The following is a 47,208-nucleotide window of genomic DNA, read 5'->3' as shown; positions in this document are numbered from 1 at the left end:
GGCTTGGGCTTGGGTTTCGCAATGGGTTTGGGCGGCGCCGGCTTGGCCGCCAACTCATCCACCAGCGGCGGCGGGGGCTCGACCACAGGCGGAGGCGGTGGTGGCGGTACAGGCGGTGGCGGCTCAACCACCGGCGGCGCCGGCTGGGAAAATTCGATGGTCATCGGTGGAATTTCCGGCGGCACAATCGGCAGCACCGGCGTGGGTTTCTGGCTCACCCAATAGATCACTGCACCGTGCAGCGCCAACACCAGCAACCCGAGCAAAACCCCTTCGCGGCGGCTGGAAAAACGCTTCGGGGTCTTCTGCAGGCGCAATTGACCCAACGGCGCGCGATGCGGCCGGCCAAGGTCGACCAACTCACCACTCGGTGCCTGACGCCACTGCGCCTCAGATGCACTGGCGGCGGCCTGGACTTTGCCCATTGATTCACTCCCTGCGGTTTTGAAAAACCGACGGGCCAGCGTGAAGGCCCGTCGAGGGCTGAATCATCGGTGCCAGACACTTATCTCTTAAAGTAATCTTTAAAGTTATATATAGAACAAAAACGCATAAATAAAACAGCCGATCACACCAAAGCCACGTGGTCCGTGGCCTGGCTTCAAGCCGTTGTTTTTCAATGCCTTAAAGGCATACAAAATATTCGTCAAAGGTATGGGCTCAGTGCGGGTTCCCACTGCACAACGCCAGCAACTCGTCCAACAAACTCTGGCCCGCTGCGCCCAAACCACTGCGGCCATACAGGGCCAACCGCACGCCATGAACAGGTGGCAAGCCACTCTCTGGGCCGAGTATGCGATGGCCCGGTTGCAACACCCGTTCTGGCAATAAACTGATGCCCAAGCCTGCCGCCACCGCCGAGCACACACTGGCCAGGCTGGCGCTGGAATAGCCGATGCGCCAACGCCAGCCGGCCCGTTCCAGATGGTGCAGCATGTCGTTGCGATACAGGCCACCTACGGGGAAAGCCACCAGCGGCAGCGGGTCGCGGCCCAGGGCCGGGGTGCTCAGGCTGTCGACCCAATACAAGGGCTCCGGCCACGACGCCACACAGTCGTCGCTGTCGCCCATCTGCTTGACCAGCAACACATCGAACTCACCGCCCCGGTACTGGCGCTGCAATTCGGGGCCCAGACCGCTGGTGACTTCCAGCCGCACCCGTGGGTACGCCACCACAAACGCCGAAAGCAGCGGCATCAGGCGCTCGGCGGCGAAATCCTCCGGCACGCCGAGGCGCAACACACCGTCGCTTTGCTGGTTGATCAGCACGTCGGCGGCTTCTTCGTGCAACGCGAGAATACGGCGCGCATACGCGAGCAGACGCTCACCCTCGGCGGTGGCCACTACCCGGCGCTGATCGCGGTCCAATAACTGACAGGCCACTGCGTCTTCCAGACGGCGGATCTGCTGGCTGACGGTGGATTGAGTCAAATGCAGGCGCTCGGCCGCCCGGGTGAAATTGCCGCAGTCCACCACGGCGACAAAGCTGCGCAACAACACGGGATCGAACAACGTCATCACCATTGCGTTTGCCACTGATTGGCATGTTTATATTTAATTTCAGCATACCTTGCTGGCTGACCATACTTCACCTTTCATCGCACCCCGGGGCCTTGTATGACCAACGATCAACCACACCTGCAACGCGCTATTGCCTTGGCCCGCGCCAACGTCGCCCAAGGTGGCCGCCCCTTCGGTGCGGTGCTGACGCGCAACGATGAGATGTTGGTGGAAGCCGTGAATGAGATCCACCTGACTCAGGACCCCACCGCCCACGCCGAGCTGCTCGCAATTCGCGCAGCGAGCCGGCAGCTGGGTGCACGCCTGGAAGGGTGCGTGATCTACGCCAGCGGCCAGCCTTGCCCGATGTGTCTGAGCGCCATGTACCTGTGCGGCGTCGAGCGCGTAGTGTTTGCCGCCAGCAACGAAATGGCCGAGCCATTCGGCCTGTCGACGGCAGCCATCAGCCAACAGGTTGGCTTGCCCATCGACGCGCAACGCCTGCCCATTCAGCACCTGCCCGATGCCGCAATGACTGCGCTGTATCACCAGTGGAAAACCCTGCATGACCCTGAATAAATCCCTCGCCGGCTGGGGCCTGCTGGTGGTGCTCGGCCTGAATCTGCGCCCGATCCTCAGTTCCATCAGCCCACTGCTCGGCGAGATTCGCCAGGCCACCGGCCTGAGCTTTCAGAGCAGTGCCCTGCTCACCAGCCTGCCGGTGATCTGCATGGGGTTGGTGGCACTGGTGGGCGTGCGCGTGGAGGCTCGCTTGGGCGAGCGTCGCGGCATCGCCCTGGGCTTGTTGATGATTCTGCTGGCGTGCCTGGCGCGCTGGTTGATAGGCGAAGCCTCGGCACTGCTGGTTACCGCGCTGCTTGGCGGTGCGGGTGTTGCGCTGATCCAGGCGCTGGTGCCGGCAATGATCAAGCGTGAATTCCATCACCGTGTGCCCGTAGCGATGGGGGTGTACTCGGCGTCGCTGATGGCCGGCGGTGGGCTGGCGGCGCTGCTCAGCCCGGTGATAGCCACGCATTTCCAGCAATGGCAGGCAGGCCTTGGTGTGTGGTTATTGCCGGCGCTGGGGGCATTGCTGCTGTGGGCCTGGCTACCGCTGGGCGCAGCGCGCAATCCACTCCAGGCGCCTGCGTTCAAAGGGTTGCGCAACCGCCGCGCCTGGCTGCTGGCGCTGTATTTCGGCCTAGTCAATTGCGGCTACATGAGCATGGTCGCGTGGCTGCCGGCCTACTATCAGCAACTGGGCTGGGGCGTGCTGCCCAGCGGGTCGTTGCTGGCATTCATGACGATTTTTCAGGTGGCGGCCGCCCTGCTGATGCCGGTGCTGGCGCAACGCGGTATCGACCGCCGCCCATTGCTCAGCATCAGCCTGCTGGCGCAAACCATCGGTTATCTGGGCCTGATCATTGCGCCGCAGGAATATCCCCACCTGTGGGTGGCCTTGTGCGGCTTCGGGTTAGGGGCGTGCTTTGCCCTGAGCCTGCTGCTGACCCTCGACCACCATCGCGACCCACGCCAAGCGGGGCAACTGGCGGCGTTCGTGCAAGGCGTAGGCTTTTTGATCAATGCGATTTCGCCGTGGCTGACCGGCTGGCTGCGTGAGCTTACCGGCAATTTCGTCAGCGCCTGGGTGGTGCTGACGGTGACGGTGGTGGCGATGCTGCTGGTGACGCGGGTGTTCAGCCCGGCCACCTATCGCACCGACCTAGAAGTCGTAGCGCCCAGTCACGCCTAGGGTGCGCGGCGTGCCCAGCAGGCCCTCGTAACCGCCGTTACCACCGGTCCACAGGGTGGTGTAGTAGGTTTTGTCGAAGGCGTTTTTCAGCCACAGCGACACATCCCACTGCCCCTGGTCATAGTCGCCGCGCAAACCGGTAGACAGGTTGACCACCGCATACGCCGGGATCTGCCCGTAGTCGGAATCTTCCACCGTGCCCACCGCCTTGGAACGGAACGCGTAGCTGGCGGTGACGTAGGGTTCGAAGCCGTTCGCCAGGTTCCACTTGTACTCGCCGTTGGCGTTGGCAATCCACTTGGACGCGCCCACCACTTGGTGGCCGCTCAAGTCGCAGGACGCCGGCGCACCGGGACGCAGGCTGGTTTCCGGCGGGCATGGCGCATCCTTGTAAGACAGGTACGTCACGTCATTGAAGGAGCCGTTGATGTTCAGGGTCAGGCCCTTGATCGGCACCAGGGTGCTTTCCACTTCCACGCCCCGCGAGCGCACCGAGCCGGCGTTGGTCAGGTACTGCACGCGGTTGTCCTGGTCGTAGGCGTTGGTCTGGTAGCCGTTGACCTGGGTCCAGAACAGGTTGGCATTGAGTTGCAGGCGGCGGTCCCACAGCGTGCTCTTGAAGCCCAGCTCGGCGTTGTTGGCGCGCTCGGTGCCGATCAGCAACGAGTCGGCTCCGGCTGTCGGCGCAGACCCCACCGCCAGGTTCACACCGCCGGACTTCTCGCCATGGGACAGTGTCGCGTAGCCCAGCAGGTTTTCATTGAAGTGATAACTGAGATTGAGCAGCCCCGACGGCGTGGCGCTGTATTGCGACAGGTCGCCCGAGTCATAGGCCCCGGTACGCCCACGCCGCGCCATGGCGGCGGCCCCGCTGACCGCCGCGCCACCGACGGGCGCATTGCGCGTGACCCAGGCGCTTTTTTCTTCGTAGGTGCCGCGTACACCGGCGGTGAAATCCAGGCGCTCGGTCAGGTGCCAGGTGCCTTGGGCGAACAGCGCGAAACTGTCGGTGCGGATATGCCCGTTGCCCACACTGCTCACATTGCTCAACGCACCGGCGGGCGTGCCGTTCCAGATATCGGCCTTGGGCCCGTAGTAGGCAAAGGATTTGTTATCCAGGTCGGAGCCGAAGTAGTAGGCGCCGAGCACGTAATCGAAGAAACCACCGCTGGGCGACGCCAAGCGGAATTCCTGGGACCACTGCTTATCTTCCACCGAAACCCCAGCGTTATACGACGCCGGTACGTTGAGGCCATCATCGTTGCGCGGGGTGAAATTCCACCAGCGGTAAGCACTCACCGAGGTCAGGGTGAAGTCGCTGGGCAGCGTCCAATTGGCTTCCAGCGAGGTACCGCCCTGGAACACCGTGACGTGCTGGTCGTTGTCCAGGTTGACCTTGCGATGGGTGCCGTCCACCAGGGTGGCGCCTGCCGCGTTGGCCCGGGATTGATACAGGTTGGTGCCATTGATGGTCGGCCCGGTGCTGTACAGCACGCGGGTGCCGGCGCTGGAGTCTTCTTCGTTGTAGTCACCGATCCAGCGCAGGTTGAACGCTTCGTTGGGCTTGTACAGCAGTTGCCCGCGAAAGCCCTGGCGTGAACCGCCGTTCAGATCATGGCCGTCGTGTTCATTCTTGATGTCGCCGTCGCTGCGCGTGCGATAGGCCGAGAAACGCCCTGCCAGGTCATCGGTCAGGGGGCCGGAAATCGTACCCTTGGTCTGGAAATAACCGTCCTCGCCCAAGGAGGTTTCGATGCTGCGCTCGGGAGTAAAACTCGGCGCGCGCGTACTGATATTGATCACGCCAGCGGTGGTGTTCTTGCCGAACAACGTGCCCTGGGGGCCGCGTAAAACCTCAAGCTGCTCAATGTCCATCAGGTCGAACACCGCCATACCCGGGCGCCCGAGGTAGACGTTGTCGATATACAGCCCCACGCTGCCTTCCAGGCCATCGCTGGCCGGGTTGTTGCCCAGGCCGCGGATCGACACGCTGGACTGGCGCGCATGCATATAGGCGACGTTGACGCTGGGCACCAGTTGCTGCAAATCCTGGATGCGGTACACCCGCTGGGTTTCCAGGGCCTGGCCACCGAGCACGCTCATGGGCGTCGGCACGGCCTGGGCACTTTCGGTACGCCGCCGGGCAGTGACCGTAACAGTTTCCAATTGGCCACTGGCGCTTTCGCCCTTGCCGGCAGGCGCGGGTGTTTCAGCGGCCTGGGCCGGCGACCAACTGCTGCTACCGGCCACTAGAACAGCCAGGGGCAAGGACTTGAACAAACTCATAAGCGGCTCCAGAACCCCGGAACACTCGTCGCCTTATATTCCTAAAGGTTATTTATTTATGTTTTTACGAACATTTACTGCATAAGAGATAGCCTTTATAAGGAGTCGACGTAATGCATAGCCAATGCATTTCCCGGATATTTTTGATGTGAAAAATGCATATCGACCTGCGCCAGCTTCGCCACTTCATCGCCCTTGCCGAACAGCGCAGTTTCGTCGCGGCAGCAACGGCGGTGAACCTGTCGCAGTCGGCGTTCAGCCGCAGCATCCAGGCCCTGGAACACAGTGCCGGTTGCCAACTGGTCGACCGTGGCCGCAAAGACCTGGCCCCCACCAAGCAAGGCCAGGTGCTGCTCGAGCATGCACGGCGCCTGGTCAGCGGCGCCCAACAGCTGGCCAACGAAATCAGCCAGTTCAACGGCCTGGAAGCCGGTGAACTGCGTTTCGGTTGTGGCCCAGCGCCGGCAGCTGGGTTAGTCCCACGTGCCATCGGCAGTTTTATCGGGCGCTACCCCAAGGCCCGCGTGCAGTTCCAGGTGGACGACTGGCAAAGCCTGGGCAAGCGGCTGCTCAGCGAAGAGTTCGAATTCTTCGTCGCCGACACCCGCCACTTCGAAGCCAACCCCGACTACCACACCCACCGCCTGCGCCCGCGCCGTTGGCACTTCTGCTGCCGCGCCGGGCATCCCCTGGCCGCACGCAACAGCGTCAGCGCCGCCGAGCTGATGAGCTACCCGCTGGCAGTGACCATCCGCCCGCCGAACCTGCGCAAAGTCATCGTCGACCTCAGCGGCCGGCCGGATTACCAGCCCAATGTGGAATGCGAAAACGGCTACAGCCTCATGGGCGTGGTATTGCGCTCGGACGCCATCGGCATCGTCAGCGCCAACAGCGACGTGCTGCACATGGCTCGCGGCGAACTGGTGTGTTTGCAGATTGAGGGATTGGACGAAAACCTGGAGGAGCGCTACACCCGCTACGGAATCGTCAGCCGCGCAGGGTATCGGTTGTCGCCGCTGGCGCAGGCGATGATTGAGCAGATCAAGGAGATTGATGAGAGAGACGAGGATGCTTATGCGTTGGAAAATATTGCGGTCTGACCAAGCGGTGAACAGCGGCCCGCAACGTCAGTGAAGTCATCATTAGATAACAAAGATCACCTACAAGAGGGTCTATAACCTTTTGACCCGCACGAGGAAGCGCATTTGATGGACTGTATCTTTTGCAGCATTGCCCGCGGTACTGCACCCTCCCACCTCCTGTGGGAAGACCAGACCCACATGGCCTTTCTCTCCATATTTCCCAATACGCCGGGGTTCAGTGTGGTTATCCCCAAAACCCATCACGGCAGCTATGCGTTTGCCGAACCGGACACCGTGCTGTGTGACTTGATCATCGCAGCCAAGAAGACGGCGAAGCTTTTGGACAAAGCGCTAAAAGGTGTGGCTAGAACGGGCATGATTCTGGAGGGTTATGGCGTCGATCATCTGCACGCCAAATTATTCCCGATGCATGGGACCGGGGAAGATAGCGCCTTCAAAAAAATCAGTTCGACCCAGGACAAATACTTTGAGCGTTATGAAGGCTATGTCTCCTCCCATGACGCTTCCAGGGCAGATGATAAAGCGCTGGCAGGACTGGCCGCTCACATCAGGTCCTTCGCCGGGTAAGCCTGCTCCCACCATTTGATCGCGGGGAGTCAGGTAGATATGTATCTGCTGTCAGGCCGTCATCGCAGGCAAGCCAGCTCCCACAGGGAAATGCATTTCAACTGTGGGAGCTGGCTAGCCTGCGATGACGTCAGCAGCCACACCCATGCACTCAATGCATAGAACCCAGTCCCCAAATGCACTTGCCAGAGCGCCCCTCGAACGGTGAAAAAACCCACCTGTCCTCCGTTCGGTAAATTCCTATGTCTGAACCAAAACCCGTGCGCAACGTGCTCTACATCATGTGCGACCAACTGCGCCGCGACTACCTGTCCTGCTACGGCCATGCCCATTTGCACACCCCGAATATCGACCGCCTGGCCGACGCTGGCGTGCGCTTCAGTCGGGCCTATACACAAGGCACCATCTGCGGCCCGTCGCGCATGTCGGCCTACACCGGGCGCTATGTCAGCAGCCATCAGGTGGCGTGGAATGCAGTGCCGCTGCCGCTCGAAGAGCTAACGATCGGCGACTACCTGCGCCCCCACGGCATCCGCACCGCACTGGTGGGCAAGACCCACGCCACGCCGAACCTTGAGGCCTTGCAGCGCCTGCAGATCGACCCCGACAGTGCCCAGGCCGAGCCACTCAATGAAGTCGGTTTCGATGCGTATCTGCGTCACGACGGCATCTACCCCGACAGCCCGCTGTTCGAGGATAAGCGCGAGTCCGCGCCCTACACCCAATACTTGCGTGATCACGGCTACCACGGCAGCAACCCTTGGCACGAATGGGCCAACGCCGCCGAAGGTGAGAACGGCGAAGTGCTCAGCGGCTGGCATATGCGCAACGCCGGCAAACCCGCACGGGTGGCCGAAGAACATTCGGAGACCGTCTACACCACCGACCGCGCCATCGACTTTATCGACGAACAAGGTGAACAGCCCTGGTGCCTGCACCTGTCGTATATCAAGCCGCACTGGCCCTACATCGCGCCGGCGCCGTATCACGCGCTGTACGGTACCGAGCATGTGCAGGCGCCGATTCAACCTGAACACACCAGCGATCACCCGGTGTACCAGGCATTTCGCCAACACCAGGAGAGCCAGAATTTCTCCCGTGACGAGGTGCGCCTCACGGTGATTCCGACCTACATGGGCCTGATCAAACAGATTGACGATCAACTCGGGCGGCTGTTTGATTTTCTGCAAAGCACTGGCCGTTGGGATGACACGCTGATCGTGTTCACCAGCGACCACGGCGACTTCCTCGGCGATCACTTCCTTGGCGAAAAAGAGTTTTTGCTGGAGCCTGCGGTGGGCATTCCGTTGATCGTGCGCGACCCGCGTGCCGGCGCCGATGTCAGCCGCGGCACCGTAGACGAGCGCCTGGTGGAAACCATCGACGCCCTGCCCACCTTCCTCGACGCCTTGGGCTTGCCCGCCGCCGACCATCGCCTGGAAGGCCGCTCATTGATTCCATTGCTGCAGGGCGCACAACCCACCTGGCGCCGCTATGCCATTGCCGAATACGACTACGCCTTCCAGGCTCCCGCTCGTGAGCGTCTGGAGCGACCCATCGACCGTTGCCGCATGACCATGGTGCGCAGCGAGCGCTGGAAGTACCTGGCGTACGACGGCTTTCGCCCGCAACTGTTCGACCTGGAAAACGACCCGCAAGAACTGCACGACCTGGGCAGCGATCCTGCCTATGCCGAGGTGCGCGAGACGCACTTGGGTTATCTGTTCGACTGGTTGCGCGGGTTGAAACGGCGCACCACCATCAGCCACACGGAGGTTGAGGTGCGCGGGCAATGGTTTCGTTATGGTGAGCCAGAGGCAGAGAAAGTGGTGAAGATCGGAGTCTGGTAAACACCACAAATCCAAATGTGGGAGCGGGCTTGCTCGCGAATGCGCAGCGTCAGTCGACGTATTCATCAACTGACCCACTGCATCCGCGAGCAAGCCCGCTCCCATATTTTTAGTCCTCACCCGGCTTAAAGACCTTTAGTGGTTTTGCTTGATTGCCCCTGCACCCCCACCGGCACATCCCCCTTGAGCGTAACCCGGCGCACGATGCGCTCCTGGGTGCCGTAGTCGTCCACCGCGTAATGCTGGGTGGCGCGGTTATCCCAGATCGCCACGTCACCGGTGTTCCAGCGCCAGCGCACGGTGTTTTCCAGGCGGGTGACATGGCCTTGCAGCAGGTTGAACAACTGCGCCGACTCTGCCTGAGAGTAGCCTTTCAGGCGTTTGACGAAGTGCCCCAACAGCAGGGTTTTCTCACCGCTGACCGGATGCACGCGCACCACCGGGTGTTCGGTTTCATACACCGTGGAAGTGAATACTTTGCGGTATTCCTCCAGCTTCTCCACCGCCACATCCGGCTTGCGTGCGGCGTAGTCGTATTCGTTGCTGTGCACCGCCCACAGGTGATCAGCCAGTGCGCGCAGTTCCACGCTGAGGTCATTGTAGGCAGCGGCTGTGTTGGCCCATACGGTGTCGCCGCCGGACACAGGCGCCAGCACCGAACGCAGGATCGAGGCCTTAGGGTAGGCATCGACGAACGTCACGTCGGTGTGCCAGGAATTGGCGCGCTGGCCACGGGTGCCATCCAACTCCATCAGGAACCGCGTGCCGTCTCGTACCGGTACGGTGGGGTGGGCGATCGGCTCGCCGAGCAAGTGAGCAAAGGCTTCCTGGCTCTGGTCATCGAGATGGGTCTGTTCGCGGAAGAAGATCACCTTGTACTGCACCAGCGCCTGCTGGATGGCCTCGACGGTGGCGGCATCCAGCTCACCGGACAGTTTGATGCCACGGATTTCGGCGCCGATCCGCCCGGCTACCGGATGAATATCGAGTGGTTGGGCGATGGGTTGAACGGCTAATGCGGCGTTGCTCATTGTGATGACCCTCATGTGCCTGCGAAACGGTGGGGGGACGCTTCCAGCAACGCTCTATCCATATGCAATTTAGGTCTAGCAAATGAATGAATGCTTCGTTGACGGAATAAGAGCTTGCATTTAAAACCTGAGCTTGCTCGGTCGCAAATGCCTTCGACCTATTTTTAAAATGCCGGGAAAGCATATGGATCTTCGCCAACTGCGCTACTTCATCGCCCTCAACGAACACCGCAGTTTCGTGCGCGCCGCGGACGCCATGGGCATCACCCAACCAGCGTTCAGCCGCAGCATCCAGGGGCTGGAACAGGAGTTCGGTTGCGTGTTGGTAGACCGCGGTCACAAGGACTTGCGCCCCACGCCGGAAGGCCAGGTGGTGTTGCAGCACGCCCTGAGCCTGGTGCATGGCGCAGCGCTGCTGAGCAGTGAAGTGACGCGCATGACCAAGCTCGACGCCGGTGACCTGCGCTTCGGCTGCGGCCCGGCGCCAGCCGTGAAACTGGTGCCGGATGCGGTGGCGCGGTTTATCAACGCCCACCCGAAAATCCGCACCACGTTTCAGGTGGATAACTGGGAAACCCTCAGCCGCCGCCTGAGCCGTGAAGAGATCGAATTCTTTATCGCCGACATCCGCCAGTTCGAAGCCGACCCGAATTTCCAGACCCGCGCACTCACCCCCAAACGCGGAGTGTTTTTCTGCCGCCCTGGGCATCCCTTGCTGGCCAAGGACAGCCTGTCCACCAACGATATGTTCGACTACCCGCTGGCGGCGCCGCTGATCTCCCAAGGCATTCGCAAACTGCTGGCGAACCTGAGTGGGCGTATGGATTTCTCCCCGAGTATCCAGACCGAGCACTTCCCGGCACTGGTGAGCATCGTGCTGCAAACCAATGCCATCGGCGTCGGCACTGAAGAAGCCTTTGCCGAGGACATTGCCAGGGGGGCGCTGGTGCTGCTGCACTGGCGCAACTTGCCGCAGCACATGGATACCCTGAGCGCACGCTGCGGGATCGTCAGCCGCACGGGGTCGCGGTTGTCGCCGGCGGCGAAGGCGATGATCGAGATGTTGGTGGAGGTGGATAGTCAGCAGGTCAGTGTGGCGGTTTGAAGGGCCTCATCGCAGGCAAGCCAGCTCAGAGCCCCGCCGCCACCAACCCAGGCGCCACCCAATCACTCACCTGAAACGACTTGCGAATCAACTTCTCCCTTGACGCCAAGTCCACCGCATCCTGCAATTTGCCCAGGAACACCGGGTCTAGGGTCGAGGGGAAAACTTCGCTGAGTTTCTGGTCTTTCAAATCATTGGTGAGGATCACCGGGGGGTAACTGGCCAGCCCTGATACCAGCGCTATGTACGCCTGTTTGTTGTTGTCATCGGTCAACCACTGCACCGCTTGCTGCTGAGCCTTGAGCAGCTTGGCCACCGCATCGGGGTGTTCATCGACAAACTTGGCGCTGCCCACCAGCACGGCCTGGATGCTGCCGGCATCGCCCAGGTCCTTGGTGGTCAGCGGTATTTCTGCCAAACCTTTGGCCTGCAACGCCGTCAGAGTGGACCCGCCCCAGGTGGCGTCAATCTGCTTGGCCGCCAGGGCGGCAGCGGCCGCGTTGAAGTCCAGGTTGATCACCTTCAGGTCCTTCTCGCTCAAGCCCTGGCTGGCCAATGCGCTGTCGAACGACAACTGGCTGGCCGTGCCACGGAACACCGCCACGCGCTTGCCCTTGAGGTCTTGCAGGGTCTTGATGCCGGAGCCCGGCACCACGCCGAGGTAGTGTTTCACTCCCCGTGCAGAGGCGCTGAGCAGCCGCGTGTCCAGGCCATTGGAGCGGCCGATGATCGCTGCCAGGTCGCCCAGATAGGCCAGGTCCACCTGGCCGTTGGCGAACGCTTCATTGATCACTGGGCCGGCGCCCTTGAAGTAATTCCATTGGATTTTGATGCCTTGGTCGGCAAAGGCTTTTTCAAAGATCTGCTGTTCACGCAACACGTCGGTGATGCCACCACCGCTGTGCTGGCTGCCGGCACTGAGGTCGGGCACCGCGATGCGGATTTCCTTGAGGTCGGCGGCATGCACCAACCCGGCCAGGGCGGTGCCGGCGAACAGGCTGATCAGACGTTTAAAGGGCAGTTTCATAAGCGCAGCTCCTGGTGGGCGACGGTCGCCTGGGGAGCAAAAAGTAGGCACAGACTGAACAAAACTTTAAATACTATAAATTCACAATTTAATAGCTTTTAGAAATATGCCGGCTAAGCCGCAGCCTCCAGAGGCATATGCATAAACAGCATCGAAAATATTCTTCGAATGCATTGGATGCGTGGCGGCGTGAGGCTTTAAATGACTTTTCTTATCTCACAATCATCTTGATCGCGCTTTTGTAAGATCGAAATCACATAACGCATTCGGAGGTCTTCCATGGCCCGGATTTCACTTCTGAGCCTGCCGCTGGCGGCCCCGCCCAAAGGCATCGCGCCGCGCTGGCCGCAGCTGGGCCAGCGTTTATTGCCGTGGCTGCTGCCGCTCACGCTGTTTGCCTTATGGTGGCTGGCCAGCCGCAATCATTGGATGAGCGAGCAGATTCTGCCCAATCCCGCCCTGGTGTGGAGCAGCGCGGTGGAGTTGGCCGGCGGCGAGTTATGGAGCCATCTGGCCATCAGCTTGCAGCGCTTGTTCTGGGGCCTGCTGGCCGGTGTCAGTGCCGGCGCGATACTGGGCGCGTTCCTGGGTTTCAGTGCGCGCGCCGAGCGCTTGGTGTTCCCGACGTTCAGCGCGCTGGCGCAAGTGCCGACCCTGGCCTGGATCCCGCTGTTCATGGTGTTTTTCGGCATTGGCGAAACCCTCAAGCTGGTGGTGTTGGTCAAAGCCATCGTGGTGCCCGTGACCCTGCATACCCTGGTAGGCGTTCGCGACGCCCAGCCCAACCTGCGCGAAGCCGCCCGTGTACTGAGCCTGCCTGGCCACTTGCTGATCCGCCGTCTGGTCCTGCCCGCCGCACTGCCTGCGTTCATGGCCGGTGTACGCCTGGCCCTGGCGGCGGGCTGGACCTCCCTGCTGGCCGTGGAGCTGCTGGCCTCCAGCGAAGGCATCGGTTACCTGATGGTGTGGGCGCGCCAGTTGTTCATGCTCGATATCGTCTTCGTGTGCATCGTGGTCATTGGCGTGCTGGGTGTGGTGATGGACCGCGGCATCGGCTGGCTGGACCGCAAGTGGGTGCACTGGCCCCATCCGGCCACTGCGCAGATTCGACGCGGGACACGCTACGAAGGCTGGCAGCGCTTGCAACCCTGGCTGTTGCCGCTGCTGCTATTGGCGTTATGGCAAGTAGCGACTCAGCAGGATTGGGTCGATCCAAACATTCTGGTCAGCCCCTGGGCGGTGCTGCAAACCAGCGTGGCGGGCGTGCTGGATGGCAGCCTGACTACGGCGCTGGGCAAAAGCCTTGGCCGGGCCCTGGGCGGGTTGCTGCTGGGCGGTAGCCTGGGCTTTGCCATGGGCCTGTGGCTGGGGCTGTCGCGGCGCAGTGAGCGGCTACTTGGCCCCACTTTGTCCGCGCTGCGCCAGATCGCGATTTTCGCCTGGGTGCCGCTGCTCACCGCCTGGTTCGGCCTGGGTGAACTGGCCAAGTGGGTGTTTATCGCCCTCGCCGCTTTCTTCCCGTTGTTTATTGCCACCCAGCGCAGCGTGCTCAACTTGTCGCCCCAGCTGCGCGAAGCCGCGCAGGTGCTGCGCCTGAACCTCTGGCAACGCTTGCGCCGCCTGGTACTGCCGGGCGCCGCGTCGGGGATTTTCGCCGGCCTGCGCCTGAGCCTGATCTACGCCTGGATGGGCACCCTCGGCGCCGAATATTTCATGCCCTCAGATGGCGGCATCGGCAGTCTGATGATCGGCGCCCAACAGTTGCTGCGCATGGATTTGATCATGAGCGGCATGCTGCTGGTCGGCCTCACCGGCGCCGCTCTGAACCTGATCGGCCAACGCATCGAAACCCGTGCCACCCGCTGGAGACACGCATGAACGCACCGATTGTCAGCTTCAACCACGTGGGTAAGTCCTTCGACGTCGATGGCTTCGAACTGGAAGCCATCCGTGAATTCAACCTGGAGGTGGCCGAAGGGGAATTTGTTGCGATTGTCGGCTCCAGCGGTTGCGGGAAATCCACACTGCTGCGCTTGCTGGTGGGCTTGGATACGCAGTTTCGCGGCGAGATCCAGGTCGATGGCAAAGCCGTCAGCGGGATCGGCGGCGAACGCGGCATTGTGTTCCAGGAGCACCGCCTGTTCCCGTGGCTGACCGTGGCGCAAAACATCGGCCTGGGCCTGGTCAACGAGCCCCTGAACGAGGCCGAGCGCAACCGTCGCATCAGCGACTTTATCGAACTGGTGGGCCTCACCGACTTCACTCGCGCCTACCCCCACCAACTCTCCGGCGGCATGGCGCAACGGGTGGCGATTGCCCGCGGCCTGGTGGCCAGCCCGCGCATCCTGTTGCTGGACGAACCCTTCGGCGCCCTGGATGCACTGACGCGCCAGCAGATGCAGGACGAACTGCTGGCGATTCGTGCCCGCGCCAGGATCACCACGGTACTGGTGACCCACGATGTGGAAGAGGCGATTTTCCTCGCCGATCGCGTGGTGGTGATGGAGCCGCGTCCGGGGCGAATCAAGCAGGTCGTCGAGATCGCCCTGCCTCATCCGCGCCAGCGCAGCAGTTTTGAATTCCACCAGCTACGCGAAGAGCTGTTGCACGAATTAACCAGCGACGACCATTACCAACCGCCGGTGCGCGAACAGATCCGCGACCTGCCATTGGCGTTCATTGCTTGCTGAAAGAGAGCTCAGTGCGCGGGTGTTCCTGGGGCTCCAGGCGATTGGCTCGCGCAAACGTGCCCAAATCATTGAAGCGCACCCCCATCTCGGCCATGACCTTGTGCGCCACCTTGGCGGTCATCTGGCGGATGTAGAACGGTTCTTTCACCACAAAGTGATGGATGCCGTGGGTGCTGCCGAAGTTGAAGCAGAACGCCTGCAACGGCCACAGCCACCAAGGGTTCAGCACTTGGGTTTGCTGCATCACATTGCCCAGTTCCACATCGCCGTAGTAGTGCATGTTGGAGCTGACAAAGTGCAGGCAGAAGGTGCGCAACACGTTCGGGCCGATGATCACCACCGCAGCGATATCGATCACCTGCATCACCTGCAAGGTACCGGCTGACCACTGAATGGGCGCGCCCATCAAACTGGCAATCCCATTGGCGGCATGAAAGCCCAGGAAGACGTACCACGCGCCCCAATGCAGCAAGGCCAGCGGTGCGTACACCAGCAGCACGCGCTTGAGGATACTGAACCTGTGCGGCCAGGTCTTGGCGCGCAACAGACGGATCAAGGCCGACATCATGTTGTCCCCCACCATCAGCAAACGTGCGATGCCCCAGGGTTCGCCATTGGTGATCGCGCGCTCTTCCATGTCGGCTTCTGTGCCCGAGACCTTGTGATGGTTGAGGTGCAGGTGCCGGCGTATCCATGGGTTGATGGTGCTTGGCCGCGCCAGCCATACCAGGCCCATCATCAGGTTGTGGGGCACGCGTTGCTTGCGAAAGTACATGCTGTGGATCAGGTCGTGTTCCAACTCATGAGTGAGCGAGGCGAAGAAAGCATTGAGCAGCAGACACACCCACCAGGCCATATGACCGCTGATATAGAGCGCTGCCGAGCCGAACATGCCCAGCAGGGCAAAGGCCAGGATGCCTGCGCCCAGTGCGTCCTGATGCAACAACCAGGGGTGCCGCTGGCGCAAGCGCACGCCTTCGGCCATCACCACCTCGCGGATATGCGCCGAACGCTGTTGTGCGTTCAACGGCTGGGGGCTTGCAGAAGTACCGTCCATGCTTCCATTCTCTTGTGAAGTGATGCCTGCATCCTGCACCCAACCCTAGCGCAGGACGCTAGCCGCGCACGCCAATCTGTTGACCACAAGCGCCAATTGCCATGACCGAACCCACTTCCCTCGCCAGCTGGACCCGTGCCCTGCGCAAGCAGCTCGACGCCCTGGGCCTCGACAGCGCCGCGCTGTGCGCCGAGGCCGGGCTCGACCCGCAGCAGATGGACGACCCCAACGCCCGCTACCGGTTGTCGGCCACCACGCGCCTATGGGCGCTGGCGGTACAGGCCAGTGGCGACCCGGCGATTGGGCTGCGGGTGTCGCGGTTTGTCAGCCCCACCACCTTTCATGCGCTGGGTTACGCATTGGTGGCCAGCGGCAGCTTGCGCGAGGTGTTCGAGCGCATCGTGCGCTATCACCAGGTGGTCAGTGATGCCTTGGACCTGGAGCTGAGCCGCCACGGCGACGTCTACCGTTTTCGCCTGCTCCAACCCCCAGGCAGCCCTGCGCCCGCGCCGGAAGCGATTGATGCCTTTGCGGCGATCTACGTGCGCACGTGTCGCAACCGCCTGGGTCGCGACTATGCGCCGTTGGCCGTTTACCTGCGGCGCCCGGAACCCGCCGACCCCGAGCCGTGGCACAGGGTATTTCGCGCGCCGGTACGGTTTGCCGCCGACGAAGACCGCCTGGAATTCGCCGCCAGCGACTTCGACAGCCATCTGGACGACGCCAACCCGGAGCTGGCCGAACACAACGAAACCGTGCTCAAGCGCACCCTCGCCCAACTGCAACCGCTGACCTGGGAACGCAAGGTGCGCGCCGCCATCGAGGCGCAATTGCCAGACGGCGAGCCAAGCGCCGAACACATTGCTCAAGCGCTGCATTTGAGCTTGCGCAGCCTGCAGCGGCATCTGGCCGATGAAGGGTGTCGGTTTGACGCCTTGCTCAATGAGTGTCGGCAAAACCTGGCGTTATTGCACCTGCGCGACCCGCAGTGCTCATTGGCCGAGATCAGCCATTTGCTGGGGTTTGCCGATACCAGCAGTTTCAATCGTGCGTTCAAGCGCTGGACGGGGATGACGCCGGGGCAGTTTCGCGACGGGTTGCAGTAGGAAGGGCCTCATCGCAGGCAAGCCAGCTCTCACAGAGGAATGGGGTTCACATCATGTGGGAGCTGGCTTGCCTGCGATGAGGCCAGTACAACCACCACAAATCCCTGAGTTTGATTACAAACCTGTCATCCAATTGTGCGGCTTTTGTTCGCGTCCACTGGTTACCGTGACGGCCTGCTTTCTGGAGCCCTCACTATGTACCGCACTGCCTTGTTCCTGAGCCTCGCCGTGGCCACCGTCGCCCAGGCGGCACCACAATTACCACGCCATGCCGAGCTGGATCTGCACACCGCTCGCCAACTGGCCGACGCCAGCCTGGCCCACTGCACCGCGGCGCTGACCGTACTCGACCGCGGTGGCAACCTGTTGCTGGGCCTGCGCGCTGACGGTGTCGGCCCGCACAACAGCCTCGCCAGCCAACGCAAGGCGTACACGGCGCTGTCGACAAAAACCCCGACCCGGCTGTTTGCCGAACGGGCGCGTAATAACCCCGAGGCCGCCAACCTCAACAGCTTGCCCGAGCTGCTGTTGCTCGGCGGTGGCGTGCCGCTGTTTGCCGACGCAGAACTGGTCGGTGCCCTCGGCATCGCCGGTGCCGGTGGCGCCGCGCAGGATGAAGCCTGCGCCGTGCAGGCCGCCGAGCAACTGGGCTTGAAAATCACCCCTTGATTCCACTTCCTTCAAAAGGACTTCGCGATGAAAACCTTGAGCATGACCCTTGCCGCACTGAGCCTGAGTGGCCTGTGCAACCTGGCCCTGGCCGACGGCAACCCCCTGAGCGTGCACGTACTCAACCTGGAAAACGGTCTGCCAAGCGCCGGTGTCAACGTGACCCTGGAACAGCACGTGGGCGATAAATGGCAGTCGCTGTCTGAAGGTGTGACCAACCAGCAAGGCCGCATCGCCGAGCTGTTCCCGGCCAACCGCAGCATGCAGCCGGGCGAGTACCGCGTGGTGTTCAAGACCGGCGATTACTACAAGAAGGCTAACCGCGAGACGTTTTTCCCTGAGGTACCGGTGATATTCCAGGTCAAGCAGGCCGACCAGCACTACCACATCCCGCTGTTGCTCAGCCCTTACGGTTTCTCTACCTATCGCGGTTCATAGGCCCGCGGCCAACCGCAGCCCATTGAGGTCGCGTATCTCGATGGCACCGTAACTCAAGCCGATAATGCCCTGTTGCTCCAGCGCCTTGAGCAGACTGTTGATGGTCTGGCGCGACAGGCCCAGCATCGCCGCCAGATCCTCCTGGGGCAGTTGCAGCACGCGGCGCGCCTGATCCACTTCGCCGTAGCCTTGGGCAATCATCAACAACCGATGGGCCAGCCGCTCTGAGGCGGGCATCAGGCTTATCTGTTCGATATTGATCAACGACAGCCGCAGTTTATGGCTCATCAACAGCGCCATCTCCCGCCAGAACAGCGGATGCCGTTCGAGAATGCCGAGCATCGCCGCCTGCGGCACCTGCAGCAGCCTGCAAGCACCCGTGGCCATGGCATCGTGGGTGCGCGGCAGGTTGTCGAACAGGCAGATCTCGCCGAACCAGTAGGGCGTTTCCACCAGGCTCAACACCGCTTCCTTGCCCTGAGCACTGACCGCACTGATGCGCACCGTGCCTTCCAGCACCGCATACACGCCGCACGGCGGGTCACCGCGCTTGAACAGGTACTGCCCCGCCGTCAGCACACGCAACCGCGCCGCCCCCAGCAGGCTATGCTGCAAGTCTGGCGGCAAATGGCTGAACCAATGACCGCGAGCCAATTGCGCGTGCCATGTCCCTGTGTCCATGCGAACTCCGAAGATTGTCGCCCAGTTGACAGTTAGGCACCGACTGACAGGGCATGATCAAACATCCTACAGGAGGAACAACAATGAAAAGCCTCGTCGACCACCTCAGTCAATACGCCGCGTACCACCGCGACCCACGCAACATCGCCAGCCACTTCATCGGTATTCCGTTGATTGTGGTGGCGGTGGCCGTGCTGCTGTCGCGCCCCGAATGGTCGGTGGGCGGGCTGTGGCTATCACCTGCGGTGCTGTTGGCGCTGTTTTCGGCGTGGTTTTATCTGCGCCTGGAACTGGCCCTGGGCGTGTTGATGACTATGCTGATGGGCTTGTCGGTGTGGGCCGGGCATGTGCTGGCGGCGCAAAGCACGGCGGTGTGGCTGAGCAGCGGCGTGGGGATGTTTGTGGTGGGCTGGGTGATTCAGTTCATCGGGCATTACTACGAAGGCAGGAAGCCTGCGTTTGTGGACGATGTGTCCGGGCTGATCGTGGGGCCGTTGTTTGTGGTGGCGGAGTTGGCGTTTTTGCTGGGGTTGCGGCAGGACCTCAAGCGCCAGATTGAAGAGCGCTCTGGGCCGGTGGCGCGGCGCGGTCTTGATCGGTCCCATGCTCTGCGTGGGAATGCAGGCCAGGACGCTCCGCGTCCAAAAGCGTGACGCAGAGCGTCACCAGAGGTGTTCCCACGCAGAGCGTGGGAACGATCACGTGAGGCTCAGGTTTTGGGTTTGAAGAACAGGGTCTCGCCCCGCGCCAGGCCGGTGAGGCTGTCATGGTCTTTCACCACTTCGGCCTCGATCAGTTCACTCTGGCCTTCAACCTTCAAGGTCACGCGAGTGGTCGCGCCCAACGGCCGAATATCCCGCACTTGCGCCGCATGGTGATCTTCCAGTTCATGGCGTGACAGCGACACTTCGTGGGGGCGGAACAGCAGGTGCTTGTCTTCGCCCAAATGCAGGCGGTTGGAGTCCCCCAGGAAGTGATAAACAAAATCGCTGGCCGGGTTTTCGTAGACGTCGCCCGGTGAACCGATCTGCTCGATCACACCCTTGTTCATCACCACGATACGGTCGGCAACTTCCATGGCCTCTTCCTGGTCGTGGGTCACGAAGACCGAGGTCAGGTTGATGTCTTCGTGCAGGCGCGCCAGCCAGCGGCGCAGTTCTTTACGCACCTTGGCATCGAGGGCACCGAAGGGCTCGTCGAGCAGCAACACCTTGGGCTCCACCGCCAGGGCGCGGGCCAGGGCGATACGCTGGCGCTGGCCACCGGAGAGTTGTTCCGGGTAACGGTCCGACAACCAATCAAGCTGCACCATGTTCAGCAGGTCGTGAACCTTGCTGGCGATCTGGCTTTCGGTGGGGCGTTGGTTTTTCGGCTTCATGCGCAGGCCGAAAGCGACGTTGTCGAACACGGTCATGTGGCGGAACAGCGCGTAGTGCTGGAACACAAAGCCCACGTTGCGATCACGCACATCGTGGCCGGAGACGTCTTCGCCGTGGAACACAATACTGCCGGTATCCGGGGTTTCCAGGCCGGCAATGATGCGCAGCAGCGTGGTCTTGCCGCAGCCGGACGGGCCCAGCAACGCCACCAGCTCGCCACTCTGGATATCCAGGTTGATGCTGTCCAGGGCCTTGAAGGCGTTGAAGTTCTTGCTGACATTACGGACTTCGATCGACATGACTTATTCCTCACCCGCGCTGTTGCGCAGGCGGTTGATTCGGTTCTCGCTCCACTGCTTGAGCAGCAGGATGAAGAGCGCCAGGATCAGCAACAGGCTGGCCACCGCAAACGCGGCAACGTGGTTGTATTCGTTGTAGAGAATCTCGACATGCAGCGGCAGCGTGTTGGTGACGCCGCGAATGTGGCCGGACACCACCGACACCGCGCCGAACTCGCCCATGGCCCGCGCCGTACACAGCACCACGCCGTAGATCAGGCCCCACTTGATGTTCGGCACGGTGACATGCCAGAACATCTGCCAGCCATTGGCGCCCAGCAGGCGTGCGGCTTCTTCTTCCTGGGTGCCCTGCTCCTGCATCAGCGGGATCAGCTCACGGGCCACGAACGGCACGGTGACGAAGATGGTCGCCAGCACGATGCCCGGCAGGGCGAACACGATCTGGATGTCATGGTCTTGCAACCACGGCCCGAAGAAGCCCTGGGCGCCAAACATCAACACGTAGACCAGGCCCGCAATCACCGGTGAAACCGAGAACGGCAGGTCGATCAACGTGACCAGGATGCTCTTGCCACGGAACGAGTACTTGCTCACGCACCAGGCGGCGCTGACGCCGAACACCAGGTTGAGCGGCACCGAAATCAGGACGGCGATCACCGTGAGTTTCAGCGCCGACAGCGCGTCGGGCTCAAGGATTGCGCTGAAGAACGTGCCGAGGCCGTTCTTCAAGCCCTGGGACACCACCACCAGCAATGGCAGCAGCAGGAACAGCACGAATACCAGCCAGCCAAGGCCGATCAGGATACGTCGCGAGGTCGCGCTGCCACGGCGGGCGGCGTTGGCCGAGGACGCGGCGGAAATAGACGATTGGGACATGTTCCGCGCCTCCTTATGGACGTTCGATGCGCCGCTGCAACAGGTTGATCAGCAGCAGCAAGACAAAGGACACCACCAGCATCAGCACACCAATGGAGGTGGCGCCGCGGTAGTCGTATTGGTCGAGCTTGACCATGATCAGCAAGGGCAGGATTTCGGTTTTCATCGGCATATTGCCGGCGATGAAGATCACCGAACCGTACTCACCCACGCCTCGGGCAAAGGCCAGGGCGAAGCCGGTCAGCCAGGCGGGCAGCAGTGCGGGCACGAGAATGTAGCGGAACACCTGCAACGGCTTGGCGCCGAGGCAGGCGGCGGCCTCTTCGATTTCCCGGGGGATATCGGCCAGCACCGGCTGCACCGTGCGCACCACGAAGGGCAACGTGACGAAGGTCAGCGCCAGGGTGATACCCAGGGGGGTGTAGGCGATTTTGAAACCCAGGTCGGTGGCAAACTGGCCAACCAGGCCGTTGGGCGCGTACAGCGCCGTCAGCGCGATACCGGCGACGGCGGTGGGCAGGGCGAACGGCAGGTCGATCATCGCGTCGATGACCTTGCGCCCGGGGAAGGTGTAGCGCACCAGCACCCAGGCCAGCAAAGTGCCAATCACACCGTTGATGAGTGCGGCGTACAGCGCGGTGCTGAAGCTCAGCTTCAAGGCCGCCAGTACACGAGGTGCGGAAATGATGTTCCAGAACTGATCCCAGGTGAGTTGAGCGGCGTGTACAAACATCGCCGCCAGCGGGATGAGCACGATCAGGCTGAGGTACACGACGGTGTAGCCCAGCGTCAGCCCGAAGCCGGGTATGACGGGGGAGATACGACGCGACATAAGAGTCCTTGGTTAGCGGAACGGATATGCGTGCGGCCCACTGTGGCGAGGGAGCTTGCTCCCGCTGGGCTGCGAAGCGGCCCCAGAACCAGGCAACCACGATGTACCGTGAGTACCGGTTTTGGGAGTGCTTCGCACTCCAGCGGGAGCAAGCTCCCTCGCCACAACAAGCCCCGCGCAATAGTCGGTGTTGATTATTGCGCCGTGTAGATCTGGTCGAACACACCACCATCATTGAAGAATTTCGGTTGGGCAGTTTTCCAGCCGCCGAAGTCTTTGTCGATAGTCACCAGGTCCAGTTTCGGGAACTGCTGGGCGTATTTGGCGGCGACTTTTTCATCCCGTGGACGGTAGAAGTTCTTCGCCGCAATCTCCTGGCCCGCCGGGCTGTACAGGTGGTTGAGGTACGCCGTGGCGATCTCGGTGTTGCCCTTTTTCTCGGCGTTCTTGTCGACCACAGCCACCGGCGGTTCTGCCAGGATCGACAGGGACGGCACGACGATGTCGAACTTGTCGGCGCCGCCGTCTTCTTTCAACGCCAGGAACGCCTCGTTTTCCCACGCCAGCAGCACGTCACCCTGGCCGTTGTTGACGAAGGTAATGGTAGAACCGCGTGCGCCGGTGTCCAGTATCGGGACGTGCTTGAACAGCTCCTTGACGTATTCCTGGGCCTTGGCTTCGCTGCCGCCGGCCTTGAGGCCGTAGGCCCAGGCGGCGAGGAAGTTCCAGCGTGCACCGCCGGAGGTTTTCGGGTTGGGCGTGATCACTGAAACGTCTTTCTTGATCAGGTCGCCCCAGTCCTTGATGCCCTTGGGATTGCCCTTGCGCACCAGGAACACAATGGTGGAGGTGTAGGGCGTGCTGGCGTCCGGCAGGCGGGTCTGCCAGTTCTCCGGCACGGTCTTGCCCAGCTTGGCGATTTCGTCGATGTCACCGGCCAGGGCCAGGGTGACGACGTCGGCGCGCAGCCCATCGATCACCGCCCGGCCTTGCTTGCCCGAGCCACCGTGGGACTGCTGGATCTTGACGTTGTCGCCGGGGTGGGACTGTTTCCAGAAGCTGGTGAATTCAGCGTTGTAGTCCTGATACAGCTCACGCGTGGGGTCGTACGAAACGTTGAGCAACTCGTAGTCCTTGGCAACGGCGGAACCGGCAAACACGGCACTGGCCAATGCGGCCAAGGCATAACGGCGAATCGACGACATAGAAGCTCCTGAAATTCTTGTATGTTGGCGCAACCCTGTAGGAGCGAGCTTGCTCGCGAAAAACCCAAGAGCACCGGGTTAAACCTGATGCGCTGCGTTATCGTTGGCGTTTTTCGCGAGCAAGCTCGCTCCTACTGGTGACTTATTCTTAGGCGGGTTTGTTACCCGGGTTCTGCAGACGGAATTTTTCCTTGCGTTCGATCTGTACCACTTGGGCGTTGTGCACGGTGATTTCCACCGCGCCAAACCGCAGGTCGCGCAAGGCGCTCTGGATTTCACGCAAAATGGCTGCTTCGTCCTGGCCGTCAACGCTACGTAGAGATGCGCTCATGGTCTCGCTCCTGAAATGAGTAGTGCCTGGCAGTGGCGGCACTGCTTGCGGCGTGAGGGCGATAGTAGATAAGCGCGGATATTCTTAAAAATACTATTTAAGAATGTTTATATAACCAGAAAGAATTTTCTGATAGGGCATGGGGTTGCAAGGGTTTCGGCAGAAAAAACGCTCACACACAGGCGCCGCAGAACCCCTGTGGGAGCTGGCTTGCCTGCGAAAGCGGTGGTGCAGTTACAGATACAGTGACTGACACACCGCCTTCGCGGGCAAGCCCGGCTCACACATTGACCGCGTCAGTCCTGGCGGATCAGAGGTGCTCGGGTCCAGTCGATTTCATCAGCCGGCATGGGCCGTCCAAACCAGTACCCCTGGCCCATGTCGCATTCCTGATCCAGCAGGAACCGCGCCTGTTCCACCTGCTCGATCCCTTCGGCGTGCACCTGCATGCCCATGCTTTTGGCCAGGGCGATCACCACGCGCACGATCGCGGCGTCGTCTTCGTCCCACGGCAAGCCCGCCACAAAGCCCTGGTCGATCTTGAGCTTCTGCACCGGCAGGCGTTTGAGGCGCAACAACGAGGAATAGCCGGTGCCAAAGTCGTCGATCGCCAGGCGCAGGCCCAGTTCGCGCAGGCGGTGCAGTTGCTCCAACGCGACTTCCGGGTCGTCCATCACTGCGCTCTCGGTGACTTCCAGCTCCAGGAAGGCCGGGTCCAGCCCAGTGGTGTGCAGCACTTGGGCCACTTGCTCATACAACTCGCGTCGGGCAAACAGGCGGCTGGAGACATTGATTGCGATAAAGCTCAGCGGCGCGCCGTCGGCCAGCCATTGGCACATCTGGCGGCAGGCCTGGTCCATCACCCACGCATCGATGTCGGCAATCAGTCCGGTGCGCTCGGCGATGGGGATGAACTCGCCCGGGGGTACCAGGCCGCGTTCCGGGTGCTGCCAGCGCACCAGTGCTTCAACGCCGACCAAACGGCTGTCGTGCAGGTCGTGCACCGGCTGGTAATAAACGCGCAGCTCATGTTGGTCGAGGGCGCGACGCAGCTCGCCAGCGATTTCCACCCGATGCTGGGCGTGGGCGGTCAGCTCTTCGGTATACAACGCGTAGCCTTCGCGCCCGGCGCTCTTGGCCTTGAACAACGCGGAATCGGCGTTACGCAACAGTTGCTCGGCGCTCAGGGCGTCACTGGGGAACAGGCTGATACCGATACTGGCGCTGATAAACAGCTGGTTGCCGTCAAAAATGAACGGATCCTTCATGGCGTTGAGCATGCGCTGCGCCAAAGCCGCCGCTTGCACCACCTGCGGGCAGCTTTCTGCCAGCACGGCAAATTCGTCGCCCCCCAGGCGCGCCAGGGTAACCCCCGGCCCAAACAGGCCGCTCAGGCGTTCGGCCACCAACTTGAGCAACTGATCGCCAACGTTATGGCCGAGGCTGTCGTTGATGATCTTGAAGTGGTCCAGGTCCATCAACAGCAGGGCGCAGCCACGTTTATGCACCTGCGCGGAGGCCAGGGCCTGCTCGGCGCGATCGGTGAACAGCAGGCGGTTGGGCAGGTCGGTGAGCGGGTCGTGATGGGCCAGGTGCGCCAATTCGTGCTCGGAGTTCTTCATGGCGCTGATGTCCGAAAACACCGCCACGTAGTGGCTGACCTGGCCCTGGTCATCGTGAATCACCCGGATGGTTTGCCACTGGGGGTAAACCTCGCCGCTTTTACGGCGGTTCCAGATTTCCCCGCTCCATTCGCCGGTGCTTTCCAGGGCCTGGAACATTTGCTGGTAGAAATGCGCCGAGTGGCGCCCGGACTTGAACAGGCTTGGCCGTTGGCCCATCACGTCGTCGCGCTGGTAGCCGGTGATCTCCATAAACGCGCGGTTGACGTGCACGATCAGCCCCTGGGTATCGGTGACCAGCACCCCTTCGCGGGTGCAATCGAACACCGCAGCGGCCTGGCGCAGGCGCTCGCGGTTCTCTTTCAGGGGTTGTTGCAACGCATGGGCACGGGCAAAACGCCGGCCTATCCAGTAAATGAGCAAGGCGCTGAGGCTGACCCACACATAACCGCGCGCCTGCAGCCAGCGCCCCAGCGCCCAAGGTTCATCGATAAAGTTGATTAATAGGTAATTGCTGAGCTGGAGCCAAACGATAGAAACCAGCAGGTACACCAACCCCGCACGTAGGGCACCTCGGTATGAAAACAGCATATGCTTAGTAATCCTTACTAAATAACCAGAATCGCCCTACAAAGGATCAGGATTATAGAGTAGGAAACACTTTGTAAGTCTTATCTGAAACGGTGACTGGTTTTATCTGCAAAGGAAGTGATAATGCGGGTGCTGTTTTTTTCTTTATCTGAGGGCCATACAGCCTATGTGGTACAACGGTTTTCTTGATCTGTCCGCCTGGCAACTGGTGGCAGTCACGCTGTTGATGACCCACGTGACCATTATTGGGGTCACTGTCTATCTGCACCGTTATTCGGCCCATCGCTCGCTCGAGCTCAATGCCGGCCTTAAACACTTCTTCCGCTTCTGGCTGTGGCTGACCACGGCGCAGAACACCCGCGAATGGACCGCCATCCACCGCAAGCACCACGCCAAGTGCGAAACCGTCGATGACCCGCACAGCCCGGTGATCAAGGGCTTGTCCACCGTGCTGCGCAAAGGTGCCGAGCTGTACCGCGCCGAGGCGGAAAACCCCGAGACCCTGCGTATCTACGGCAAAAACTGCCCGGACGACTGGATCGAACGCAAGCTTTACACGCGCTACCCGCTGCTGGGCGTGGCGCTCATGGGCGTAATCGACCTGCTGCTGTTCGGCACCATCGGTATCACCATCTGGGCGATCCAGATGATGTGGATTCCGTTCTGGGCCGCAGGCGTGATCAATGGCCTGGGGCATGCCGTGGGCTATCGCAACTTCGAATGCCGTGACGCCGCCACCAACCTGGTGCCGTGGGGCATCATCGTCGGCGGCGAAGAGCTGCACAACAACCACCACACTTACCCCAACTCCGCCAAGCTGTCGGTGAAGAAGTGGGAGTTCGACCTGGGTTGGGCCTGGATAAAAGTGTTCAGCTTCCTGCGCCTGGCCAAGGTGCAGCGCGTGGCCCCCATCGCCCACCGCGTCGAAGGCAAGGGCAGCCTGGACATGGACACCGCCATGGCGATCCTCAACAACCGCTTCCAGATCATGGCCCAATACCGCAAGTTGGTGATTGGCCCGCTGGTCAAGCAGGAGCTGGAGAAGGTCGATCATTCGGTGCGCCACCAGTTCCACCGCGCCAAGCGCCTGCTGTCGCGGGAAACCAGCTTGCTGGAAGACCGCCACCACTTGCGCATCCAGAGCATGCTGGAACACAGCCATGCCCTCACGGTGATCTACGAGAAGCGCCTGGCGCTGCAGCAGATCTGGCTCAAGACCAGTTCCAACGGCCACGACATGCTGGCAGCGATCAAGGAATGGGTGCATGAAGCCGAGGCCAGTGGCATCCAATCCCTGCGCGATTTTGCCCACCAGTTGAAGACTTACTCGTTGCGTCCTACAGCGGTGTGAGGGCGCCGTGGGAGGGTTCGCCCTCCCACGCACTGGCTTTTTGGCGCCATTTTCCGGGCACCGACAATGCATGCTGATCACGGAACTTCACCGCAATTCCCCTCTCTCAAAGAACACTTCGCCATCATGGTGACCCCTTGTAGTGACCGCTTTTGCACCCTGCGGCGCGCCCAGAGAGAGTTGTACCGATGGTTCACGAAAAGCCCAGCCTGCCCGATGTGCCCACCGCAGAGCCGCCGCGCCCGGCCGCGGCGGCGACCCTGTTGGCGCTTATGCATGCTCAAGGTGAAGTCGAGCGGCTGAGTGAGCGTGAGCAACTGCTCAGTTCCCTGCTGGTCAGCGTGAACGCCGTGCTGTGGGCCATCGATTGGGAAACACGCCGCGTGCTGTATGTAAGCCCGGCGTACGAGCGCCTGTTTGGCCGCTCCGCCGGCCTGCTGCTGGCCGACCACCGTGAATGGCGCAACAGCGTCCACCCCGAAGACCTCGACTACGCCGAACACAGCCTGGCCCGTGTGCTGGAACAGGGCGCCGTGGAGGACCGCGAGTACCGCATCATCACCGCTGACGGTCAGATCCGCTGGTTGAGTGACAAGTGCTACATCAACCAGCAGGTGGTGCCCGGTGAAGCGCTGATCGTGGTGGGCATCGCCGAAGACATCACCGAAAAGAAGCAACTTGAGCTGGAACTCCATCGCCTCGCCACCACCGACGTACTGACCCAAAGCAGCAACCGCCGACACTTCTTCGAACTCGCCAACCAGGCCTTCGACAACGCCTGCGTGCAGGGCACCCCGCTGGCGTTCCTGTTGCTGGACATCGATGATTTCAAAGACATCAACGACACCTACGGCCACCTGGAGGGCGACCAGGTGCTGCGGCGCATCGCGGAAAGCGGTCGCGGGGTATTGCGCCGTGGCGACCTGTTCGGGCGCATTGGCGGCGAAGAATTCGCCGCCGTCCTGCCGGGTTGCCCACCGGAGATGGCCCTGCAGGTGGCCGAGCGGTTGGGCAAGGAAATCCAGGCGTTGGTGTTCAGCTACGAGGGGCATGAATTCAATGTGACCGTCAGCCAGGGCCTGGCCGGCCTGCGCGAAGATGACTCCACCCTCGACAGCCTGTTTGCGCGAGCGGATGCGGCGATGTACGAGGCCAAGCGCCAAGGCAAGAACCGCGTTATAGCCGGTTAACACCGCTTGGCATTTATGCCTTTTTGTAGGAGCGAGCTTGCTCGCGAAAAACTCACAGGCGCCGCGTTTATCCAGGAAGCCCGCGTCATCGTTGACGTTTTTCGCGAGCAAGCTCGCTCCTACATGCGTTCGGTGTGTGTTTCAGGTTTTGCGCACTCGGGTCAGTTCCGACAAGCCGACCTTGAGCAGCCGCGCCGTCTTGCTGCCAGCCAGTTCTTCCAGCCCTTCGTGCTCGGTCAGCCGCGCCATTTGCACCGCCAGGTTCACCACCAGGGCTTCGCGCGAATACACCCCGCCTTCCAGTGAATAGATCCCTGCGATCAACTGCCGCAACTCCAGCGGCAAGCGCCAACGCGTGCGCAACGCCGAACCGTAGGCGGCGCCAAAGGCGTCGAGAGATTCGCCGATGGCTTCATCATCCAGGGCGCCGCCGCCCTGGCGCCAGTCTTCCAGGCAGCGCAACAAGGCCAGGTCGCCCAAGCGATGCAGGATGCAGGCGCTGTAGCAGCGCTGGTGGTCGAGCTCCAGCATGCGCGCCAGGCGCCGGGCGTAGTCGGCGCTGTCCTGGGACAATTGCCAGTGCCGCTCGGCGTAGGCCACCAGCCCAGGGTCGCCCAACACCACGTTGTGCTTGAGCGCCAGGCCCAGGATGAGGTTCATGCTCTGGCCGGGCACCAACTTATGCAGGGCCTCTGACAGGGTCTGCACTGGCGTGCCGTGGTAGCCGGCGCTGTTGGCGGCGGCGATCAATACGGCGGTGATTTGCGGGTCGCTGTGCACCTGGTCTTCCAACTGCTTGAGGTCCAGGCCTTCGGGCCCCAGGCTGCGTTGCACGGCGGTTTTCACATCCACACGCAACGGCGCCCCATCGCAGACCTCGCGGCGCCGCTCGAGGAAGGCTGGCAAGGTCATGCCCGGCGCCAGCGGTGGGATTTCGCAGTACACGCTTTCGCCTTCGTTGAGCAGCAGGTCTTGCAAGCGCTGGGTCAGGCTTTCCATGTTCAGCGGGCGGGTCAGGTAGGCGGTGGGCGCCAGGGGCAAGGCTTCGCGCACGCTGGCGCTGTCGTTACGACTGCTCAGCAAGATAAACGGCAGCGAACGGCGCTTCTGGCGCACGCTGCGCAGCAGACTCAAGCCATCCACGCCCGGCAACTCCCAATCCGCCAGGATCAGGTCATAGGTTTTTTCGCCCAACAGCGTGGCGGCGTGCTGCCCATCGGCGCACACATCCAGCCGTGCGTCACAGCGCACATTCAACAGCACTTGCTTGAGCAGATCCCGCGACCAAGGGTCTGCTTCGGCGATTAACACTCGGGGTACAGCGGGTAAATCAACAGCAGTCATCCAGCACGCTCCATCGGCAATGCTTGCACCTTAGACAATGCAGGCGCGTGCGTACAATGAAGCAGGCACAAAAAAACCGCCGAAGCGGTTTTTTTGTACGGGCTGTAACCTGTGGCGAGGGAGCTTGCTCCCGCTGGACTGCGCAGCAGTCCCAAATCAAAGAGCGGGGCCGCTTCGCGCCCCAGCGGGAGCAAGCTCCCTCGCCACAGTGACTAAGGTTGGTCAGAGTTCGGAGAAGCACTCTTCGATGATCGCCAGGCCTTTGTCCAACTGCTCGTCCGGCGAGGTGAGCGGCACCAGTACGCGCAACACGTTGCCGTAGGTGCCGCAGGACAGCAGGATCAGGCCCTTGTCACGTGCCTTGGCTACCACGGAGGCAACAGCGGCAGCGTTTGGCTTGTGGGTGTCGCCGTCTTCGAACAGCTCGACCGCGATCATCGCGCCCAGGGCACGCACTTCGCCGATCACCGGGTACTTGGCCTGGATGGCCTTGAGGCCAGTCACCAGGCGCTCGCCCACGGCCTTGCAGCGGTCCAGCAGGTGCTCTTCTTCGAACACTTCCATCACGGCCAGGGCTGCTGCGCAGGCAATCGGGCTACCGGCATAGGTGCCGCCCAGGCCGCCTGGAGCGATGGCGTCCATGTACTCGGCCTTGCCGCACACACCGGCCAGCGGGAAGCCGCCCGCGATGGATTTGGCGAAGGTGGTCAGGTCGGCGGCAACGCCCATCTGTTCCATGGCGAAGAAGGTACCGGTACGGCCGGCACCGGTTTGCACTTCGTCGGCGATCAACAGGATGCCGTGCTTGTCGCACAGTTCGCGCAGGCGCTTCATGAAGGCTTTCGGCGCGACGTAGAAGCCGCCCTCGCCCTGCACCGGCTCGATGATGATGGCGGCGATATCACGCGGCTCGGCATCGTTCTTGAAGATGCGCTCGATGCTGGCGATGGAGTCGTCGACGCTCACACCGTGCAGTTCGTTCGGGTACAGCGCACGGAACACGCCGCCCGGCATCAAGCCCATGCCGGCCGAGTAAGGCACGACCTTACCGGTGAGGCCCAGGGTCATCATGGTGCGGCCGTGGTAGGCGCCGGTGAAGGCGATCACACCGGCACGGCCCGTGGCGGCGCGGGCGATCTTCACGGCGTTCTCCACCGCTTCGGAACCGGTGGTGACCAACAGGGTTTTCTTGGCGAAATCACCTGGCACTTTGGCAGCGACTTTCTCACACACTTCTACGTAGGGCTCGTAGGCCAATACCTGGAAGCAGGTGTGGGTCAGCTTGTTGAGTTGCTCGGTCACGGCCGCGATGATTTTCGGGTGCACGTGGCCGGTGTTCAGCACGGCGATACCGCCGGCGAAGTCGATGAACTCGCGACCTTCAACGTCGGTCACGGTGGCGTTCTTCGCGGAGTCAGCGAAGATCGGGTGAATCTGGCCAACACCGCGCGGTACAGCGGCTTCGCGGCGTTTCATCAGGGATGCGTTGGTCTTGCTCATAAAGTCCTCATTCGCCGCTCATCGGGCGGCGTGGCTCAAGGATAGGTGGCGGGGAGGCAACTACGGCAGCATGCGATGATCGACTGCCACAGCTTTCCCGGCCACTGCGAATAACCATGTGAAACACGCAAAGGGGCAGCGCTCTCGTGCCCTCTGCGTTTACTGCAATCCCGTGCCTTAGATACCCAGGCAGAGGTATTTGATTTCCAGGTAGTCCTCGATCCCGTACTTGGAGCCTTCACGGCCCAGGCCGGAGGCCTTGATGCCGCCGAACGGCGCCACTTCGTTGGAGATCAACCCGGTGTTGACGCCGACCATACCGTATTCCAGGGCCTCGGCCACACGGAACACACGGCCCAGGTCGCGGGCGTAGAAGTAGGAAGCCAGGCCGAACTCGGTGTCGTTGGACATGGCGATCACTTCGGCTTCGTCTTTGAAGCGGAACAGCGGCGCCAGCGGGCCGAAGGTTTCTTCCTTGGCCACGGCGGCGTTTTTCGGCACGTCGACCAGGATGGTCGGCTCGAAGAAGTTGCCTTCCATCACCTTGCCACCGGCCAACAACTTGGCGCCTTTGCTCAGGGCATCAGCGATATGTTCCTGCACCTTGGCCACGGCTTTTTCGTCGATCAGCGGGCCGGTGGTGGTGCCGTCTTCCAGGCCGTTACCGATCTTCAGTTTGGTCACCGCCACCTTGAGCTTTTCAGCGAAGGCGTCGTACACCGAATCCTGGATGTACAGGCGGTTGGCGCAGACGCAGGTCTGGCCGTTGTTGCGGTACTTGGAGATGATCGCGCCTTCGACGGCCTTATCCAGGTCAGCGTCGTCGAACACGATGAACGGTGCGTTACCGCCCAGCTCCAGGGAGACTTTCTTGATGTCCTTGGCGCATTCGGCCATCAGTTGGCGACCAATTTCGGTCGAGCCGGTGAAGGACAATTTACGCACGATGGGGTTGCTGGTCAGCTCGCCGCCGATGTCGCCAGCGCTGCCGGTGACTACGCTGAGCACGCCTTTGGGGATACCGGCGCGGTGCGCCAGCTCAACCAGGGCCAGGGCCGAGAACGGGGTTTGCGAGGCCGGCTTGATCACCATGGTGCAACCGGCGGCCAGGGCTGGGCCGGCTTTGCGGGTGATCATCGCCGCAGGGAAGTTCCACGGGGTGATGGCGGCGGTCACGCCGATAGGCTGCTTGATCACGATCAGGCGCTTGTCGGGCTGGTGGCCGGGGATCACGTCGCCGTAAATGCGCTTGGCTTCTTCAGCGAACCACTCGATAAAAGAAGCGGCGTAGACGATTTCGCCCTTGGCTTCGGCCAGCGGCTTGCCTTGTTCGAGGGTCATCAGGCGGCCGAGGTCGTCCTGGTTTTCGATCAGCAGCTCATACCAACGGCGCAGCTTGTTGGCGCGCTCCTTGGCGGTGAGTGCGCGCCAGGCAGGCAGGGCCTTGTCGGCGGCTTCGATGGCGCGGCGGGTTTCCGCGGCGCCCATCTTCGGCACGGTGCCGAGAATCTCGCCCGTGGCCGGGTTGTTGACCTTGATGGTTTGACCATTGTCCGCATCGACCCAAGCGCCATCGATAAAGGCTTGCTGGCGGAACAACTGGGTGTCTTTAAGCTGCATGTCGGCTTTCCTTAACAGCACCGCGCGCACGCGGAGCGAATTAGAGTTGTTGAAAGGCGCCTTGTGGGCGATGTCTTTGTAGGAGCGAGCTTGCTCGCGAAAAATTCAAAGGCGCCGCGTAAAACCAGAAGCGCGACGTCATCGTTAACGATTTTCGCGAGCAAGCTCGCTCCTACACGACATCAACCTGGGCTGCCGTCAGGGAAATCAGTCCAGCACGCCAGGATAGGTGAAAAGCGCACGGGAGACAGAGCGTTTGAAATCTCAAACGAATCCTAGGATCAATGGGGGTACAGGGCAATAGTCTGTTCGAAAAAAAGAACGATTATGGCGCATCTGATTCATCTTTCGGATCAAGTGCCCACACGACAACAGCCCCGGAGCCTTGTGGGCGCCGGGGCTGCTGGGGGCTCTGCAGTTTAAGGTTGGAACGACTTGAGCACGGCCAACAGGCTGGTCAAGTTGTCGGCCACGCCGCCCTGGGCGACTTTCTCGGTGGCGGCGGCGCCAGCGGTGGTGTCGACGCTGTAGATCTGCATCACGCCCTGGTTGGTGGCCGCCTGAGCCAGGGTGTTTTGTTGCTGTTGGGCCGAGACCGAGTTCTGGAACAGGATTGCCGTGGCCTGGCCCATGGATTGGTAAATGGTGCTCATGGCCATCGCGGGTGATTCGGCAACCACCTTGACGTTGGTCTGAGTGACGGCATCGGTGATTTGCGGGCTGACTGTACTCATGGTTGAAACTCCTGGGTTGAGAAAGAACAACATCCGTTATTGCTCAGTGCTTACGGCTGGAACGACTTGAGCACGGTCAACAGGCTGGTGAGGTTATCCGACACGCCGCCCTGGGCGACTTTCTCGGTGGCCGCCGCACCTGCGGTGGTATCGACGCTGTAGATCTGCATCACGCCCTGGTTGGTGGCCGCCTGGGCCAGGGTGTTTTGCTGCTGCTGGGCCGACACCGCGTTCTGGAACAGAATCGCCGTGGCCTGCGCCATGGATTGATAGATAGTGCTCATCGCCATCGCAGGCGATTCGGCCACCACTTTGACGTTGGTCTGGGTGACCGCGTCGGTAATTTGCTCGTTGACTAATGGCATGATCAATTTCCTTATTTAGTACACGGTGCATTCCGTGTTCATCAATGAACGTTGCGAAACAGGCGCTGTGAAACCTGGTTTAGGGTTTCGCTGCGGGGCCCAGCGCCGCTTCAATCTGGGCGATCAACCCTTGGATCAATGCCTGCACTTCCTTGCGTTGCGCATCCTGGTCGGGAGCTGCGCCGTCCAACACCTGGCGCAGGGCCGCTTCACGTTGCAGGGCAGCGATCTTGAGCGCTTGTTCGTTGGCCTTCGATTGCGCAAGCACTTCGGTAGCGCGCTTGAGGGTTTCGTCGACGATGGCCTGGGGCGTTCCGGCGAAAATCTGCGGGTTGCGCAGCATCGCTTCGAGCCGTTGGCGGTCGTCGGTGGACAGGACCGAAGGTGTGGAAGGGGGTGCCATGTCGATCTCCTTGGGTTTTACGTCGCCTGCAAAAGGGCCGCTAAAGCCGCACCTCTCTGCCGTCTTCCCAGAAACCGGCAAAGAAAAAACGCGGCGACGCAGCACAGAACGTCGCGAGCTCTGCCGGTGTCATCGCTGAGGGTTGCCGATTGAAGATGGCCGGCGGTGGCGGAACCAGATTGGCCGCGTTGTAGAGGTTGCCGACCTCATAAGCGTTGGCCGCGAATTGTGAGCAAAAGGAACCGCTGCCTATCGCTATCGACTCATTGATCCGAGCCTGCAGGGTGTCGTTGGCCTTCCAGTTCTTGAATGCAGAAAGCATCGCGTTCCACGCGCTATAACTGCCGTCGATTTCATCGCCGAGCTTGTCGAAATAAAACTGCTTGGCCGCCAGCGCCGCCGCAAACCCCAGCTCAGTGTCACGGCAGGAAAACACCATGGCGGTGCGAGGGGGTTTTTCCAGGCTCACGTCAGTCAACGCCAGGCCAGTGCCGACGCTTTCGATCACCATGGTCTTGCTCACCGCAATTGCCGGGTGGACCACATTCAGATACGTCGTGTCCTGTGAGAACACCTTGGCTTTGACCAACTGACCGGCTTTGATGAAAGCCCGCGTCGTACTGTCATCTTCTTGCTTCACCGAAAAAATAAGATCTCCAACGTCCATGATGTCGCTCCTCACTCAAGAAAAGTTGCTTTCAAGTTGCTGTTGCACCGCTCCAGCAGAACGCCGAAGCGCTGTGCTCGGTTCAGGCCGCTGGCGCGGCCCGGTTGGCCAAGGTGTCGGCGTACTTGGCGATGCTCTGGTCGATCTTGTCGATGGCCACGCTGGCGGCTTCGGCCTCCATTGCACCGGCAGCGGCAGCCACAGCGGCAGCGGCGCCCACCAGCAGGTCGGTGGCCAGGGCGCCCAAGGCGTCTTCGGCAGCGGCCGGCAGGTTGTCCTTGACGATGTTCTCGGTCATTTGCTGGAGCAGCACGGCCTGGGCCGCCAGGGCGATCTTGCTGACCCCGTCGAAGTACCCCGCCGCCGCTTGCGCCACCAGCCCGGCCGCCTGGCTGATCATCATGTCGGCCGGTACCGCGATCTGCGCCGGCGCATAGGCAAAGTTCTGCGCGTTAGTGAACTGCACCGCCTGCACGATCTGGCTATTGAGCGCCGCCGTACTGTCGGATGACGGCGTGCTCACCTGGTTGAGCAGGTGCTCGTTCATGCGCGCCATGATCGAGCGCGAGGCCGGTGCGGCGGGCGCCGACGCAGGTGGGTCGGCGGCGGGCGTTGCTTGGGAGGCGGCGGGTTTCTTTCTGCTGAACCACGACATAATCGATCTCCCGAGGGCTCAGCCCTTCTCGCCAATCTGCATGATCAGCGCCACGGCCTTGGAGATCACCGCGTTGGAAATCTGATTCATCGCCTGCTGGCTGTTGACCGCGTTCTGCAACGACAGGCCCGCCGCGCTGCTGGCCACCTGGTACAGGGACGCGATGGCCTGGGCTGGCGCCTCGGCCACCACCTTGACGTTGGTTTGAGTGACCGCGTCGGTGATCTGGCTGTTGACCTCTGTCATACATCTCTCCTTGATGGCATTCACCCAGGTTTGGGTGTGGATAGCGGCGGCGTGCTGCGCTCATACCACTAGAACGCCCCACGCCAACGTCTGTGAATCGCCTTCAGCGCAAGGCACTGCGCAGCAGTTGCACACGCTTGCGCACCAGCGGCAGCTTCACGTGCAGCTCGGCGGCAATTTGCGGGTAAGGCAGGTCGTCGACAAAACGCATCTCGAACAAGCGCTGCTGCAACAGCGGTAACCGTGCAACATGCGCCTCGATCTGCTCCAGGCGCTCATAACATTCCACCCGCTCCAGCACCGAAGCGCAGGGCGCGGCGAGCGCGGCCAGGTGATCGTGTTCAAGGTCCACCGAATCATCGAACAGCCGCCCCTCGCGCTTGCTGCGCCGCAGGCTGTCGAGAAACACATGATCGAGCACCAGAAACAGAAACCCCTCGGGGTCACGAATGCGCTCCGGCGAGCGCCGAAAAAACAACAGGGCCTTGATCGCCGTGGCCGCCAACCACTCCTGGCCCTGATCCAGATTGCCCTTGGCCCTCCGCAACGCCCGGCGCCTGAGCTCGCCGTGCACAGCGCGCCAACTCGCTTCGAACAAACGGTCATCGGCGGCCCATTGATCCTTGAACTGAACAGTCATCCCCATCGCCAGCACTCCTGTGCATCCTTGATGAAGCGCCAGTCTGCGAGGGCTCGACGGGGGTACGCTGTTACCTGGGGAACACCGCCACAACTAATTCAGCGCAAAAGCCTTGCGCCGCAACTGCTCGACATCATTGATCACCATGCGCTCCAGATCGCCGCTGATCACCCCACTGCGCCGCCACACTTGCAGCTGCACATTCAGCTTGGGCCGGCTGGTATTCAGCATCGACGCCAACACCCCTTGGCTTGCGGGCAACGACACACTGGGCAAGGCCAACGCCAGGTCGATCTCACCCAGGTTGGCCAACAAAAACCGCGCCAACCGCGACTCCAGCCGATGCAGGCACACCAACTCCAGCAACTCGATGGCGTGCAGTAACCTCAGCATCATCAGCATCAACAGGCGCCGCAGAAACACCGGCTCCTCAAACAACACAGCAAAATGCCGGCTACCCAACTGCAACAAACGCGTGGGCCCGCTGGCAAAGGTAGAAGACTCGCGCCCATGATCCTTGATCAACGCCGTCTCCCCCACCACCTGCCCGGCCCCGGTACTGCCGATAATCTGCTCGCGCCCATCGGGCCCATGCACCACCGAATAAATCCGCCCCTCCACCACCAGCGCAATGAATTCGAGGGTGTCATCCTTGAAATACAACAGCTCACGATCATCCAGCGTGCGCTCCACCATATGGGTGGCCACGTAGCGCAAGAGATGCTCCGGCATACCTCGAAACAAATCGGAGCGAGCCAGCAGGGTTTGTCTGAGCGGGAGATCGAGCATCACGGTTCCTTTGGAATGCATGCGTTCACCTGAGGAATTGCGGCGTGGAAGCGGGTTAAAGCCACAAGAGCAAAGCAAACAAAGGGACGTGCGGCGCGGGGAGTTGTGAATGAGGGTGGCGATTAGCCATTTTTTGTCGGAAATGGACGACAGGGGGCGGGGGAAATGCCGGAATGGACGCATCAGGTCGACATGGGTATGATGTCGCCCGCACAAGCATCCGTAGCTCAGCTGGATAGAGTACTGCCCTCCGAAGGCAGGGGTCGTGGGTTCGAATCCCGCCGGGTGCACCAGATGTGAAAAGGAAGAGCCCCAGGTTGAGAGATGTGGGGCTTTTTTGTGGGCGACGATTTAGTGTTTTAGCAATGCCTCCAGCCGAACGGCAAATTTCCTTCGGAATCGTTTGTGCAGTGCCAGCAGCGTCTTATCGACGGCCGCTGTGTTACGCCGCTTAACGATGGCCTGCAATACTTGCTCCAACGGCGGCAAGCTGCCAGCGCTGCTAAGTTTCGCCGCTGGGACATTCGCCAATAACTCTGCGACTTCAGCGTGGGTGAAACTAAAACTGTCCCCTTTTCTGACGCCAGGGAGGAAGCACTATATGAGGACAAAGCATCGGGCGAATTGTCAATCAAACTGCATCTCAGCGCATGGGCTGTCTGAGAGCACTTGGTTCGATCCATATACTAGCCCTGCTGCTACATTATAAATTTCCACCTACACCTTTGAATTTTTCAACAAAAGCGGCGATCTTCTGGAAGGCAGCTCGCTTCTTCTGAAGATATTTCGGATTAAGGGGACTCATTTTTGGCAAGATCGCATTAAGCTCAGTTCCATTATCGCTAGCAAACTCCCTTTTTAGAGAAGTGGCGATGTAGCGTTTAGCTGCCCCTTCATTCAGTTCCTCATCGTTGATCAGCTCTTGCGCCTCGCGCCGCTGTTCTGATTGGGCAAAAGTGTAAAATGCGTCGATCACACTAGCCTTGTCAGCAATCCCATCAAGCTCGGTCTGGTTGATGAAGTCCACCACTAGGCTTTCTTTGGCGCGATTGCCCAGGCTGGCACGAATCACCCGGCGCATGTCCTCGACCAGTTCCGCCTTGCCCTTGACTTTCTTGTTCTTCTCGAAGATCAGCTCGAGGATGTAATCTAAGTTGATTTCCTGCGACTTGAGCAGGTCCACCTCGAAAACCACATCGTCCCAGTCAATGGTGGACTTGCCTACTTCGTTACCCGCTTTCTCTCGCCGCAGCCAATCCCGGATGTCATTGTAGGTGGAGCGATAGTCCTGGACCTTGCGCTCGAAAGGCAGGCGGATGGTCTGCAGCTCGGCTAGCTTCTCATCATCCAGGTGGTGTTCAAGCTTAAATGCTTCCAAGGCCTGAGCATCACTGATATCGACCGTCTGCAGCGCCTTGAGCGCGGCAAACTCGTCGTAGTTCTGCAGCACGTTTTCCACGCGCAGGTAATCGCCGAACAACTTGACGAAACCTTTCTTCTCCGATTCCTTGATGATGTTCGCTGGGTCGGGAAAAAGCTGCTCCAGCTCCGTCACTACATCCATGAAGCCACGCCGCGCCTCACCGGTCATCGTGTCGGTGAAGCCCTGCATATACTCCTTATAACTTTTTTCCAGCACCACGTTGCGCGTATTCTTGTCGCCGAACAGCGTGATGGCGTCGACCGTGGCCTGCTCCAGATCGCGAAAGGTGACGATGTTACCGAAAGTTTTGGTGGCATCGAAGATGCGGTTGGTACGTGAAAAGGCCTGGATCAGGCCGTGATAGCGCAAGTTTTTGTCGACGAACAGCGTGTTGAGCGTTGGTGCATCAAAGCCGGTCAGGAACATGCCTACTACGATCAGCAGGTCGATGTCCTGATCCTTCACACGCTTTGCCAGGTCGCGGTAATAGTTCTGGAAGCCCCTGCTGTCCACGCCGAAACTGCTTTTGAACAACGCGTTGTAGTCAGCAATCGCCGTGCTCAGGAACTCTTTAGCGGTGCTATCCATTGCCGATACTTCGAAGCTTTCATCGACAATGTCGCCAATGGCGTCCTGTTCTTCATCGGGGGCGAAGGAGAAGATGGTGGCGATGCGCAGCGGCTTGTCGCTGCCTTCCTGCAGTTTCTGCAACGTCTCGTAGTACGCTTTGGCAGCATCAACGCTGCTGACCGCGAACATGGCGTTGAAGCCCTTGTTTGTGCCCTGCAAACGATGGGTCTTCTGGCGAAAATGCGTGAGCAGATACTGCGAGATTTCGCGAATGCGCGTCGGGTGGAGCAAAGCCTGACGGTTCTCCGCAGCGCTGAGCTTCTTCTCGTCCTGCTCGGCTTCCAGAGCCTTGAACTGTGGACGGACATCGTTGTAGTCCACCTTGAACTTGAGCACCTTCTCGTCACGGATGGCATCGGTAATCACATAGGAATGCAACTCGCGGCCAAACACGCTAGCGGTTGTATCGGCGCCCAGCGCATTTTTTGGGAAGATCGGCGTGCCGGTGAAGCCGAACTGATAGAAGCACTTGAACTTCTTCTTCAGATTCTTCTGCGCCTCGCCAAACTGGCTGCGGTGGCACTCGTCGAATATGAACACCACCTGCTGGTGGTACACCGGCAGGTCACCTTCGGTCTTCATAAGGTTGTTAAGCTTCTGGATGGTGGTGACGATGATCTTGTTGTCGTCCTTGTCCAGGTTGCGCTTGAGGCCTGCGGTGCTTTCAGAGCCATTGACGCTGTCGGGTGAAAAACGCTGGTACTCCTTCATGGTCTGGTAATCCAGATCCTTGCGATCCACCACGAAGAATACCTTGTCGATGAACTCCAGCTCGGTGGCTAGGCGCGCAGCCTTGAAGCTGGTCAGCGTCTTGCCCGAGCCGGTAGTGTGCCAGATATAACCACCGCCCTCGGTGCCGTTCCAGCGCTTGGCCTGCCTGGCACTGCGAATCTTCCACAGGATGCGCTCGGTGGCGGCAATCTGGTACGGGCGCATCACCAGCAGGGTGTTGCTGACATCGAATACCGAGTAGGTGAGTAGTACATCGAGCAGGGTGCGCTTCTGGAAGAAGGTCGCGGTGAAGTCCTCCAGATCCTTGATCGGGCTGTTGTCGGCCTGCGCCCAGTTCATGGTGAAGTCGAAACTGTGCTTGTTGCGCCGCGTGGTGTTGGCGAAGTAGCGCGTATCGGTGCCATTGGAGATCACGAACAGCTGCAGATACCTGAACAGCGAATGCTCGGTGTTGAAGCTCTCCTTGCTGTAGCGGTGCACCTGATTGAAGGCTTCGCGGATCGCCACGCCACGCTTCTTCAACTCCACCTGCACCAGCGGAAGGCCATTAACCAGAATAGTCACATCGTAACGGTTGGCGTGGCTGCCCGCCTGCTCGAACTGCTTGATAACCTGCATCTTGTTGCGGGCCAGGTTCTTCTTGTCCAGCAGATAGATATTCTGGATACGCCCGTCATCGAACACGAAGTCGTGTACATGGTCGTCGTGAACCTTGCGGGTCTTGTCGAGGATGCTGTCGCTGGGCTTATCCAGCCAGCTTTCCACGAAGCGCGCCCACTCGGCGTTGGAAAATTCGACGCCGTTCAGCGCCTGCAACTGTGTGCGCACATTGGCCAGCAGGGCTGGCATCGTCTTCAGCCCGCTGGAATGCTCATAGCCCTGATTGACCAGATCCTGGATGAACTCGCGCTCAAGATCGCCTTCGCTCTGGTAGCTCTCGGCAACTTTCCATTCTCTGACGAACCTGTCGAGCACGATGAAGGCGTTGGACTCGGCGATGGTCTTGTAATCAGTCATTGCTTGGGGTCTCCCCAGGTTTCTGTGCGAGTTCGCTTACAATTTGCTCCACTGTCGGCAATTGCAACTGCACTTCGAGTGGAATGTCCTTGGTGATGAATGAGCTAACGCCCATTGATTTGTGGATATCACTCAACGCGCACTTCACATCCAATTTGTCCTTGTCTTTACACAGGATCACGCCAATGGTCGGCTGGTCATCTGCGGCACGCAACTGGTCGTCCACGGCGGACAGCTAGAAATTGAGCTTGCCAATGTACTCCGGCTGAACCCACAGGCCTTCTGCGAGCGTTGAACATGCTGCTTGATGGTAGCCAGCGCCTGTCAGTAATCTCTGGTGCGGGTTATTTCGCCCATGCGTTGTTCCTTTCCAACGTCACGACAACAAATCTCGTCACTCGATCAGACGCCCGGCGCCTCTTCCTGTTGCCAATAGCCGTAGTTGGCCAACAGATGGTCCAGCAGCAACTTGACCGTCTGCTTTTCTTGCGGGGTTGGCTCAGTGACGCTCTCATTGGAGAGCGTGCTGTGGCTGGTGAACTGCATAATGCGGTTTAGGTAAGCCTGCTTGTCGTCAGGCAAAAGCGCCGACCATTGCGGATAACCCAGAAAGCTGGCAGTTTTTTCGTAGAGGTTGCGCAGCAGGGTGAAGTGATAGCGCTGTACCTGACCAGCGGCAATTGCTTGCTCAAGGGTCTGCCGCAAGTGGAGATGGTAAGAAAAACTCTTGTTGGAGTCGCCGTACTTGACACACAAATCAAAGCTACCGTCATCCAGACGGCCCAGTAAATAGCAACCCTCTTTCTTGCCACCCTTGCTGAGGCCAAGCTCATTGTGCAGCACGTTGTAGAAAAGCGGGCTGTGGGTGGTGATGACGAATTTCAGGTCCGAGGGACAGGCCTTGATCAGCCCTGCAAGATTGACCGCCAGCTCAATAAGATGGTTTTCGTCCAGCGAACTCACCGGGTCATCAATGAACACATACTCCAACTGATCGAACTCCCGCGTCTCACGGTCCTCCGGCTCAGGCACATTGCGCGTGCTGACGATCTGGTCCAGCAACGTGTAAAAAATACTCCAGATAAAATTGCTTTCTTCACCCTTGGAAATCTTAAGATTCCCCGAGCTTTGGTCGTCACCGCGCTCCTGCGTAAAAGTGACTTCCGAAAAGTCTGCACTGAAATGTGGGGTAAGTTTGTCGCTTGTATAATGCTGGAAGTATCTAGCAATGTTGCCGTCCTGCCCTAGGTCACGAAGCATCGCTAGCAGCCAGTCCGTGAATGAGTTGGGCTGAATCCTCAGCCTAGGCTCAGTATCCAGCGCCAAGTCGTTATCCCAATAGAACAGGTCTTCGGTAAAAGCACTGAAGTAGATAATTTTGTGGCGCGACACCGCCGGCGTATCAAACGCCTCTTCACCGTCGCCCTTTGCGACCAACTGTTTAAACTCGCGCGACAGGCGTGTCTTGCCCGTGCCGTTGAAGGCATAGATCAGCTGGACCTTCTTGTTGGCGCTCTTTAACTGCTCGGCGATCTCGGTCAACGTCTTGCTCATTTCAGGCCACCGTCTCTTCCGGCTTGGGAAAGCTCAGCAGCAAATCGCGGTAATGCTCGTATTGCTTCTGGCGCAGCTCGATCTCGCGGGGCAAGCCTTCGCTCATCGAGTTGGTGAGGGTGTCAAACTTGTCCAGAGCGCCGACGATGCGAGCCTGTTCCGCTAGCGATCTTTCAGGATCATCGGGGTATGGAACAGGGATCAGCACTTCTTTTTTTATACCCTCGATGAGTAGGCGTTTAACTTTTCCGCTAGACACATGCTTCGTCTTCTGAGAATTGAATGAAGCTGTTTGCATCGCGTAGGAAATATACTTTGGATTCATCGAGTGACGAAAAGCATAGCTATCGTCGTGAATGGCCACCCTCTGAGTTCCTAGCCACGCGACAGCCTTGCCTACATCTTCCACGGTTTCACCAACGCCGGCTATAACAACGTCATCTGGCTCGGCATAGCGCAGCGAACCAGCCATGTCATCTCGAACCTTTGAAAACGCGTGATCGGCCCACACACCATATTGGGTGTAAATTTCACCGTAGTGGATGACGCTAATACCTTCTTCGACGTAATCAGCTTTCGTAAATCGCTTCCCACGAATGAATTCGCCAATATCCCCCAGCGCCCTCCACTCCACCTCCACTTCTACCTTTTCCTCAAAACTCAACAACCGGTCGCGATAATAGCTGTATTGTTGTTTGCGGGCGGTTAGCTCGGCGGTTAGCTCGGTGGTCAGCTCAGAAAAAGTATCCAATATTCGTGCGATTTCGGCCTGAATCTCAAGCGACTTTCCCGGCATATCCGGGCAGGGAATGGGGAACTTGTAGTTTGAAATCATCTGTAAGTTAAGACCGCCACGAGCGCCACTTCCCGAAGATATTTTTCGCAAACTCTCGTATTGAGTTTTCAAGAAGTGGTACAGATAGTCAGAATTAACAATTTTTTCGTCAACAGTAACCGATGCGAGTGACTGATTGGTAGTTAACTCAATTCTTGTCCTTGCAACTTTCCCACGAGTTTTACCTTGCCCCGCTAACGCAATCACGAGTGATTTCTTTGGAACGAACTTGGCGCTGGAATTTCTCATTCCCAACTCGGTAATAAAGCTTTCGGTTTTATATATCGTTTCTAAATTAACCTCACCCGAACTCATCCAAGGAATTGTGCCGTCTTCCCAAAATTCCGCGACTCCAGTTTTAGGAGTTCCGCCAGACGAAATTTTTTTGGCTACTTCCCCCAACGCCCTCCACTCCACCGCCGCCCCATCCAGCAGCGTGTCTAAATAATTAACGCTGCTCATGCCTCCAACTCCTCACCTTCAATCTCCGCGACTATGACATCAATATCCCTACGCAGCTGATCGATTCGGGCGACGGTGGTTTTTAGCTTGGCATTGAGCTTTGCAATATCCACTACTTCGCGGGTATCCCTGACTTCCACATAAGTGCTGACCGACAGGTTATAGTTGTTGGCGGCTACCTTCTCTAACGGCACTGACTGCGCGAAATAATCGACATTCTCCTTGTTGTCGAACACCCGCATGATGAGCTCGATATGCGCATCTTCCAGCGAGTTGTTGTTGATGCCTTTCCTGAACAGCGCGTTGGCGTCGATGAACTGGATGTCGGTGTCAGTTTTGTTTTTTGCCAGCACCAGAATGGTCACGGCAATGGTGGTGCCGAAGAACAGGTTGGGTGCCAGCGAAATCACCGTCTCCACATAGTTGTTGTCAACTAGGTATTGGCGGATCTTCTGCTCGGCACCGCCCCGATAGAAAATACCGGGGAAGCAGACGATAGCAGCGCGGCCCTTGGCCGAAAGGTAGCTGAGTGCATGCAGAACAAAGGCGAAGTCCGCTTTGGATTTGGGCGCTAGCACGCCGGCCGGCGCAAACCGGTCGTCATTGATCAAAGTGGGGTCATCACTGCCGATCCATTTCACCGAATAGGGCGGGTTGGACACGATGGCATCAAAGGGCTTGTCATCGGCAAAGTGCGGATTACGCAGCGTGTCGCCCAACTGGATGTTGAACTTGTCGTAGTTGATGTTATGCAAAAACATGTTCATCCGCGCCAAGTTGTAGGTGGTGTGATTCACCTCCTGACCGAAGAATCCATCCTCGATAACGTGAGCATCGAAGTGCTTTTTGGCTTGCAGCAGCAGCGAGCCTGAGCCACATGCCGGGTCGTAGATCTTGTTGACACTGGTCTGCTTGTGCATGGCCAGTTGGGCGATCAGCCTGGACACATGCTGCGGGGTAAAGAATTCCCCGCCGGACTTACCGGCATTGGCGGCGTAGTTGGAGATAAGAAATTCGTAGGCGTCGCCGAACAAATCGATATGGCTAGCATCGAAGCTGCCAAACTCCAGCTTACTCACTCCCTTGAGCACGTCCGCCAAGCGCCTGTTCTTGTCAGGAACAGTACTGCCCAGGCGATTGCTGGTGGTGTCGAAGTCAGCGAACAGGCCTTTGATGTCCTGCTCGGAGGCGTAACCATTGGCTGAACCCTCGATGGCGGCAAAGATGCGTGCCAAATCGGTGTTCAGACTATCGTTGGTGCTGGCCTTGGCGGCGACGTTACTAAACAACTGGCTGGGCGCAATGAAATAGCCCTTGGTCTTGATTGCGTCGTCTTTGACAGCGGAAATCAGCGGATTGTCATCTTCCATGGCAGCATAATCGACCGTGCTATCACCACCGCTGATGTAGTCAACGAAGTTCTCGCTGATGAAGCGATAGAACAAGGTGCCGAGCACATATTGCTTGAAATCCCAGCCGTCGACTGCGCCACGCACGTCATTGGCGATGGCCCAGATTTGACGTCGCAGGGCGGCTCTTTGTTGGGTACTGGTCATACGGTTTTCCTAGTTCAAAGGGCCTGGCTCACATGGGAGTACACGCCAGAAGAAATTATGTGTATAGCGTCAAGCAGGCCAATACAACCGTTTCAACGGAACGACTCGTTTGGTCTCGGCGTCGGTGGCGTCGTAGTGTTCGATCAATGCGCGGACCACATGGTCTAGTGTCCACATCGCCAGCGGTATCGAGGCGCGGTCGGCTTCGTATTGAGCGTCCTTGGTGAAACCGCCAGTACTGACGTACAGCCCGCGATCATCCTTGTGGCGGCCACCAAGAAAGCTGCGTACTTCTTGGCTGCCCATCTGCCCCTTTCGGTGCTTGACCTCCACCACGATCCGCGGATGCTCGAAACCAAAACCGTCGGGCGAGGCTACGATGTCCTTACCACGGTCTGAGCCAGGTGGAGACACTTGGGTCTTGTAGCCCATGGCGCGCAGGATGCCAGCGACCAGTTGCTGCATGTCGTCCCAGTCCAGTTCATTGACCCGGTCCTTGATACGCTCCAGTGCCTGCGATCCAATATCGGAGAGTGGATCGGCAATGACATCCTCGGATTCATTTTCCACTGCTGGCGCGGGTTTACCCTTCAGCGCGGCCAGCACTTCCGCTGCTGCATTGGACGGCACCTCGAACAGGGTCAGGGTCGAACCCAGGCTGTTTTTGGTGCTGGTGCCCAAATTGTCGCGCGGCAGGTCCTGCTCTTGCCATTGCACCTTGCGCACCAGCGGCATACCTTGCTCGCCCCACTCGGGATGGTGCTCGGCCGGACCGGTGACCTTGCCAATTGAATACAGTCGATTAGCCGGCGAATAGGTTAAGACCCAATCGCCATCCTGTATGTCATTGACGAACCGCCAGACTTGAGATGCGCCCGAGATAACCGTCCCTTGTTTTGCCTGGGGTTCAATGGACTGGTACCGAGCGATCAACTGTTTACGTCCGACTCCAGGCTTGGCATGTGCCGCCAGTTGGTTCCAGCCCACGGCTGCAATGCCGCGCTCCCGAAAAGCATCGTACAGGCTGCCACCTTCGCCGCGTACCATCCACATCCTGACCATCGTGTTCCCTCTCATGTTCATGCCCATCAATCCAATACGACCAAGAACTCGATAGCCAGTACGGTCGGTTGGACGTCCCGGACATTGCGCTGCAACGAGACCAGACCGTAATCCGCCATTAGACGCAAGGTGCGTGACAGATTCGGGACCTTACGGCCGCTGAGTTCAGCCAGCTCTGTTAATGATTTCGGGTGCTTCTCATGGATTAATCGCAGCAAACGACGGTTGTCGTCTGAGAGCACAGCAGCAAGCGACGCCAACGAACTGAACCAAATCTGCGGCATCTCGCTCCTCGGTCGATGATGGCCCGCGCCATTTGGTCGATGAATACCAACGATGCACCGCTTCATGTTCAATCCCGAGATGTAATTCCGACCGAGCATATCAGTCTCTGATAATCATCGTCGACTTCAAGTATCACACCCGCCCTTGCAC

General features: G+C 59.9%; 44 protein-coding genes, 1 tRNA gene and 1 pseudogene. 15 read left to right on the top strand and 31 right to left on the bottom strand.

Translation table 11 applies throughout. The features are described 5' to 3' along the window. A pseudogene (locus tag GIV26_RS23745) lies at positions 1-425 on the bottom strand (energy transducer TonB); the annotation flags it as partial. 235 nt (positions 426-660) lie between these two features. Continuing rightward, positions 661-1,512 carry a LysR family transcriptional regulator gene (locus GIV26_RS23740; protein WP_054920352.1) on the bottom strand — a complete coding sequence of 284 codons (852 nt, stop codon included), beginning with the start codon at positions 1,510-1,512 and terminating at the stop codon, positions 661-663. A gap of 105 nt (positions 1,513-1,617) precedes the next feature. Here GIV26_RS23740 and GIV26_RS23735 point away from each other — a divergent pair, with 105 nt between their 5' ends. Then, positions 1,618-2,079: a nucleoside deaminase gene (locus GIV26_RS23735; protein WP_057975344.1), complete on the top strand. Its 462-nt coding sequence runs from the start codon at positions 1,618-1,620 to the stop codon at positions 2,077-2,079. After that, positions 2,066-3,253 carry a CynX/NimT family MFS transporter gene (locus GIV26_RS23730; protein ID WP_054920326.1) on the top strand — a complete coding sequence of 396 codons (1,188 nt, stop codon included), beginning with the start codon at positions 2,066-2,068 and terminating at the stop codon, positions 3,251-3,253. The genes GIV26_RS23735 and GIV26_RS23730 overlap by 14 nt, the downstream gene beginning before the upstream one ends. Here GIV26_RS23730 and GIV26_RS23725 read toward each other — a convergent pair. Then, the gene (locus GIV26_RS23725; RefSeq protein WP_236282429.1) at positions 3,224-5,539 is read right to left on the bottom strand and encodes a TonB-dependent receptor; all 2,316 of its coding nucleotides are present in this window, start codon (positions 5,537-5,539) and stop codon (positions 3,224-3,226) included. The genes GIV26_RS23730 and GIV26_RS23725 overlap by 30 nt on opposite strands. A gap of 155 nt (positions 5,540-5,694) precedes the next feature. Between GIV26_RS23725 and GIV26_RS23720 the strand changes: the two genes are divergently transcribed. The 3 genes from GIV26_RS23720 (at position 5,695) to GIV26_RS23710 (ending at position 9,059) form a co-directional block, all read left to right on the top strand. Beyond that, a complete protein-coding gene (locus GIV26_RS23720) occupies positions 5,695-6,639 on the top strand; it encodes a LysR family transcriptional regulator (protein WP_073844017.1) in 945 nt (314 codons plus the stop codon). Positions 6,640-6,747: 108 nt separating this feature from the next. Beyond that, a complete protein-coding gene (locus tag GIV26_RS23715) occupies positions 6,748-7,209 on the top strand; it encodes an HIT family protein (RefSeq protein ID WP_054896680.1) in 462 nt (153 codons plus the stop codon). A gap of 242 nt (positions 7,210-7,451) precedes the next feature. Then, on the top strand, positions 7,452-9,059 hold the full coding sequence (locus tag GIV26_RS23710; protein ID WP_236282427.1) for an alkaline phosphatase family protein: 1,608 nt from the start codon (positions 7,452-7,454) through the stop codon (positions 9,057-9,059). A gap of 125 nt (positions 9,060-9,184) precedes the next feature. On the opposite strand, the gene GIV26_RS23705 is transcribed toward GIV26_RS23710, so the two are convergent. Continuing rightward, the gene (locus tag GIV26_RS23705) at positions 9,185-10,090 is read right to left on the bottom strand and encodes a TauD/TfdA dioxygenase family protein (protein ID WP_034125458.1); all 906 of its coding nucleotides are present in this window, start codon (positions 10,088-10,090) and stop codon (positions 9,185-9,187) included. Between the two features lie 184 nt (positions 10,091-10,274). On the opposite strand from GIV26_RS23705, the gene GIV26_RS23700 reads away from it, so the two are divergent. Next, entirely contained in the window at positions 10,275-11,195 is a 921-nt protein-coding gene (locus GIV26_RS23700; protein WP_054896683.1) for a LysR family transcriptional regulator, read from the top strand. Positions 11,196-11,220: 25 nt separating this feature from the next. On the opposite strand, the gene GIV26_RS23695 is transcribed toward GIV26_RS23700, so the two are convergent. Continuing rightward, positions 11,221-12,222, bottom strand: a complete 1,002-nt coding sequence (locus GIV26_RS23695) for an ABC transporter substrate-binding protein (protein WP_072445744.1) — start codon at positions 12,220-12,222, stop codon at positions 11,221-11,223. A gap of 279 nt (positions 12,223-12,501) precedes the next feature. On the opposite strand from GIV26_RS23695, the gene GIV26_RS23690 reads away from it, so the two are divergent. Continuing rightward, on the top strand, positions 12,502-14,100 hold the full coding sequence (locus GIV26_RS23690) for an ABC transporter permease (RefSeq protein WP_236282425.1): 1,599 nt from the start codon (positions 12,502-12,504) through the stop codon (positions 14,098-14,100). Next, on the top strand, positions 14,097-14,912 hold the full coding sequence (locus tag GIV26_RS23685) for an ABC transporter ATP-binding protein (RefSeq protein ID WP_057975339.1): 816 nt from the start codon (positions 14,097-14,099) through the stop codon (positions 14,910-14,912). Before GIV26_RS23690 ends, GIV26_RS23685 begins: the two co-directional genes overlap by 4 nt. Here GIV26_RS23685 and GIV26_RS23680 read toward each other — a convergent pair. Further along, a complete protein-coding gene (locus GIV26_RS23680; RefSeq protein ID WP_054920343.1) occupies positions 14,899-15,969 on the bottom strand; it encodes a fatty acid desaturase in 1,071 nt (356 codons plus the stop codon). The two genes, GIV26_RS23685 and GIV26_RS23680, sit on opposite strands and share 14 nt — an antisense overlap. Before the next feature lie 101 nt (positions 15,970-16,070). On the opposite strand from GIV26_RS23680, the gene GIV26_RS23675 reads away from it, so the two are divergent. The 3 genes from GIV26_RS23675 to uraH all read left to right on the top strand — a co-directional run bounded on the left by GIV26_RS23675 (position 16,071) and on the right by uraH (position 18,182). Next, a complete protein-coding gene (locus GIV26_RS23675; protein ID WP_034125454.1) occupies positions 16,071-17,075 on the top strand; it encodes an AraC family transcriptional regulator in 1,005 nt (334 codons plus the stop codon). Between the two features lie 195 nt (positions 17,076-17,270). Beyond that, entirely contained in the window at positions 17,271-17,744 is a 474-nt protein-coding gene (locus tag GIV26_RS23670; RefSeq protein WP_034125453.1) for a GlcG/HbpS family heme-binding protein, read from the top strand. A 27-nt stretch (positions 17,745-17,771) separates the two neighbouring features. Then, positions 17,772-18,182: a hydroxyisourate hydrolase gene (uraH, locus tag GIV26_RS23665; RefSeq protein ID WP_014716425.1), complete on the top strand. Its 411-nt coding sequence runs from the start codon at positions 17,772-17,774 to the stop codon at positions 18,180-18,182. On the opposite strand, the gene GIV26_RS23660 is transcribed toward uraH, so the two are convergent. Beyond that, positions 18,177-18,863: a Crp/Fnr family transcriptional regulator gene (locus GIV26_RS23660; RefSeq protein ID WP_236282424.1), complete on the bottom strand. Its 687-nt coding sequence runs from the start codon at positions 18,861-18,863 to the stop codon at positions 18,177-18,179. The genes uraH and GIV26_RS23660 overlap by 6 nt on opposite strands. Before the next feature lie 83 nt (positions 18,864-18,946). Here GIV26_RS23660 and GIV26_RS23655 point away from each other — a divergent pair, with 83 nt between their 5' ends. Further along, on the top strand, positions 18,947-19,516 hold the full coding sequence (locus GIV26_RS23655) for an Mpo1 family 2-hydroxy fatty acid dioxygenase (RefSeq protein WP_054896689.1): 570 nt from the start codon (positions 18,947-18,949) through the stop codon (positions 19,514-19,516). 56 nt (positions 19,517-19,572) lie between these two features. Here the strand turns inward: GIV26_RS23655 and GIV26_RS23650 are convergent, their stop codons facing one another. The 6 genes from GIV26_RS23650 to dibA all read right to left on the bottom strand — a co-directional run bounded on the left by GIV26_RS23650 (position 19,573) and on the right by dibA (position 25,998). Then, positions 19,573-20,541, bottom strand: coding sequence for a sulfate/molybdate ABC transporter ATP-binding protein (locus GIV26_RS23650; protein ID WP_236282422.1), 969 nt, complete (start codon positions 20,539-20,541; stop codon positions 19,573-19,575). A gap of 3 nt (positions 20,542-20,544) precedes the next feature. Further along, positions 20,545-21,417 carry a sulfate ABC transporter permease subunit CysW gene (cysW, locus tag GIV26_RS23645; protein ID WP_054920357.1) on the bottom strand — a complete coding sequence of 291 codons (873 nt, stop codon included), beginning with the start codon at positions 21,415-21,417 and terminating at the stop codon, positions 20,545-20,547. A 13-nt stretch (positions 21,418-21,430) separates the two neighbouring features. Continuing rightward, complete coding sequence (gene cysT / locus GIV26_RS23640) at positions 21,431-22,249, bottom strand: sulfate ABC transporter permease subunit CysT (protein ID WP_032894195.1); 819 nt, start codon at positions 22,247-22,249, stop codon at positions 21,431-21,433. A gap of 194 nt (positions 22,250-22,443) precedes the next feature. Further along, positions 22,444-23,454: a sulfate ABC transporter substrate-binding protein gene (locus GIV26_RS23635; protein ID WP_236282420.1), complete on the bottom strand. Its 1,011-nt coding sequence runs from the start codon at positions 23,452-23,454 to the stop codon at positions 22,444-22,446. A gap of 148 nt (positions 23,455-23,602) precedes the next feature. After that, positions 23,603-23,785 carry a sulfur starvation response protein OscA gene (oscA, locus tag GIV26_RS23630; RefSeq protein WP_010565387.1) on the bottom strand — a complete coding sequence of 61 codons (183 nt, stop codon included), beginning with the start codon at positions 23,783-23,785 and terminating at the stop codon, positions 23,603-23,605. 296 nt (positions 23,786-24,081) lie between these two features. Then, entirely contained in the window at positions 24,082-25,998 is a 1,917-nt protein-coding gene (gene dibA, locus GIV26_RS23625; protein ID WP_197884148.1) for a phosphodiesterase DibA, read from the bottom strand. A 166-nt stretch (positions 25,999-26,164) separates the two neighbouring features. Here dibA and desA point away from each other — a divergent pair, with 166 nt between their 5' ends. Then, entirely contained in the window at positions 26,165-27,349 is a 1,185-nt protein-coding gene (gene desA, locus GIV26_RS23620; protein WP_181124497.1) for a delta-9 fatty acid desaturase DesA, read from the top strand. 188 nt (positions 27,350-27,537) lie between these two features. After that, positions 27,538-28,539 carry a GGDEF domain-containing protein gene (locus GIV26_RS23615; protein ID WP_034125448.1) on the top strand — a complete coding sequence of 334 codons (1,002 nt, stop codon included), beginning with the start codon at positions 27,538-27,540 and terminating at the stop codon, positions 28,537-28,539. 141 nt (positions 28,540-28,680) lie between these two features. Here the strand turns inward: GIV26_RS23615 and GIV26_RS23610 are convergent, their stop codons facing one another. The 11 genes from GIV26_RS23610 to GIV26_RS23560 all read right to left on the bottom strand — a co-directional run bounded on the left by GIV26_RS23610 (position 28,681) and on the right by GIV26_RS23560 (position 37,523). Further along, on the bottom strand, positions 28,681-29,883 hold the full coding sequence (locus GIV26_RS23610; protein WP_034125447.1) for an HDOD domain-containing protein: 1,203 nt from the start codon (positions 29,881-29,883) through the stop codon (positions 28,681-28,683). Between the two features lie 222 nt (positions 29,884-30,105). Next, complete coding sequence (gene gabT / locus GIV26_RS23605; RefSeq protein ID WP_014716416.1) at positions 30,106-31,383, bottom strand: 4-aminobutyrate--2-oxoglutarate transaminase; 1,278 nt, start codon at positions 31,381-31,383, stop codon at positions 30,106-30,108. Positions 31,384-31,560: 177 nt separating this feature from the next. Further along, positions 31,561-33,003, bottom strand: coding sequence for an NADP-dependent succinate-semialdehyde dehydrogenase (gene gabD, locus GIV26_RS23600; RefSeq protein WP_032894202.1), 1,443 nt, complete (start codon positions 33,001-33,003; stop codon positions 31,561-31,563). A gap of 419 nt (positions 33,004-33,422) precedes the next feature. Then, entirely contained in the window at positions 33,423-33,737 is a 315-nt protein-coding gene (locus tag GIV26_RS23595; RefSeq protein ID WP_003187551.1) for a RebB family R body protein, read from the bottom strand. Positions 33,738-33,787: 50 nt separating this feature from the next. Next, the gene (locus GIV26_RS23590) at positions 33,788-34,102 is read right to left on the bottom strand and encodes a RebB family R body protein (RefSeq protein WP_003187550.1); all 315 of its coding nucleotides are present in this window, start codon (positions 34,100-34,102) and stop codon (positions 33,788-33,790) included. 79 nt (positions 34,103-34,181) lie between these two features. Beyond that, positions 34,182-34,505 carry a hypothetical protein gene (locus GIV26_RS23585; RefSeq protein ID WP_236282418.1) on the bottom strand — a complete coding sequence of 108 codons (324 nt, stop codon included), beginning with the start codon at positions 34,503-34,505 and terminating at the stop codon, positions 34,182-34,184. Between the two features lie 40 nt (positions 34,506-34,545). After that, positions 34,546-35,187 (bottom strand): hypothetical protein, encoded by a 642-nt coding sequence (locus tag GIV26_RS23580; protein WP_229999321.1) that lies wholly within the window; start codon positions 35,185-35,187, stop codon positions 34,546-34,548. A gap of 67 nt (positions 35,188-35,254) precedes the next feature. Further along, positions 35,255-35,827, bottom strand: a complete 573-nt coding sequence (locus GIV26_RS23575; RefSeq protein WP_057978429.1) for a hypothetical protein — start codon at positions 35,825-35,827, stop codon at positions 35,255-35,257. 18 nt (positions 35,828-35,845) lie between these two features. Further along, the gene (locus GIV26_RS23570) at positions 35,846-36,073 is read right to left on the bottom strand and encodes a RebB family R body protein (protein ID WP_003187543.1); all 228 of its coding nucleotides are present in this window, start codon (positions 36,071-36,073) and stop codon (positions 35,846-35,848) included. A 103-nt stretch (positions 36,074-36,176) separates the two neighbouring features. Continuing rightward, complete coding sequence (locus tag GIV26_RS23565) at positions 36,177-36,719, bottom strand: RNA polymerase sigma factor (RefSeq protein WP_172415492.1); 543 nt, start codon at positions 36,717-36,719, stop codon at positions 36,177-36,179. A gap of 87 nt (positions 36,720-36,806) precedes the next feature. After that, on the bottom strand, positions 36,807-37,523 hold the full coding sequence (locus tag GIV26_RS23560; protein ID WP_158068757.1) for a Crp/Fnr family transcriptional regulator: 717 nt from the start codon (positions 37,521-37,523) through the stop codon (positions 36,807-36,809). 195 nt (positions 37,524-37,718) lie between these two features. On the opposite strand from GIV26_RS23560, the gene GIV26_RS23555 reads away from it, so the two are divergent. Further along, positions 37,719-37,795: transfer RNA gene (locus GIV26_RS23555), tRNA-Arg, on the top strand. A gap of 410 nt (positions 37,796-38,205) precedes the next feature. Here the strand turns inward: GIV26_RS23555 and GIV26_RS23550 are convergent. The 7 genes from GIV26_RS23550 to GIV26_RS23520 form a co-directional block, all read right to left on the bottom strand. Further along, positions 38,206-41,304, bottom strand: coding sequence for a type I restriction endonuclease subunit R (locus GIV26_RS23550; RefSeq protein WP_236282416.1), 3,099 nt, complete (start codon positions 41,302-41,304; stop codon positions 38,206-38,208). After that, positions 41,297-41,530: a PDDEXK nuclease domain-containing protein gene (locus tag GIV26_RS23545; RefSeq protein ID WP_236282414.1), complete on the bottom strand. Its 234-nt coding sequence runs from the start codon at positions 41,528-41,530 to the stop codon at positions 41,297-41,299. Before GIV26_RS23545 ends, GIV26_RS23550 begins: the two co-directional genes overlap by 8 nt. A gap of 176 nt (positions 41,531-41,706) precedes the next feature. Then, entirely contained in the window at positions 41,707-42,858 is a 1,152-nt protein-coding gene (locus tag GIV26_RS23540) for an anticodon nuclease (RefSeq protein ID WP_236282412.1), read from the bottom strand. Between the two features lies 1 nt (position 42,859). After that, positions 42,860-44,155, bottom strand: a complete 1,296-nt coding sequence (locus GIV26_RS23535) for a restriction endonuclease subunit S (RefSeq protein ID WP_236282410.1) — start codon at positions 44,153-44,155, stop codon at positions 42,860-42,862. Next, positions 44,152-45,711, bottom strand: coding sequence for a type I restriction-modification system subunit M (locus tag GIV26_RS23530; RefSeq protein ID WP_236282408.1), 1,560 nt, complete (start codon positions 45,709-45,711; stop codon positions 44,152-44,154). The genes GIV26_RS23535 and GIV26_RS23530 overlap by 4 nt, the downstream gene beginning before the upstream one ends. Positions 45,712-45,780: 69 nt before the next feature. Continuing rightward, positions 45,781-46,773 carry a restriction endonuclease gene (locus GIV26_RS23525; RefSeq protein ID WP_236282431.1) on the bottom strand — a complete coding sequence of 331 codons (993 nt, stop codon included), beginning with the start codon at positions 46,771-46,773 and terminating at the stop codon, positions 45,781-45,783. Between the two features lie 26 nt (positions 46,774-46,799). Then, entirely contained in the window at positions 46,800-47,156 is a 357-nt protein-coding gene (locus GIV26_RS23520; RefSeq protein WP_236282406.1) for an HVO_A0114 family putative DNA-binding protein, read from the bottom strand. Between the last annotated feature and the right edge of the window lie 52 nt (positions 47,157-47,208).

The organism is Pseudomonas sp. PA-1-3F, assembly GCF_021609665.1.
GTDB lineage: Bacteria > Pseudomonadota > Gammaproteobacteria > Pseudomonadales > Pseudomonadaceae > Aquipseudomonas > Aquipseudomonas paracarnis.
This window is presented reverse-complemented; position numbering and strand designations above follow the sequence as displayed.

Coding starts and splice junctions, on each gene's coding strand:
- GIV26_RS23735 (WP_057975344.1), top strand. CDS start 1,618: ATGACCAACGATCAACCACACCTGCAACGCGCTATTGCCTTGGCCCGC.
- GIV26_RS23730 (WP_054920326.1), top strand. CDS start 2,066: ATGACCCTGAATAAATCCCTCGCCGGCTGGGGCCTGCTGGTGGTGCTC.
- GIV26_RS23725 (WP_236282429.1), bottom strand. CDS start 5,539: ATGAGTTTGTTCAAGTCCTTGCCCCTGGCTGTTCTAGTGGCCGGTAGC.
- GIV26_RS23720 (WP_073844017.1), top strand. CDS start 5,695: ATGCATATCGACCTGCGCCAGCTTCGCCACTTCATCGCCCTTGCCGAA.
- GIV26_RS23715 (WP_054896680.1), top strand. CDS start 6,748: ATGGACTGTATCTTTTGCAGCATTGCCCGCGGTACTGCACCCTCCCAC.
- GIV26_RS23710 (WP_236282427.1), top strand. CDS start 7,452: ATGTCTGAACCAAAACCCGTGCGCAACGTGCTCTACATCATGTGCGAC.
- GIV26_RS23705 (WP_034125458.1), bottom strand. CDS start 10,090: ATGAGCAACGCCGCATTAGCCGTTCAACCCATCGCCCAACCACTCGAT.
- GIV26_RS23700 (WP_054896683.1), top strand. CDS start 10,275: ATGGATCTTCGCCAACTGCGCTACTTCATCGCCCTCAACGAACACCGC.
- GIV26_RS23695 (WP_072445744.1), bottom strand. CDS start 12,222: ATGAAACTGCCCTTTAAACGTCTGATCAGCCTGTTCGCCGGCACCGCC.
- GIV26_RS23690 (WP_236282425.1), top strand. CDS start 12,502: ATGGCCCGGATTTCACTTCTGAGCCTGCCGCTGGCGGCCCCGCCCAAA.
- GIV26_RS23685 (WP_057975339.1), top strand. CDS start 14,097: ATGAACGCACCGATTGTCAGCTTCAACCACGTGGGTAAGTCCTTCGAC.
- GIV26_RS23680 (WP_054920343.1), bottom strand. CDS start 15,969: ATGGACGGTACTTCTGCAAGCCCCCAGCCGTTGAACGCACAACAGCGT.
- GIV26_RS23675 (WP_034125454.1), top strand. CDS start 16,071: ATGACCGAACCCACTTCCCTCGCCAGCTGGACCCGTGCCCTGCGCAAG.
- GIV26_RS23670 (WP_034125453.1), top strand. CDS start 17,271: ATGTACCGCACTGCCTTGTTCCTGAGCCTCGCCGTGGCCACCGTCGCC.
- uraH (WP_014716425.1), top strand. CDS start 17,772: ATGAAAACCTTGAGCATGACCCTTGCCGCACTGAGCCTGAGTGGCCTG.
- GIV26_RS23660 (WP_236282424.1), bottom strand. CDS start 18,863: ATGGACACAGGGACATGGCACGCGCAATTGGCTCGCGGTCATTGGTTC.
- GIV26_RS23655 (WP_054896689.1), top strand. CDS start 18,947: ATGAAAAGCCTCGTCGACCACCTCAGTCAATACGCCGCGTACCACCGC.
- GIV26_RS23650 (WP_236282422.1), bottom strand. CDS start 20,541: ATGTCGATCGAAGTCCGTAATGTCAGCAAGAACTTCAACGCCTTCAAG.
- cysW (WP_054920357.1), bottom strand. CDS start 21,417: ATGTCCCAATCGTCTATTTCCGCCGCGTCCTCGGCCAACGCCGCCCGC.
- cysT (WP_032894195.1), bottom strand. CDS start 22,249: ATGTCGCGTCGTATCTCCCCCGTCATACCCGGCTTCGGGCTGACGCTG.
- GIV26_RS23635 (WP_236282420.1), bottom strand. CDS start 23,454: ATGTCGTCGATTCGCCGTTATGCCTTGGCCGCATTGGCCAGTGCCGTG.
- oscA (WP_010565387.1), bottom strand. CDS start 23,785: ATGAGCGCATCTCTACGTAGCGTTGACGGCCAGGACGAAGCAGCCATT.
- dibA (WP_197884148.1), bottom strand. CDS start 25,998: ATGCTGTTTTCATACCGAGGTGCCCTACGTGCGGGGTTGGTGTACCTG.
- desA (WP_181124497.1), top strand. CDS start 26,165: ATGTGGTACAACGGTTTTCTTGATCTGTCCGCCTGGCAACTGGTGGCA.
- GIV26_RS23615 (WP_034125448.1), top strand. CDS start 27,538: ATGGTTCACGAAAAGCCCAGCCTGCCCGATGTGCCCACCGCAGAGCCG.
- GIV26_RS23610 (WP_034125447.1), bottom strand. CDS start 29,883: ATGACTGCTGTTGATTTACCCGCTGTACCCCGAGTGTTAATCGCCGAA.
- gabT (WP_014716416.1), bottom strand. CDS start 31,383: ATGAGCAAGACCAACGCATCCCTGATGAAACGCCGCGAAGCCGCTGTA.
- gabD (WP_032894202.1), bottom strand. CDS start 33,003: ATGCAGCTTAAAGACACCCAGTTGTTCCGCCAGCAAGCCTTTATCGAT.
- GIV26_RS23595 (WP_003187551.1), bottom strand. CDS start 33,737: ATGAGTACAGTCAGCCCGCAAATCACCGATGCCGTCACTCAGACCAAC.
- GIV26_RS23590 (WP_003187550.1), bottom strand. CDS start 34,102: ATGCCATTAGTCAACGAGCAAATTACCGACGCGGTCACCCAGACCAAC.
- GIV26_RS23585 (WP_236282418.1), bottom strand. CDS start 34,505: ATGGCACCCCCTTCCACACCTTCGGTCCTGTCCACCGACGACCGCCAA.
- GIV26_RS23575 (WP_057978429.1), bottom strand. CDS start 35,827: ATGTCGTGGTTCAGCAGAAAGAAACCCGCCGCCTCCCAAGCAACGCCC.
- GIV26_RS23570 (WP_003187543.1), bottom strand. CDS start 36,073: ATGACAGAGGTCAACAGCCAGATCACCGACGCGGTCACTCAAACCAAC.
- GIV26_RS23565 (WP_172415492.1), bottom strand. CDS start 36,719: ATGGGGATGACTGTTCAGTTCAAGGATCAATGGGCCGCCGATGACCGT.
- GIV26_RS23560 (WP_158068757.1), bottom strand. CDS start 37,523: ATGCATTCCAAAGGAACCGTGATGCTCGATCTCCCGCTCAGACAAACC.
- GIV26_RS23550 (WP_236282416.1), bottom strand. CDS start 41,304: ATGACTGATTACAAGACCATCGCCGAGTCCAACGCCTTCATCGTGCTC.
- GIV26_RS23540 (WP_236282412.1), bottom strand. CDS start 42,858: ATGAGCAAGACGTTGACCGAGATCGCCGAGCAGTTAAAGAGCGCCAAC.
- GIV26_RS23535 (WP_236282410.1), bottom strand. CDS start 44,155: ATGAGCAGCGTTAATTATTTAGACACGCTGCTGGATGGGGCGGCGGTG.
- GIV26_RS23530 (WP_236282408.1), bottom strand. CDS start 45,711: ATGACCAGTACCCAACAAAGAGCCGCCCTGCGACGTCAAATCTGGGCC.
- GIV26_RS23525 (WP_236282431.1), bottom strand. CDS start 46,773: ATGGTCAGGATGTGGATGGTACGCGGCGAAGGTGGCAGCCTGTACGAT.
- GIV26_RS23520 (WP_236282406.1), bottom strand. CDS start 47,156: ATGCTCGGTCGGAATTACATCTCGGGATTGAACATGAAGCGGTGCATC.